The sequence below is a fragment of the Shimwellia pseudoproteus genome, assembly GCF_016415625.1.
GTDB classification, from domain to species: Bacteria; Pseudomonadota; Gammaproteobacteria; order Enterobacterales; family Enterobacteriaceae; genus Shimwellia; species Shimwellia pseudoproteus.
The window spans coordinates 1-55,724 of record NZ_WBXP01000011.1 but is presented as its reverse complement, the minus strand read 5'-3'; the positions used below and the strand labels follow the sequence as shown (position 1 = coordinate 55,724).

The 55,724-nt window shown below is 57.4% G+C and carries 54 protein-coding genes, 1 tRNA gene, 3 pseudogenes, 1 riboswitch and 1 other annotated feature (1 of these 60 running past the window's edge); of the genes and pseudogenes, 23 read left to right on the top strand and 35 right to left on the bottom strand.

The window, feature by feature from the left end:
• Positions 1–739, bottom strand: the 5' portion of a protein-coding gene (locus F9C28_RS07095) for an ABC transporter substrate-binding protein (protein ID WP_199014538.1). 218 nt of this gene lie to the left of the window's left edge; the window shows 739 of its 957 coding nt (coding positions 1–739); its start codon is at positions 737–739; the stop codon falls past the left edge of the window.
• 21 nt (positions 740–760) lie between these two features.
• Positions 761–1,567 (bottom strand): ABC transporter ATP-binding protein, encoded by an 807-nt coding sequence (locus F9C28_RS07090; RefSeq protein ID WP_199014577.1) that lies wholly within the window; start codon positions 1,565–1,567, stop codon positions 761–763.
• Between the two features lie 282 nt (positions 1,568–1,849).
• Here F9C28_RS07090 and F9C28_RS07085 point away from each other — a divergent pair, with 282 nt between their 5' ends.
• From F9C28_RS07085 to F9C28_RS07060, 6 genes are all read left to right on the top strand, one after another.
• Complete coding sequence (locus F9C28_RS07085; protein WP_199014537.1) at positions 1,850–2,983, top strand: PAS domain-containing protein; 1,134 nt, start codon at positions 1,850–1,852, stop codon at positions 2,981–2,983.
• On the top strand, positions 2,980–4,449 hold the full coding sequence (locus tag F9C28_RS07080; protein WP_199014536.1) for a sigma-54 interaction domain-containing protein: 1,470 nt from the start codon (positions 2,980–2,982) through the stop codon (positions 4,447–4,449). Before F9C28_RS07085 ends, F9C28_RS07080 begins: the two co-directional genes overlap by 4 nt.
• A gap of 298 nt (positions 4,450–4,747) precedes the next feature.
• Positions 4,748–5,350 carry a dimethylamine monooxygenase subunit DmmA family protein gene (locus F9C28_RS07075; protein ID WP_199014535.1) on the top strand — a complete coding sequence of 201 codons (603 nt, stop codon included), beginning with the start codon at positions 4,748–4,750 and terminating at the stop codon, positions 5,348–5,350.
• A complete protein-coding gene (locus F9C28_RS07070; RefSeq protein ID WP_199014534.1) occupies positions 5,347–6,315 on the top strand; it encodes a PDR/VanB family oxidoreductase in 969 nt (322 codons plus the stop codon). Before F9C28_RS07075 ends, F9C28_RS07070 begins: the two co-directional genes overlap by 4 nt.
• Before the next feature lie 13 nt (positions 6,316–6,328).
• Positions 6,329–7,369: a heme-dependent oxidative N-demethylase family protein gene (locus F9C28_RS07065; protein ID WP_199014533.1), complete on the top strand. Its 1,041-nt coding sequence runs from the start codon at positions 6,329–6,331 to the stop codon at positions 7,367–7,369.
• 102 nt (positions 7,370–7,471) lie between these two features.
• Positions 7,472–9,028, top strand: a complete 1,557-nt coding sequence (locus F9C28_RS07060; protein WP_199014532.1) for an APC family permease — start codon at positions 7,472–7,474, stop codon at positions 9,026–9,028.
• Positions 9,029–9,080: 52 nt separating this feature from the next.
• Here the strand turns inward: F9C28_RS07060 and ldtA are convergent, their stop codons facing one another.
• Both ldtA and uxuA read right to left on the bottom strand, forming a co-directional pair.
• Positions 9,081–9,998, bottom strand: coding sequence for a L,D-transpeptidase (ldtA, locus tag F9C28_RS07055; protein ID WP_199014531.1), 918 nt, complete (start codon positions 9,996–9,998; stop codon positions 9,081–9,083).
• 194 nt (positions 9,999–10,192) lie between these two features.
• Positions 10,193–11,269 (bottom strand): mannonate dehydratase, encoded by a 1,077-nt coding sequence (gene uxuA, locus F9C28_RS07050; protein WP_199014530.1) that lies wholly within the window; start codon positions 11,267–11,269, stop codon positions 10,193–10,195.
• 410 nt (positions 11,270–11,679) lie between these two features.
• Here uxuA and F9C28_RS07045 point away from each other — a divergent pair, with 410 nt between their 5' ends.
• The 3 genes from F9C28_RS07045 (at position 11,680) to F9C28_RS07035 (ending at position 14,024) form a co-directional block, all read left to right on the top strand.
• On the top strand, positions 11,680–11,910 hold the full coding sequence (locus F9C28_RS07045) for a hypothetical protein (RefSeq protein WP_199014529.1): 231 nt from the start codon (positions 11,680–11,682) through the stop codon (positions 11,908–11,910).
• 25 nt (positions 11,911–11,935) lie between these two features.
• Entirely contained in the window at positions 11,936–13,489 is a 1,554-nt protein-coding gene (locus F9C28_RS07040) for an MFS transporter (RefSeq protein ID WP_199014528.1), read from the top strand.
• Positions 13,490–13,766: 277 nt separating this feature from the next.
• Positions 13,767–14,024, top strand: coding sequence for a hypothetical protein (locus F9C28_RS07035; RefSeq protein ID WP_199014527.1), 258 nt, complete (start codon positions 13,767–13,769; stop codon positions 14,022–14,024).
• 24 nt (positions 14,025–14,048) lie between these two features.
• Here the strand turns inward: F9C28_RS07035 and F9C28_RS07030 are convergent, their stop codons facing one another.
• The gene (locus tag F9C28_RS07030; RefSeq protein WP_199014526.1) at positions 14,049–15,512 is read right to left on the bottom strand and encodes an EmmdR/YeeO family multidrug/toxin efflux MATE transporter; all 1,464 of its coding nucleotides are present in this window, start codon (positions 15,510–15,512) and stop codon (positions 14,049–14,051) included.
• A gap of 241 nt (positions 15,513–15,753) precedes the next feature.
• Here F9C28_RS07030 and F9C28_RS07025 point away from each other — a divergent pair.
• Positions 15,754–15,829 (top strand) — tRNA-Asn (locus tag F9C28_RS07025).
• A gap of 137 nt (positions 15,830–15,966) precedes the next feature.
• Here F9C28_RS07025 and F9C28_RS07020 read toward each other — a convergent pair.
• On the bottom strand, positions 15,967–16,269 hold the full coding sequence (locus F9C28_RS07020; RefSeq protein ID WP_199014525.1) for a helix-turn-helix domain-containing protein: 303 nt from the start codon (positions 16,267–16,269) through the stop codon (positions 15,967–15,969).
• A 4-nt stretch (positions 16,270–16,273) separates the two neighbouring features.
• Positions 16,274–16,628: pseudogene (locus F9C28_RS07015) on the bottom strand (type II toxin-antitoxin system RelE/ParE family toxin).
• Between the two features lie 622 nt (positions 16,629–17,250).
• Between F9C28_RS07015 and proP the strand changes: the two are divergent.
• From proP to F9C28_RS20325, 3 genes are all read left to right on the top strand, one after another.
• Positions 17,251–18,753: a glycine betaine/L-proline transporter ProP gene (proP, locus tag F9C28_RS07010; RefSeq protein ID WP_199014576.1), complete on the top strand. Its 1,503-nt coding sequence runs from the start codon at positions 17,251–17,253 to the stop codon at positions 18,751–18,753.
• 98 nt (positions 18,754–18,851) lie between these two features.
• Positions 18,852–19,685 (top strand): 4'-phosphopantetheinyl transferase family protein, encoded by an 834-nt coding sequence (locus F9C28_RS07005; RefSeq protein WP_199014524.1) that lies wholly within the window; start codon positions 18,852–18,854, stop codon positions 19,683–19,685.
• A complete protein-coding gene (locus F9C28_RS20325; protein WP_269846418.1) occupies positions 19,664–19,789 on the top strand; it encodes a hypothetical protein in 126 nt (41 codons plus the stop codon). Before F9C28_RS07005 ends, F9C28_RS20325 begins: the two co-directional genes overlap by 22 nt.
• Positions 19,790–19,859: 70 nt before the next feature.
• Here F9C28_RS20325 and cobT read toward each other — a convergent pair whose 3' ends face one another.
• The 20 genes and pseudogenes from cobT to F9C28_RS06905 all read right to left on the bottom strand — a co-directional run bounded on the left by cobT (position 19,860) and on the right by F9C28_RS06905 (position 36,382).
• Positions 19,860–20,906 carry a nicotinate-nucleotide--dimethylbenzimidazole phosphoribosyltransferase gene (gene cobT / locus F9C28_RS07000; protein ID WP_408641453.1) on the bottom strand — a complete coding sequence of 349 codons (1,047 nt, stop codon included), beginning with the start codon at positions 20,904–20,906 and terminating at the stop codon, positions 19,860–19,862.
• A 45-nt stretch (positions 20,907–20,951) separates the two neighbouring features.
• A complete protein-coding gene (cobS, locus tag F9C28_RS06995) occupies positions 20,952–21,692 on the bottom strand; it encodes an adenosylcobinamide-GDP ribazoletransferase (protein WP_199014522.1) in 741 nt (246 codons plus the stop codon).
• Positions 21,689–22,234 (bottom strand): bifunctional adenosylcobinamide kinase/adenosylcobinamide-phosphate guanylyltransferase, encoded by a 546-nt coding sequence (gene cobU / locus F9C28_RS06990; RefSeq protein WP_199014521.1) that lies wholly within the window; start codon positions 22,232–22,234, stop codon positions 21,689–21,691. The genes cobS and cobU overlap by 4 nt, the downstream gene beginning before the upstream one ends.
• Positions 22,231–23,739: a cobyric acid synthase gene (locus F9C28_RS06985; protein WP_199014520.1), complete on the bottom strand. Its 1,509-nt coding sequence runs from the start codon at positions 23,737–23,739 to the stop codon at positions 22,231–22,233. The genes cobU and F9C28_RS06985 overlap by 4 nt, the downstream gene beginning before the upstream one ends.
• Positions 23,739–24,533 carry an ATP-binding cassette domain-containing protein gene (locus F9C28_RS06980; RefSeq protein ID WP_199014519.1) on the bottom strand — a complete coding sequence of 265 codons (795 nt, stop codon included), beginning with the start codon at positions 24,531–24,533 and terminating at the stop codon, positions 23,739–23,741. Before F9C28_RS06980 ends, F9C28_RS06985 begins: the two co-directional genes overlap by 1 nt.
• 11 nt (positions 24,534–24,544) lie before the next feature.
• Positions 24,545–25,222: an energy-coupling factor ABC transporter transmembrane protein gene (locus F9C28_RS06975; RefSeq protein WP_199014518.1), complete on the bottom strand. Its 678-nt coding sequence runs from the start codon at positions 25,220–25,222 to the stop codon at positions 24,545–24,547.
• Entirely contained in the window at positions 25,209–25,490 is a 282-nt protein-coding gene (locus F9C28_RS06970; RefSeq protein WP_199014517.1) for an energy-coupling factor ABC transporter substrate-binding protein, read from the bottom strand. Before F9C28_RS06970 ends, F9C28_RS06975 begins: the two co-directional genes overlap by 14 nt.
• Entirely contained in the window at positions 25,490–26,230 is a 741-nt protein-coding gene (cbiM, locus tag F9C28_RS06965) for a cobalt ECF transporter S component CbiM (RefSeq protein ID WP_199014516.1), read from the bottom strand. The genes F9C28_RS06970 and cbiM overlap by 1 nt, the downstream gene beginning before the upstream one ends.
• Positions 26,227–26,940, bottom strand: coding sequence for a cobalt-factor II C(20)-methyltransferase (locus F9C28_RS06960; RefSeq protein WP_199014515.1), 714 nt, complete (start codon positions 26,938–26,940; stop codon positions 26,227–26,229). Before F9C28_RS06960 ends, cbiM begins: the two co-directional genes overlap by 4 nt.
• Positions 26,937–27,731: a sirohydrochlorin cobaltochelatase gene (gene cbiK / locus F9C28_RS06955; protein WP_199014514.1), complete on the bottom strand. Its 795-nt coding sequence runs from the start codon at positions 27,729–27,731 to the stop codon at positions 26,937–26,939. Before cbiK ends, F9C28_RS06960 begins: the two co-directional genes overlap by 4 nt.
• Positions 27,728–28,522 carry a cobalt-precorrin-6A reductase gene (locus tag F9C28_RS06950; RefSeq protein ID WP_199014513.1) on the bottom strand — a complete coding sequence of 265 codons (795 nt, stop codon included), beginning with the start codon at positions 28,520–28,522 and terminating at the stop codon, positions 27,728–27,730. The genes cbiK and F9C28_RS06950 overlap by 4 nt, the downstream gene beginning before the upstream one ends.
• Positions 28,519–29,244, bottom strand: coding sequence for a precorrin-3B C(17)-methyltransferase (locus tag F9C28_RS06945; protein WP_199014512.1), 726 nt, complete (start codon positions 29,242–29,244; stop codon positions 28,519–28,521). Before F9C28_RS06945 ends, F9C28_RS06950 begins: the two co-directional genes overlap by 4 nt.
• On the bottom strand, positions 29,238–30,338 hold the full coding sequence (locus F9C28_RS06940; RefSeq protein ID WP_199014511.1) for a cobalt-precorrin 5A hydrolase: 1,101 nt from the start codon (positions 30,336–30,338) through the stop codon (positions 29,238–29,240). Before F9C28_RS06940 ends, F9C28_RS06945 begins: the two co-directional genes overlap by 7 nt.
• Complete coding sequence (locus tag F9C28_RS06935) at positions 30,319–31,092, bottom strand: cobalt-precorrin-4 methyltransferase (RefSeq protein WP_199014510.1); 774 nt, start codon at positions 31,090–31,092, stop codon at positions 30,319–30,321. The genes F9C28_RS06940 and F9C28_RS06935 overlap by 20 nt, the downstream gene beginning before the upstream one ends.
• Positions 31,085–31,654, bottom strand: a complete 570-nt coding sequence (locus F9C28_RS06930) for a decarboxylating cobalt-precorrin-6B (C(15))-methyltransferase (RefSeq protein ID WP_199014509.1) — start codon at positions 31,652–31,654, stop codon at positions 31,085–31,087. Before F9C28_RS06930 ends, F9C28_RS06935 begins: the two co-directional genes overlap by 8 nt.
• Positions 31,644–32,246 carry a cobalt-precorrin-7 (C(5))-methyltransferase gene (locus tag F9C28_RS06925; RefSeq protein ID WP_199014508.1) on the bottom strand — a complete coding sequence of 201 codons (603 nt, stop codon included), beginning with the start codon at positions 32,244–32,246 and terminating at the stop codon, positions 31,644–31,646. Before F9C28_RS06925 ends, F9C28_RS06930 begins: the two co-directional genes overlap by 11 nt.
• Positions 32,240–33,382: a cobalt-precorrin-5B (C(1))-methyltransferase CbiD gene (gene cbiD, locus F9C28_RS06920; RefSeq protein WP_199014507.1), complete on the bottom strand. Its 1,143-nt coding sequence runs from the start codon at positions 33,380–33,382 to the stop codon at positions 32,240–32,242. Before cbiD ends, F9C28_RS06925 begins: the two co-directional genes overlap by 7 nt.
• Positions 33,382–34,011 carry a cobalt-precorrin-8 methylmutase gene (locus F9C28_RS06915; protein ID WP_199014506.1) on the bottom strand — a complete coding sequence of 210 codons (630 nt, stop codon included), beginning with the start codon at positions 34,009–34,011 and terminating at the stop codon, positions 33,382–33,384. The genes cbiD and F9C28_RS06915 overlap by 1 nt, the downstream gene beginning before the upstream one ends.
• Positions 34,012–34,023: 12 nt before the next feature.
• A pseudogene (gene cbiB, locus F9C28_RS06910) lies at positions 34,024–34,985 on the bottom strand (adenosylcobinamide-phosphate synthase CbiB).
• Between the two features lie 14 nt (positions 34,986–34,999).
• On the bottom strand, positions 35,000–36,382 hold the full coding sequence (locus F9C28_RS06905) for a cobyrinate a,c-diamide synthase (RefSeq protein ID WP_199014575.1): 1,383 nt from the start codon (positions 36,380–36,382) through the stop codon (positions 35,000–35,002).
• 103 nt (positions 36,383–36,485) lie between these two features.
• Positions 36,486–36,646: riboswitch (cobalamin riboswitch) on the bottom strand.
• Positions 36,647–36,770: 124 nt separating this feature from the next.
• Here F9C28_RS06905 and F9C28_RS06900 point away from each other — a divergent pair.
• Positions 36,771–37,637 carry a GHMP family kinase ATP-binding protein gene (locus tag F9C28_RS06900; RefSeq protein ID WP_199014505.1) on the top strand — a complete coding sequence of 289 codons (867 nt, stop codon included), beginning with the start codon at positions 36,771–36,773 and terminating at the stop codon, positions 37,635–37,637.
• A gap of 105 nt (positions 37,638–37,742) precedes the next feature.
• Here F9C28_RS06900 and F9C28_RS06895 read toward each other — a convergent pair whose 3' ends face one another.
• The 5 genes from F9C28_RS06895 to F9C28_RS06875 form a co-directional block, all read right to left on the bottom strand.
• Positions 37,743–38,081 (bottom strand): DUF496 family protein, encoded by a 339-nt coding sequence (locus F9C28_RS06895; protein WP_199014504.1) that lies wholly within the window; start codon positions 38,079–38,081, stop codon positions 37,743–37,745.
• Between the two features lie 179 nt (positions 38,082–38,260).
• Complete coding sequence (locus tag F9C28_RS06890; RefSeq protein WP_199014503.1) at positions 38,261–39,319, bottom strand: FUSC family protein; 1,059 nt, start codon at positions 39,317–39,319, stop codon at positions 38,261–38,263.
• A gap of 152 nt (positions 39,320–39,471) precedes the next feature.
• Entirely contained in the window at positions 39,472–39,939 is a 468-nt protein-coding gene (gene sbmC, locus F9C28_RS06885; RefSeq protein ID WP_199014502.1) for a DNA gyrase inhibitor SbmC, read from the bottom strand.
• Between the two features lie 185 nt (positions 39,940–40,124).
• Positions 40,125–41,291 (bottom strand): serine-type D-Ala-D-Ala carboxypeptidase DacD, encoded by a 1,167-nt coding sequence (gene dacD, locus F9C28_RS06880; RefSeq protein WP_199014501.1) that lies wholly within the window; start codon positions 41,289–41,291, stop codon positions 40,125–40,127.
• A gap of 264 nt (positions 41,292–41,555) precedes the next feature.
• Positions 41,556–41,834, bottom strand: coding sequence for a YdgH/BhsA/McbA family protein (locus tag F9C28_RS06875; protein WP_199014500.1), 279 nt, complete (start codon positions 41,832–41,834; stop codon positions 41,556–41,558).
• A gap of 982 nt (positions 41,835–42,816) precedes the next feature.
• Between F9C28_RS06875 and sbcB the strand changes: the two genes are divergently transcribed.
• Positions 42,817–44,253: an exodeoxyribonuclease I gene (sbcB, locus tag F9C28_RS06870; protein WP_199014499.1), complete on the top strand. Its 1,437-nt coding sequence runs from the start codon at positions 42,817–42,819 to the stop codon at positions 44,251–44,253.
• A gap of 97 nt (positions 44,254–44,350) precedes the next feature.
• On the opposite strand, the gene plaP is transcribed toward sbcB, so the two are convergent.
• Together plaP and F9C28_RS06860 are read right to left on the bottom strand one after the other, a co-directional pair.
• Positions 44,351–45,712: a putrescine/proton symporter PlaP gene (gene plaP, locus F9C28_RS06865; RefSeq protein WP_199014498.1), complete on the bottom strand. Its 1,362-nt coding sequence runs from the start codon at positions 45,710–45,712 to the stop codon at positions 44,351–44,353.
• 514 nt (positions 45,713–46,226) lie between these two features.
• Complete coding sequence (locus F9C28_RS06860; RefSeq protein ID WP_199014497.1) at positions 46,227–47,051, bottom strand: SDR family oxidoreductase; 825 nt, start codon at positions 47,049–47,051, stop codon at positions 46,227–46,229.
• A gap of 222 nt (positions 47,052–47,273) precedes the next feature.
• Positions 47,274–47,398: a sequence feature (His leader region), on the top strand.
• Positions 47,399–47,442: 44 nt separating this feature from the next.
• Between F9C28_RS06860 and hisG the strand changes: the two genes are divergently transcribed.
• The 8 genes and pseudogenes from hisG (at position 47,443) to hisIE (ending at position 54,485) form a co-directional block, all read left to right on the top strand.
• On the top strand, positions 47,443–48,342 hold the full coding sequence (gene hisG / locus F9C28_RS06855; RefSeq protein WP_199014496.1) for an ATP phosphoribosyltransferase: 900 nt from the start codon (positions 47,443–47,445) through the stop codon (positions 48,340–48,342).
• Between the two features lie 4 nt (positions 48,343–48,346).
• A pseudogene (gene hisD / locus F9C28_RS06850) lies at positions 48,347–49,655 on the top strand (histidinol dehydrogenase).
• Positions 49,652–50,734 carry a histidinol-phosphate transaminase gene (gene hisC / locus F9C28_RS06845; protein WP_199014495.1) on the top strand — a complete coding sequence of 361 codons (1,083 nt, stop codon included), beginning with the start codon at positions 49,652–49,654 and terminating at the stop codon, positions 50,732–50,734. Before hisD ends, hisC begins: the two are co-directional and overlap by 4 nt.
• Positions 50,731–51,798 carry a bifunctional histidinol-phosphatase/imidazoleglycerol-phosphate dehydratase HisB gene (gene hisB, locus F9C28_RS06840; RefSeq protein WP_199014494.1) on the top strand — a complete coding sequence of 356 codons (1,068 nt, stop codon included), beginning with the start codon at positions 50,731–50,733 and terminating at the stop codon, positions 51,796–51,798. Before hisC ends, hisB begins: the two co-directional genes overlap by 4 nt.
• Positions 51,798–52,388: an imidazole glycerol phosphate synthase subunit HisH gene (gene hisH / locus F9C28_RS06835; protein WP_199014493.1), complete on the top strand. Its 591-nt coding sequence runs from the start codon at positions 51,798–51,800 to the stop codon at positions 52,386–52,388. Before hisB ends, hisH begins: the two co-directional genes overlap by 1 nt.
• A complete protein-coding gene (hisA, locus tag F9C28_RS06830) occupies positions 52,388–53,122 on the top strand; it encodes a 1-(5-phosphoribosyl)-5-[(5-phosphoribosylamino)methylideneamino]imidazole-4-carboxamide isomerase (protein WP_199014492.1) in 735 nt (244 codons plus the stop codon). The genes hisH and hisA overlap by 1 nt, the downstream gene beginning before the upstream one ends.
• Positions 53,104–53,880 carry an imidazole glycerol phosphate synthase subunit HisF gene (gene hisF / locus F9C28_RS06825; RefSeq protein WP_199014491.1) on the top strand — a complete coding sequence of 259 codons (777 nt, stop codon included), beginning with the start codon at positions 53,104–53,106 and terminating at the stop codon, positions 53,878–53,880. The genes hisA and hisF overlap by 19 nt, the downstream gene beginning before the upstream one ends.
• Positions 53,874–54,485 carry a bifunctional phosphoribosyl-AMP cyclohydrolase/phosphoribosyl-ATP diphosphatase HisIE gene (gene hisIE / locus F9C28_RS06820; RefSeq protein ID WP_199014490.1) on the top strand — a complete coding sequence of 204 codons (612 nt, stop codon included), beginning with the start codon at positions 53,874–53,876 and terminating at the stop codon, positions 54,483–54,485. The genes hisF and hisIE overlap by 7 nt, the downstream gene beginning before the upstream one ends.
• A 64-nt stretch (positions 54,486–54,549) precedes the next feature.
• On the opposite strand, the gene F9C28_RS06815 is transcribed toward hisIE, so the two are convergent.
• Positions 54,550–55,724 (bottom strand): acyltransferase (locus F9C28_RS06815; RefSeq protein ID WP_233148958.1); only part of this gene is annotated, 1,175 nt, incomplete at its 5' end.

Here is a 55,724-nt window from a genome sequence, read left to right as displayed (position 1 = left end):
TTGCCGCCACGCTTTCCCAGGAGGTTGTGCCCCAACTGATATCCAGGGTATCCATTACGTTTTTACCACCCGCCGCCTCAATAATGGCGGTAGGCATGGCATATTTGCCGCTGGTAAAGGGCTTATCCTCCCCCGAATCGTAGACAAAGACCTTTAACGGGCGGGCGCCTGGCGCCGGTTGCGGCAAGTCACTCAGCCGCTTTTTCCAGCCGCTAACCAGGGCTTGCGCATCACGCTGCTTACCAAAAATCGTCCCCAGCGTCAGGACGTCGCTGTACAGCAGATCCATGGTGGCTTTCTTTTTATCTGCGCGGGTAAACACACAGCTTTCACTTAGCACAAACGTCTTGATGCCATACTTGCTGAGCGTTTGCGGCGTCACGTCACCGCCCACTTTCATGCCGTAGTTCCAGCCGGCGAAAAAGAAATCCGGCTCGGCGGCCAACAGGGTTTCCAGACTGGGATACTTGGGCGCCAGCTCCGGGATTGTCCCCATTTGGCGTTTAAATTCAGGCGTCATTTTGTACCAGCCACTGATGCCGGTCAGCCCAATAATCCGGTCTTGCACATGCAGGGCAAACGCCATTTCTGACATATTCAGATCGTTGATAATCGCCCGCTTCGGGGGGGCCGTGAATGTCACCGGCGTTCCACAACTTTCAATGGTGACCGGAAAATCAGCCGCGCTGGCGCCTGACGCTGACATCAGGATAAGTAGACATAATAACTGTTTTTTCATGGCAGGATCTCAAACTGTCATTTATGCACCGTGGGGGACATCAAAAATACGCAACGCCTTGCCGGTATCGGGATGGGGCACGGTAAAACTGGTTAAACCGAAAACAGGATAAAGATATTCAGAAACCAGAACCCGTTCCGGCGTGTCGCAGACCACCGTTCGCCCCCGGGAGAGTAGAAGAACACGATCGGCGAAGGACTCCACCAGCGCCAGATCATGCAACACCGCCACCGCCGTGATGGCTTTACTTTTCACCAGAGAAAGCAGTGCCACCCGGCCGGGAGGATCAAGATGGTTGGTGGGCTCATCAAGCAGGACCAAATCCGGCGTCTGGGCCAGAACCCGCGCCAGCGCCGCCCGTTGTCTTTCCCCGCCGGACAGCGCAGACAGGGGCCGCTGACGTAACCGCTGTAACCCCGTTTCACGAATGGCATTAGCGACAATCTCATCATGCGCCGTACGCGGGAGATCCCGCATATGGGGAAGGCGCCCCAGGGCCACATAGTCCTCAAGGGTGAGCCGCAGATCGGGCGTATCACTCTGTGCCAGCACCGCAACCTGTTTTGCCCGCTGCTGGCGGGAAAGTGCTGATATCGCCCTCCCCATCAAGTGAATTTCACCGTTCACCGGACCCAGATCCTGGCTTATCGCCCGCAGTAATGAGGTTTTACCGCTGCCGTTAGGGCCGATAACCGCCAGGCACTCCCCGGCGCTGGCCTCGAACTGAATAGCGCAAAGCAACGCCCCGCCACCGGGACGTGCCAGAGACTGAATATCGACACTGAGTACCTTTTCCGGTGGCGCAGAATGCGCTTTTGCACTCAGCATGGTGACACAAGGGGACTTCACGGCGCGGTTTGCCTTCTCGTTCATTTGGTTATATTTGATATGTTATAACATAACAAAATAAAATTAACCTAATCAGCTTTTCAGCGCGGTACATTGCGCGGCGGCGCAATACCCCTGATCAATACCCATAATCTTAGTAACGTTGTTAATTTACCAATTTGTGCTGCAATTATGCAGCACCGGAAAAGCTCGCCCCCGCAACGTGCGGGCTTGCCGTGTTTCATCACTAAAAATAATAACCAACAAGAAGACGGGTACCCCATGCATATACCGCAAACGCTGGCCGAGCGCGGGCTACTTCACAGCTGTACCATCAGTGAAAATGGACGACTGCTCAACATCTCGCCCTCCCTCAGCGATCAGCTGGGGTATACCGCCCCACAAATGCGGGGCTTTAGTATTGAACAGATCTTTACCGCCGACGCTATCCTGCAACTGCGCACATTGTTTGCCTGCCCACCGGCTGATGAAAAGCTGCCCCACCTCGAACTGACCCTGATCCAGCACACCGGTAGCCTGTACCCGGTGCTGGCCAGCGGCCTGCTGGAGTGGCGCAACGCCGATCCGCCCCGGATTCACCTGGCGTTTATCCCCCTCGGCCCGCTAAGCCACCGGCTCAATGAACTGCAAAATGCCAACGAGGTTATGAGCCAGATGCTGTACAGCGCCCGGGTCGCCTACTGGTGTATTGAGTGGTTTGAGCCTGTCGATGTTACCGCCCCGCTGGATGACGTTGTGCGCCAGGTATTTGAAAACCGCTCCCACTGGCGAATGTGCAACCGCACCATGGCCGACGTTTATGAAATGCCGGCGGATGTGGTGTTTAACCAGCAGCCGGTACACCTCTACTGGCCCCGCAGCCCGGCCAACGAAGAATTTGTCCGCCGCCTGGTGGAAACCGGGTTCTGTGTTGATGGCGCCCTATCGGTGGATCGCCGCCACGATGGTTCCCCGGCCTATGTTGAAAACGACGTGCGCGCCAGCATTCAGAACGGGCGGCTACTGCGGATGTGGGGCAGTATCCGGGATGTCAGCCAGGAGCTGCGCATCCAGCACGATGCCCAACAGCGCATTGACGCCCTGCGCCAGGTGTTTGATGCGGTACCCGATGCGGTGATGGTGATAGACGATCAGCGCCTGCCCCAGTGGCGCAATGCCGCGTTCGAGCGCACATTCGGTATTACCCAGGGGGCCGGCATTGCCGAGGTACTGGTAAGCGAGTCACTGCCGGAGCGCGCCTGGCACAGCCTGTTACTGCCCGATCTCAGCGGCCAGACCCGGCGCTATAACATCCATTGTTCCCCGATAGTGATGCAGGAAGGCATCACCTGGAAGGTGGCCGTACTGCGCACCGCCGGGAGCGAGACACAACCCAGCAGCGAGTTACATCCATGAGTGACAATCATTTACTGCCCACCATGAAAATTGGCATGCGATCCGCGGTGAATATCAGCAGTGATATGCTCTCCGCCCTGCTGGAAACCCCGGCGCTCCATGCCCTGTTTGACAGTTTCAGTGAGGCTATCATCCTGTGCGATGGCGATGCCCGCATCCGCTTTCTTAATCTTGCCGCCGAACGGATTAATCGCCTGTCCCGCCGCCAGGCCACCGGGCTGGCCAACAGCGAATTTTTTCAGCGCTCGGCCCTGAGCTTTGACGATTTCCAGCAGGCCATCAGCCGCGGCGCCACCAGCGGGCTGGCCCACGCCGCCGACGGGCGCAGCTTTATTGTCAGCCCCCAGACCGTGCCCACCGGCACCAGTGAAAAGCCCTATATTCTCTGGGTGCTGCGCAATACCGATAGCCGTGAAAACCCCGGCCGCAGCCCCCGGCAGCCCTTCTCACCGGGCGTGGAAAGCGGCCTGGGCGATCCCCAGGACAATGCCCTGCACTTATCTCCGCGGCTTTCCAGCATTGCCGATACCGGCGTGCGGGCCTTTCGCCGCCGGGCCAGGCTACTGTTGCTCGGGGAGCCCGGTGTCGGGAAGACGGTGATTGCCCGGCATATCCACCGCGCCGCCGGCTGGGGGGACCGGCCCTTTATTCACGTCAATTGCGGCAGTATCCCGGAAAGTTTGTTCGAGTCCGAAATGTTTGGCTACGAGCGCGGGGCATTCACCGGGGCGCTACAGGGCGGTAAGCGCGGCTATATTGAGAGCGCCGCCGGGGGCACGCTGTTTCTTGATGAGATCGGCGAGATCCCGATCCACGTCCAGGCCAAGCTGCTGAAATTCCTCGAAGACAGCACTATCCAGTCCGTGGGCTCTGCCCTTTCCAGAACCGTACAGGTGCAGGTGATCACCGCCACTAACAAAGATCTGCGCAGCCTGGTGGAGAGCGGGGAATTTCGCGCCGATCTCTACTACCGTCTGGCGGTGTTGCCCGTCGAGATCCCGCCACTGCGCCAGCACCTGGAGGATCTGCCGGTGCTGATCGATATCCTGCTGATGCGCATTAATCAGGATCGTCAGCCGCCGCTACACCTCTCCCGGGGGTGCCGCCAGCGCCTGCTGGCCTACTGCTACCCCGGCAATATCCGCGAACTGGTGAACATTTTCGAACGCCTGGCAGTACTGGCGGACGATGAAGCCCAGGAGCACCATTTACTACCGGAAGTGCTGGGGCATATTTCCCCGCTGTTCGCCGGGGCCATCAGTGACTATCCGCCGCTCACCCCGGAGATATCACCAGGATCACGGCCGGAAGATACCCCCCCGGACGCCAATCTGAAAACCCGGGTGCAGCAATTCGAACGCCAGCTGATCCTCCAGGCGGTGCAGATCCAGGGCAGCAAACGCAAAGCCGCCCGCCACCTTAATATTGATGTCGGCACGCTGATCCGTAAACTCCAGCGCAGTTAACCCTCCCCGGGCACACGGAAGTGCGCCATTTCCGCTCCCCGTTTTCGCGTTGTGTTCCTGCACCTGTTGCCGGAGCTGGCCCCACACACGCTGTGATCCATCGCGCTGCAAAAATGCCATCCGCGGGTGGCGTTTTCGCCTACAGCATTGATTATGCAAAATACAAATTTGCTTATTATCAATATGTTAGTTTGTTGGTATAACATTTGCTTAACAATTGTATTCACCCGCGTTCCGGGTGGAATACCACATAGAACGCTGAGCCCTGCGGGCCAGCAGCGCTGGAGGACACAAAACCATGCTCATCACCGGTATCAAGAGCAGGCCTGTTTACGATGTACTGCGCCCCCTCGCTGGCGGTAAACACCATATTATTGCTGGCCAGGGCAGTGGCGGCAGTGCCCTGCTCCGTTTACTGAACGACATGCCCCAGGGGGCGGCAACTATCCGGGTGCTCTACTCCCCGGAGAGCTTTTCCGGGACCGAGTATCTCACTGAGATCCAGGCGGTCAGCGGCGTCACCCTCGACATCTACCCCACCGGCCACCAGCTGGTCACGGCGCTTTATGATTTGTTGGCCCGCGCCGCCATGGGCACCCGGCTGTACCTCGCCGGGTCAGAAAGTTTTATCGGCACGGCGATGCAGGCGGCAGACGCCATCAACCTCAATAAAGACGAGGTACTGCGCGAGCACTGTGGTTCGTTTGTGCGCCGGGTGTGGTGTGTGCATTGCAGTGGCTATACCGAAAACGTCACCCAGCGGGTGTTTGACTGCCCGCACTGCGCCCGCACGCTGGTGGTGCGCGACCACTACTCCCGCCGCCTTGCCGCCTTCCAGGCCGTCAAGGCCGATGCCGAAGTCCCCGGCGAACTGCCGCAAGCAGAGGAGCTGGACACATGAGTAATACAACCGGAACCCTGGCCGTCCGGGTAGCCCGCATTGAGCAGGTCACCCCGGAGATCAAACGCTTTACCCTGGTCTCGCCGGATGGCGCACCGCTGCCGCCTTTCTCCGGGGGCAGCAACCTGGTGGTCTTGATCCCCCATGCGTCGGGCAGCTACCGCAATGCCTATTCCCTGATGAGTTCCCCCTATAACACCAGCAGCTACCAGATTGCGGTACGCCGGGTGGCCACTGGCCGGGGTGGCTCACGGCGGCTGCATGACACTATCCGGCAAGGGGATCTGCTGGAAGTCTTGCGCCCGGTTAACCTGTTCCCGCTCAGCAAACACGCCCGGCTGCACCTGTTTATTGCTGGCGGGGTCGGTATTACCCCGGTGTGTTCACAGCTGGCGGAGCTGCGCCTGCGCGGCACCCCGTTTGAGGTCCACCTTGCGGTACGCGGGGCAGAGCACGCCCTGCTGGGGGAAGAGTTACGCCGCGAATACGGTGACGCGATCCATCTGTATCACGGGGACCAGGGCGAGCGGCTGAATATTGCCGCAGTGCTGGCCGGTAGGCCACTGGGCAGCGATGTCTATGTGTGCGGGCCGGAAGGGATGATCGAGGACACGGTCACCGCTGCCCATGATCACGGCTGGACCGACAGCCATATTCATTATGAGCGCTTCCTGGAACAGGGCAGTGTCGGGGAGGCATTTAGCGTCACCCTCGCCCGCAGCGGCGCCACTGTCCACGTATCCCCAGATCAAAGCCTGCTGGAGGCCGCCGAATCCGCCGGCCATCACATCCCCTATCTGTGCCGTGGCGGCGCATGCGGAATGTGTGAAACCCGGGTTCTGGATCTGGACGGCGAGCTTATCCACACCGACGACTGGCTGTCCGACGCCGATAAATCCGCCAATAAAAAAATCATGCCCTGCGTGTCCCGCGCCAAATGCGCACGCCTGGTTATCGACTGCTAAACGGAGAATGACCATGACAATTCAGTTTCGCCCCGATGAAACCTACCGCGACGACTACACCTTTGCCAACAGCCCTGCGTGTATTGCCCGGGCGCCCTGGCCCTTCCCCGACGACCAATACATGTACACCATGAACCTTGAGCCCCATGTGTCGGTGGGGGAAGATGCCCTGAAAGCGGTGTTTGATATTGACGAACACTACATCAGCGAGTGCCGGGATCGGGCCATCACCCTTGAAAAAGACCCCGGCATGCATTACGTGTCCGCCCCTCATATGATGGAAGCCCAGTGGGATCTGCTGGAGCTGATTATGACCTCTTACGCCAGCGATTATCCGCAATACTTCACCCTCGAGCGCGACGGCACCCGCTGGCACTGGACCAATAACCTGCTGAATATCGACGATACCTTTACCTTTGGCGACCCAGCAACCCTGCCCTATGAGCCAATGGAGTACATTACCCGCCAGGCCCAGGGGGACTGGGTGCTTCAGGAGGAGCGTGACGGCACCCTGTACTGGGGCGCCGGGATCGCCACCCAGCGCGCGGACTACTCACTGCGCTTTAACCTCGGCATGGCCTGGCACGAATTCCACGGCCCGGTGCCGCTGGTCAAAGAAACCGGAATGCTCGACCGGGCGCTGAAGTTTCTGCTGCGCCTGCGCAATGGCCACCCGGTGCGCCGCCTGAACTGGTCGCTGACCGTTAACCCGCGGCTTGATGTCTCTGCCGAGAGCCTGCCGGACTGGGCGCCGGACCGCACCACGGTCACCGCCGAAAATGCCGGTGAAAAGGTTTATCTGCGCATCGAACTCCAGCCATTGCACCGCCTGCCGCGCAGTAACGCCATCGTCTTCCCGATTCGGACCTATATGCTCAGCCTGCAAGATATCGCCACTAACCCGGCGTGGGCGAAGCGCATGCACCGGGTATTAAAAACCCTCGATCAGCAACTGGTGGATTACAAAGGATTTACCCGCTATCGCGACCAGGCCGTGGCGTGGCTTTCCCAGTTCGATGACGAATACCAGGAGGAGACGGCAAAAACAGCCTGAGAGTGACCCAGTACCCCTATTACAACAATACGTAGATACCGCACCGGCGGGACCTGCCCCGCCGGGCCACAACACGAACGTCATTTTGGTGAGGAAGGCAATATGAGTAGATCTTCTGCATCGCAATCAACCGGCACTGTGGATCAGGATGCCGAGCAACTGCGGGCCCTTGGCTACAGTTCGAACTTCAACCGCTCCATGAGCCTGTGGGAAAACTTCTCCCTCGGCTTTACCTATCTTTCACCGGTGGTGGGGGTTTATACCCTGTTTGGTCTGTGCCTCGCCGCCGGCGGGCCACCGATGTTCTGGTCCTATTTACTGATCGGCTGCGGCCAGTTACTGGTCTGCCTGGTGTTTGGCGAGGTCGTCTCCCAGTACCCGATTTCCGGCGGGGTCTACCCCTGGGCCCGCCGTCTGGTGGGGAAACGCTGGGCCTGGATGGTGGGCTGGGTATATGCCTGGGCGCTGTGCGCCACCATTGCCGGGGTGGCCGTTGGGGCCGGGCCATACCTTTCTGCCCTGCTGGGTTTTGCCGCCAGTTCCAACGCCAATATCTATATCGCGCTGGCGCTGATTTTGCTGTCGACCTGTCTTAACCTGGTGGGCACCAAATTACTGGCCCGGGTGGCGATGTTCGGGTTCCTGTGTGAACTGGTCGGCGCTATCCTGGTGGGCGGTTATCTGCTGTTATTTGAGCGCCACCAGCCCCTGAGCGTGCTGTTTGATACCTTCGACCTCAATGTTAATGGCTCCTATTTACCGGCCTTCCTCGCGGCATCGCTGGCGGGGCTGTTCCAGTATTATGGTTTTGAAGCCTGTGGTGACGTGGCGGAGGAGACCCCGAACCCGGGGAAACGCATCCCCAAAGCGATGCGCATGACCATTTACATTGGCGGCGCCGCCGCCATGTTCGCCTGCCTGGCGCTGATCCTCGCGGTGCCGGATATCCACAAAGTGCTGGCCGGGGAAGATACCGACCCGGTGGCGACGATCCTTGCCAATGCCTTTAGGCCGGTAGGATCTCGGCTGGTGATGGCAGTGGTAATGGTGTCGTTTATCTCCTGCGTGCTGAGTTTGCAGGCCGCCGCCAGCCGCCTGTTGTTCGCCTATGCCCGCGATGAAATGATTGTTGGCAGCGCGCTGCTCCAGCGGTTATCCGGCAACCATGTGCCCTCCATCGCTCTGCTGGTCAGCGGCGTGATCCCGGCGGCCATTGTCTGCCTCGGGCTGTATATGGCTGATGCGGTAGCCACCATTGTCGGCTTTGCGGCGATCGGCATCTATGTGGCGTTCCAGTTGATAGTGATTGCGGCGCTGATCGCCCGGGTCAAAGGCTGGCGCCCTACCGGGCAATTCACCCTTAAGGGCTGGGGGCCGCTGGTGAACATTGCGGCGCTGGCGTACGGCATTGGCGCCATCGTCAATATGGTCTGGCCACGGACACCGGATGCCGCCTGGTATATTAACTACTCGATGATCCTGACCACCGCGGTGGTGATGGGAGCGGGGTTCCTCTATATACTGCTGGCCAGGCCCTATGATAAAGGCACCGCCCCTTACGGGGACGCCTGGAAATCGGCCCGGACCACCGCGTCTGCCTCTTCGTCTGGCTCTGCACCGGCCCCGCAAGCGGCCAGTATTGCCGAGCTGGCGGACTAATTAACCGTCCACGGTAATACCCGGCAGCCCGCGATGGCGGGCTGCCTGCCGGTTAACGGTAGCCAATGCTGACCGGCATCCCGGAACGGCGCGCCAGCGCCCCCTGCACACTCCCGTAACTGACCCCTGGCCCGTTGAGAAAGCTGCGCATCTCTGCGGTGATCGGCAGCGGCACTTTCTGGTCGGACTCGAACTCCGCGCGGTTGCGCGACAGCGGCTCATGCACTTCCACCCAGCGGCTGCCGTCCGGCTCGGCGGTGTATTTTACCGGCTGATCAATCAACTGCACCCGGGTGCCTTCCGGCACGTTATCAAACAGGTATTTAATATCGGCATCCCGCAGGCGGATGCACCCCTGGCTAACCCGCAGGCCAATGCCGAAGTTGGCATTGGTACCGTGGATGGCATACAGGCGGCCAATATAGATAGCATACAGCCCCATTGGGTTATCCGGCCCGGCGGGCACAAAGGCCGGCAGGGTTTTTCCCTCTTTCGCATACTCGCGCCGGGTGTTGGCAGTCGGTGTCCAGGTGGGGCCCTCCTGCTTACGCTGTACCGAAGTCACCCAATTACGCGGGGTCTCCCGCCCGGCCTGGCCGATACCAATAGGGAAGATTTCAACGGTATTGCCCCCGGGGGGATAGTAATACAGCCGCATTTCCGCCACGTTAACCACAATACCCTCGCGCACAGTGTCGGGCAGAATCAGCTGTTGCGGGATGATCAACCGGCTACCGGCGTGTGGCAGATAAACATCAACCCCGGGGTTGGCTTCCAGCATATTACTGAGCCCCTGGCCATACTGGGCCGCAAAGGCCTCAAGGGGCAGCCTGTTGTTTGGGGGGATGGTGATGGTCTGGTTCTGGCCGACCAGGCGGCTTCCTTCCGGTGGCAGTGGATAACTTACGGCCAGCGCACTCTGGCTGGCGAGCAATACGACAAGAGTACAAAGCAGTTTGACAGGATGCATTATTCCCTTCCTCAGTCGCAGCAGATGTAAGTTTATTATAGCTTTTCTATCTGGATCACGTTTCGCTAACTGCCATTCTTAGTGCTGAGATATTCGGCTTATGACCATAAATGCACCATTGCCGGATAACTACCGATAAAAAAGCCCCGGGGGAAATCTCCCGGGGCCGGTGTGTGGCTGACGAACGTTCAGGTTCAGGCTGGCTGCTGCTGTTTTTCCAGCGCTTCCCACAGCCCAATCAGGTAGGTCACCCCGAGGGCGCGGTCATACAGGCCGTAACCCGGGCGCCCCGTCTCACCCCAGATAAAGCGTCCGTGGTCCGGGCGGATGTAGCCATCAAACCCGTTGTCATACAGCGCCTGCATCACCCGGTACATATCCAGGGAGCCGTAGCGGGACGGATGGGCGCTCTCATAGAAGTCTTTATCTTTAATTATCTTAATATTACGCACGTGAGCAAAATGGATGCGCTTGCGGCGCGTAAACTCCGCCAGAATGTCGCAGACGTCGTTATCAGGATCTTCGGCGATGGAGCCGGTGCACAGGGTAATACCGTTGGCTTCAGAGTCCACCGCATTGCACAGCCAGTCCAGATCGGCGCGGTTTTTAATGATCCGCGGCAGGCCAAAGATAGAGTACGGCGGATCGTCCGGGTGGATGGCCATCTTCACGCCCACTTCTTCACATACCGGGATCACGGCTTTCAGGAAGTAGACCAGGTTTTCACGCAGTTTATCGTCGTCCACATCCTGATAGCGGGCAAACAACTCCTGCACTTTCGCCAGACGCTCTGGCTCCCAGCCCGGCAGCGCAAAACCGTTGGCGTTGTCCAGCACCTCGCGCACCACTTCTTCCAGGCTTTTATCAATGCCTTTTTTCTCGAACGCCATGGTCAGTGAGCCATCCGGCAGCACATAATTCATGTCGGTCTTCATCCAGTCGAACACCGGCATAAAGTTATAGCAGATGACCTTAACGCCGAATTGAGCGAGGTTGCGGATGGTTTGCTGGTAATTAGCAATGTAGCGGTCACGCGCCGGGGCGCCAATTTTGATGTCATCATGAATATTGACGCTTTCAATGACTTCCATCTTCAGCCCGGCGCGGTGAGCCTGGCCCACCAGGGTTTTGATTTTCTCTACCGGCCACACGTCCCCAACCGGCACGTCATATAACGCACCGACAACCCCTTCAACACCCGGGACCTGACGAATATTTTCGAGGGTTACCTTGTCTTCCTCTGGCCCAAACCAGCGCATTGTCATCTGCATAATCACGACCCTTCTTCATAGTGGACTAGCATCTACCATACTAGTATCAATGAAATGAAGAATAGAGGTCCCCCCGGCAGGAATCAAGAGCCCGAAACGATAAAGTGAGCGGCTAAACCATAAAACCACGACCAGCGCACAAAATTAATCATTAATAGAATAAATAGATCCTGGCTGGTCGCCCCTTACTGAAATAATACCAGGAGGAATAAAAATGAAAATAAATGGCGCGGGGATAAGCTCTGAGGGCAGAAATAATATTTATTTTGATGACTATCACAATAATAACTCGCGATCTTGTATGGTAGTAGACACAAAGATTGCGCGAGGTATACCTTGTAGTCACTCGGCAACTGCCGGACCTGTCCTACGAAAAAGAATGACAAAAGCTGCCCGTGAGGAGCAACATCATGCATTTGATTTATAATGTTTTTAACACTATCAAAACAAAAAGTCATTCGCGACTACGCCGGATAACAGCGCGGCTAAACCGGTTGCCATCAGGGAATTATTCCCATGCCAACGGCACTATCAACATTCGCGCAGCCGTTATAACAGTATCTTTAAAAAATAATAACATTGGCACGGCATTAGCCGCCACAGGGGAAGATTTACGTTACTTTCCTATTTATTTCCGTTAACTAAAAGATTACGGGGAATATATTAATGAAAGCCAGTAATAGAAAAATTACTATCCCGGTCGGTGTGGGATATGGATTAACCGATATTATGGGCGGCGGTGCATTTACAGTCATCGGCGCCTGGCTGCTGTTCTACTACACCACCTTTGTGGGCCTCTCCCCTATGCAGGCGGCATCCATCGTGGCCATCGCCCGTATTGTTGATGCGGTGATCAGCTTGTTTATGGGCAGCTTTACCGACCATTTCTACAAAAATGCCCTCGGTCGTCGTTTTGGCCGCCGGCGCTTTTTCCTGCTGATCGGCGCACCATTGATGCTGGTATACGCCCTGCTGTGGCTCAACGGCATGAATTACTGGTTCTACCTTGCGGTGTACCTGGCGTTTGAAGTCATTGCGGCAATGGTGCTGATCCCCTGGGAAACGCTCCCGTCAGAAATGACCAAAGACTTTAACGACCGTACCAAGCTCTCTACCTGCCGGATGCTGCTCTCCGCCACCGGGACCTTCCTGGCAACCTTTATCCCGGGCATTCTGATCAGCATGCTGGGGGAGAACAACGCGGATGCCTACCTGATTAACGGTATCGTGTTTGCGGTGGTCTTTATGCTGTGCGTGTTTATCTCCTGGAAAGTGACCTGGGAGCGCGAGCTGACCCCGGAAATGCAGGCCGAACTGGAACAGCATCGCCAGGCTGCCCCGCGCACTGCCGGGCAACAGCTGGCCGCGATTGGCGGGTTATTTAAAGAATACTTCTCTACCCTGAAAGTCCGGGCATTCCGTAAACACCTGGCTATCTATCTGTTCTCCTTTACGGCTAAAGATATCTACAACACCGTTTTTGTCTTCTTCTGTGTTTACTGCCTGCACGTCTCCTCGGCGTTTTCCGGCAGCCTGTTATCCATGAGCATCATCGGGATTCCGGTGACCCTGCTGGCGGGGTTTGCCATCATTAAGATTGGTCCGTCCCGGCTGTACGTGTTCGCCTATAGCGTGATGCTGCTGTGCCTGGGGGGCTTCCTGCTGATGTACCTGTTCCCTGCGGAGCAAAAAGCAATGCTGCTGATTGCCCTGGCGGTGGTCTACCAGGTGGGCCGGTCTATCCTTGAGTTCATCCCGTGGACCGTGTTCCCGTTTATCCCGGATATCGACGAGATGATCACCCGCCAGCGTCGCGAAGGTCTGTTCGCTGCTGTCATGACCTTCTCACGCAAAACCACCGTGGCCATTGCCACCTTTATTGTCGGCTTTGTACTGCAAACCGGTGGCTTTATTAAAGGTAGCCTGGTGCAGCCGCCTGAAGCGGTACACACCATTGCCATGACGCTGTTTATCGGTACCGCCGGGCTGTTAGTGCTGGCCACCTGGCAGGCGCTGACCTTCCGCCTCAACAAAAAAACCCACGGGCTGTTTGTGGCAGAAGTAGAACGCCTGAAAAATCACGGTAAGCGCAGTGACGTTACCCCGGAAGTTCGCGACATTGTGGAAGACTTTACCGGCATGCCTTATGACGCTTTGTGGCCAGAGGCTCAAACCACTGAACAGCCGGCCGTAGGCGATTATCGCCCCGCCACCCGCTAATCATCACCTCATCTGACGGGCCGGTTAACGGCCCGTTTTTTGTTCCCTTACCGTCGGTTTTCTCCCCTGCGGACCTTGTGCTAACCGAAGCGGGGTGATATCAGACAAATCAACTGTTGCTCACCATTTCTTGCTGAAAAATCCGCTAATCACCGTCGGCAATTGTGCTTTCCCGTCCGCTGATTTAGGCTTTTCAGGTAGCTACAGAGGGCTACCCGCCGCGTTTATCACCGGAGCCCTTTATTGGTCATAAGGATATGGTCATAAGGATATGGACATGAAATCGTTATTCATTAGCGGGATAGTCGGGACTATTTTATTGTTTGGCACCGGTTCCCACGCCGCCTGGTTTACCGGCGCCATCATCAGCGGCCCGGAGGTCCCCCCCGAGGTATGCCTAAACCAGGCCAACAACACCCCGGCGCATATCATGTGCCGAACGGAATCAGGCCATTTGATTGAGGTGCTGGTCAGGAATATCTACAGCACCAGCTCCGGGCATACCATGCGGGTGATTCACCAAACCTATCTGTAACGCGACAGCCCGCCGTCCAGTGCATCACCCGGTGTGTTTCGGCGGGCGGGGATATTTCCATAACCAGCGCCCGCTGACCATACGCCAGTAGAAGAACCCGGCGCGCACCGCCCAGTCCAGAAACATTCCCAGCCAGACCCCAACAACCCCAAACCCAAAATGGATCCCGAGCAGGTAACCCGCCACCACGCGACACCCCCACATACCCAGCATCGACACCCACATGGCAAAGCGCGCGTCCCGGGCGCCTTTAAGCCCGGCAGGCAGCACCCAGGATGCCGCCCAGATAGGCATAAAGGCCGCATTAAGCCACAGCAGCTGTTTTACCACGTCGATAACGTCCTGCTCCCGGGTGTAAAAAGCAGCGATCACCCCGGCAAACGGGGCGCTTAGCCAGGCTATCGCGGTGAGAATAATCGTCGCCATCCAGAACACATGGCGTAGCTGGCGCTCCGCCTGCCCCACCTGCCCCTTACCCAGCCGCCGTCCGGTAATAATGGTCGACGCAGAGCCCAGCGCATTACCGGGCAGGTTAATCAGTGCCGCAAAAGAGAAGGCAATAAAGTTACCGGCAATCACATTGGTGCCCATCCCCGCCACAAACATCTGGGTCAGCAGCTTACCGCCGTTAAACAGTACCGATTCCACACTGGCGGGGATACCGATCCCCAGTACATCACGCAAAATCACCATATCAAGGGGTTTTAGATAACTCCCCAGCCGGATGCGCAGTGCCGGGTTCACCCCAATCATCAACACATAAATAATGGCAATGGCCCCAATATAGCGGGAGATGGTCAGCCCCAGACCGGCGCCGACAAACCCCAGCCCCGGCCAGCCCAGCGCCCCATAAATCAGCACGCTGCTAATAATAATATTGAGGATATTCATTCCGCCATTGATCAGCAGCGGGATCCGGGTATTGCCCGCCCCGCGCAGGGCCCCACTACCAATCAGGGCAATGGCCGCCGCCGGATAGCTCCAGGCGGTGTATTGCAAATAGCTCAGCGCCAGCACTTTTACCTCGGGGCTGGCCTCCCCGGCGACGACATCGACAATATAGCCGCCACACAGATGGACCACCGCCGCCAGCACAACGGCGAAAATGGTCATGATCACCAGGGATTGCCGGGCCGCCGCCCGGGCCCGGGAGGCCTTACGCTGCCCGAGGCTAAACGCCACCACCACCGTCGTCCCGAGGTCGATAGCGGCAAAAAACGCCAGCACCACCATATTGAAGCTGTCCGCCAGCCCGACACCGGCCATGGCCTCTTTGCCCAGCCAGCTCACCAGGAAGGTACTGAGTACCCCCATCAGCAGCACACAGGTATTTTCAAGAAAAATAGGCACAGCAAGCGGGGTTATTTCACGCCAGAACAGCGTTTTATAACCTTTCCGGTGACGAAACCAGGTCGTACCGGACACCATCCGGCGCAGCGGTAATTGTATGTTCAAGGGGGTCCCACTACAGGAAAATTGAAACTTCATTTCGATATTTGAGTATAACACCCTCCTGGCAAAAGGGATTGTGTCTGCGCGGCAATACCGGCGACCCGACGCGGACGTTTTGTGCCCTGGGGGCTGATGCGCTCACCGCTCCGGGCCTGAGCGGCCTGCCGAAAGCTCACCGGCCCGGAGCGGTGTCGATAATTTCAGCAGTCAAACCACAATGTGTCGATTGGGGTTTGACAATTCTTTTTCCCCCGCTAATATATGCCTCCACAACGATTCCTCTGTAGTTCAGTCGGTAGAACGGCGGACTGTTAATCCGTATGTCACTGGTTCGAGTCCAGTCAGAGGAGCCAAATTTAGAGAAGCAGCTATCCCCGGATAGCTGCTTTTTTTATGTCTGTTTTGTGCCTGTTATGTGCGATTGCGTCGCCGGTGACTCAGGGCGCCACCAGATAACCGGCCCCCTCCCTCTGCCAGGCCATGCCGGTATTTACAGTGAAAACCCGTAGTGAGAGCCATCCGGCAGTTCAACGTCAAGGCGTAGCTTACCGCCCGCCGCTTCAACATAACGTTTGAGGGTGGACAGCTTCAGATCGCGCCCCGGCTTTTCCATGCCGGCCACGGTGGGTTGCCTGATACCAAGCGCCTGTGCCATTTCTACCTGGGTTTTCTGTACCTTCTCACGTAATTCGGCAAGGTGAATATTCAGCAGCATATCAGCCGCCATGATGTCTGCTTCTGCTACCACCTCTGGTTTTTCATCGGTAAGGAGCTGTTCCAGCGTTCTGCCCATAGCATTACCTCTTTTTCTTCAGGCTATTCAGATAATGTGCCAATTCCCGCTCAGCCAGCGGCTGGCATCTCATCGTAGAAGCGTTTTTCGTTTCCCGTTTTATTCCCGGCGCACAGCAGGATCCCGCAGCGGTAAGGGTCAAAGGCGAAAAATGCCCGTATCGGATCGCCCCGGCTTTGGATACGCAACGCTTTCATATTGCAGTAGCGTGAACCTTTGATAGTATCGGCATAGGGTCTGGGCAATCCAGGTCCCTTTTCCCGCAGCACCATCAGCGCGGCGAGTACACAGGCCCGATCCGTATCATTAAGTGACATAAACCAGCCATCAAACGTATCCGTTGTTTTTATCGACCACATAGGCGCTCCTGATGAATATAGGCCAAAAGCTATATAGAGGCAATGCTATAATCATCATGATGACGTACTGGTAGAAAAGACGCATCGGCATAAACCCAAAACCGGAAGACATGCTGCCGTTTTTCACGAAACCTGTAGAAGCGTTGCAGGAATGCAATACACAACATCGCAAACCCCGCCGCTACGTCATATCCCCGCGGCTGAGGAACATACCCGCCACGCCAGAGTCAGAAAGCCGGGGTCTTCGGGGCGCGGTATTTTGTGCTATTTTTATCCCGCTACGCTATCACCCTGCCATTACCGCTTCGCTTGTCAGCCCTTACCCACCCTGCTCTGAGAGGCCACAACCCCGCGTATCATCACGTTTTGTCAGTACCGGTCAATTTATGTGAATTTGATCACAGTGTGCTCACATGCTATTGTAAATAGAATGTTTAACTACCCAATAGACGTCAACAGGTTAGGTTGTATCGCATTTTTTATATAATGCAACTAAACCTGCTACGTTTGAGCACCACGCTTGTGGAGACTGTACAAGCGCACCGGGGGAGGCGACGACCTGCCCCAGTGAGCTACAGTTAACTTAGCGTGCCGGGCACAAGCAGCGAGGATAAAAATAATGATCCGCAGAAGGAAGAAGTTAACGCCAATTACGTTAAGCGATGTCACCATTATTGATGACGCCAAACTACGCAAAGCAATTACCGCCGCCTCCCTGGGTAACGCCATGGAATGGTTCGATTTCGGGGTCTATGGCTTCGTCGCCTATGCCCTGGGGAAAGTGTTCTTTCCGGGGGCCGATCCCGGCGTGCAGATGATAGCCGCCCTGGCAACCTTTTCAGTCCCCTTCTTGATCCGTCCGCTGGGCGGTCTGTTCTTTGGTATGCTGGGGGATAAGTATGGCCGCCAGAGTATCTTGTCTATCACCATCGTCATCATGTCCCTCAGTACATTTTGTATCGGGCTTATCCCGTCCTATGCCAGTATCGGCCTGTGGGCCCCGGCACTGCTACTGTTGTGTAAGATGGCCCAGGGGTTCTCCGTGGGTGGGGAATATACCGGCGCGTCTATCTTTGTGGCGGAGTATTCACCGGACCGTAAGCGTGGGTTTATGGGCAGTTGGCTGGACTTCGGCTCTATTGCCGGGTTCGTGCTCGGTGCCGGGCTGGTGGTGCTGATTTCCGCAATTGTCGGGGAAGAGAACTTCCTCGCCTGGGGCTGGCGCCTGCCGTTCTTCCTGGCGTTACCGTTGGGGATTATTGGCCTGTACCTGCGCCACGCCCTGGAAGAAACACCGGCCTTCCAGCAGCACGTGGATAAACTGGAACAGGGCGATCGCCAGGGTTTACAGGAAGGGCCGAAAGTCTCTTTTAAAGAGATTGCCACCAAGCACTGGCGCGGTCTGCTGGTCTGTGTCGGCCTGGTGATTTCCACCAACGTCACGTACTACATGCTGCTGACCTATATGCCGAGTTATCTGTCCCATAACCTGCATTACTCAGAGGATCATGGGGTACTGATTATTATCGCCATTATGATCGGCATGCTGTTTGTACAGCCGGTTATCGGCCTGGTCAGTGACCGTATCGGCCGCCGTCCGTTTATCTTCTGCGGCAGCATTGCACTACTGATCCTGGCAATTCCGTGCTTTATGCTGATTAACAGCGGGGTTATCGGGCTGATTTTCGCCGGTCTGCTGATCCTGGCGGTGATCCTGAACTGCTTCACCGGGGTGATGGCGTCCAGCCTGCCGGCCATGTTCCCGACCCATATCCGTTACAGCGCCCTGGCCAGCGCCTTTAACATCTCAGTGCTGGTGGCGGGGCTAACGCCAACAGTAGCGGCCTGGCTGGTTGAAACCACCAATGATCTGATGATGCCAGCCTATTATCTGATGGTGATTGCGGTAATTGGTTTTATTACCGCGCTGACCATGAAAGAAACCGCTAATCGCCCCCTCAAGGGCGCGACACCTGCGGCATCAGATATTCAGGAAGCAAAAGAGATCCTGCGCGAGCATCACGATAATATCGAACATAAAATTGACGATATTGATGAAGAGATTGCCCGCCTGCAGTTACAACGCCAGAACCTGGTGGATCAGCATCCGCGCATCAACAACTAGCCCATCAGCGGCGGGGCGTGCTCCCGCCGCGATTTCGCACTCCCCCCTGCCATCATAATCGCCTATAGTAGCCGGATAATTACCCCCGGGAGCCAGACATGTGCGCGTTTATTCAGGATGTTATCCTCAGCCCTCATCCCTACCGGCCCGAGGCACGCTACTGTGAAGTACGCTTTGCCCTCTCCCGGTGGCACGATGGCCTGTTCAGTGAGCTGGGGATCCATCGCCCGGATCACCTTCACCGTGCGGTACCCAAGCGGCTGGCAGAATATCTGGCGGGGCGCTATGCCTGCCAGCACATCCTGCGCAGCTGGGGGATAGAGGCTGACATCCCCAGCGGCAGCGCCCGGGAGCCTCTTTGGCCGCCCCTGGTGGCGGGCTCACTGTCCCACAGCGGCGATCGCGCTCTGGCCCTGCTGATCCCCGCCCGCTACCGCCTCAGCCCTGGCATAGATATCGAAACCGCCGACCGGGATACGCTGCTCAGCATCGCCCCGGCCATTGCCACCCCCGGGGAACAAGGGCTGCTCACCGGGGCCGGGTTCTCTGTGGTCAGTGGGTTATTACTGCTCTTCAGTGCCAAAGAGAGCCTGTTCAAAGGGCTGTACCCCCAGGTGGGGCGTTATTTTGGCTGTGACGCCGCACAACTTTGCGGGCTGGCGCCCGACAAGCAGCAATTTACCCTGCAGCTCACGGCAGATTTAACGGACAATCTCAGGGCGGGAATGCAGTATCAGGGGAATTTTACCTTTACCCCGGACGGGGTGATAACCTCGCTGTTTTGTGCCACGCATTCGGTGCCCGCTTCCGGCCAACGCGGCCCGGCATCGCCATTAATGCCATCCATCCCGCACGATGGCTCGCTACACTACACGGTAAGTAAAGGCAAAGGTGAATATCAGGATGTCGCATGTCACGCTTTAACCAAATAATGATCCCGGTTTTTATTGTGCTGCTGCTGGTGTGGGCGGTGATGATATTTGACTGGGGGCGCCTGAATGATTATGTCAGCACCATCCTTATGTCATTACAGTGAGTTTTTGCGGCATAGCATTGCGTGATGCCCTCACCCCGGATAACACAGCCTTCCCTGGCAGATTTACGGCTTAGTCCGGCAAAACAATCGCGCACGCCGCCAGCGTGCCCATGTCGCTGTACATGGCGCAGGCGGCATCCACCAACGACATGGCCAGGGCCGCGCCGCTGCCTTCTCCGAGGCGCATTTCCATATTCAGGTACGGCACCAGATCGAGGTGTTGCAGCGCAATTCGGGCCCCTTTCTCCGCCGAGAAATGAGACGGGATCAGGTAGTCATGGACCTGCGGAGCAATACGGCAGGCCGCCAGGGCAGAGGCATAGGATAAAAAGCCGTCCAGCACCACCGGCAGGCCGCAAGAGGCGGCGCCGAGCATAACACCGGCCATCCCCACCAGATCAAAGCCCCCCACTTTCGCCAGCACATCAAGGCCATCACTGGCATCCGGCAGGTTCACTTCCAGCGCCCGGCGCACCACATCCACTTTATGGCGCAGCTGTTGCTGGGGGAAGTTCGCCCCAATCCCAACCACCTCCGCGGGCTCACTGTCGGTCAGTACACTGACCATGGCCGCCGCCGGGGTGGTATTGGCAATCCCCAGTTCCCCGACCCCAAACAAAGTCACCCCACTGGCGGCCAGCTCCCGGGTATAGTTCGCGCTGGCCAGCAGCAATGCTTCTGCCTGCTGGCGGCTCATGGCCGGGCCACGGGCAATATTGCCGGAGCCCCGGGCCACACGCATATCCTTCACTCCGGGGAGCGGATCGCAATCAATCCCGGTATCCACCACATACACCCCGGCCCCGGCGTTCGCCGCCAGCACACACACCCCGGTATTATGGCGGGTCATATTCAGGGCCTGGATAGCGGTCACCGCCTGCGGGGACACCGCCACCCCTTCATCAAAGACACCGTGATCGGCACACATCACCAGAATGGCTTTTTTTTCCGGCTTGCTGGCCTTGCCCTGCCAGCCGGGCATCCCCGCCAGCTGCACCGCCAGCGACTCCAGCCGCCCCAGGCTGCCGAACGGTTTTAATAAGCCATCAATGTGACTCTGGGCCTGCTGCTGGGCTTCGTGATCCGGGGTACGGATCCCCGCCACCAGCGCCGCAATATTGGTTACTTCAGTATTCACCCACACCTCTCCCGTCTGTTCTGGCTATAACAGCGCCAGTAAAAAAATTAATTCACCCAGTTCAATGGCCGCCCCGAGGGTATCCCCGGTCTGGCCACCAAGGGTTTTGCGCAGCGCGCAGCTCAGCGCCCAGACCATCACCATCGCCGCCAGCATCGCCAGCAGCCCATGTAGTCGCAGCAGGGCAAAACAGAGCGCCAGCCCAAAGGCCAGGGTTATCAGGGCCTGCCGGGAGGTCACTTTGCCAATAAACAAATTGCCCATCCCCTGCTCACGGGCATAACGCTGGCGATACATCATCAGCACCACGGCACTGCGCCCGGCAACACAGGCCCCGGCCATCACCGGGATCATCCCGTGGCCGCGCAGCGCCAGCTCGCTTATCACCAGCACCTTACCCAGTAAAATAAAAATCAGCGCCAGGCCACCGTGGGTCCCCAGCCGGCTGTCACGCATGATCTCCAGCATCCGCTCCCGGGAACGGGCGGAGAATACCCCGTCACAGGTGTCCGCCAGGCCATCCAGATGCAGGCCACCGGTCAGTAATGCCAGGGCCAGTACACAGGCAAAGGCGGCAATCGGCAGCCCGCCACCGGGCTGGATCAAGAAAAAGACCGTGCCACTCAGGCCCCCCAACAGCAGGCCGATAAACGGGAACGTGATAATCCCGCGCACGTACTGCTCAATCTCCAGGCCGCGGCTCCAGCGTTGCGGCACCGGCAGGCGGCTCATAAAAGAGAGCGTTGCCCAGAACAAGCGAATCATTTTATTTTTACTCCTATACCTGAAACCACGAGCCAAACCTCCTGTGCAGCGGCAGCCAGCCGCTGGTTTACCCGCCCGGCAATATCCCGAAAGTGCCGGGCCAGACGATTTTCCGGCACGATCCCCATTCCGACTTCATTGGTCACTAACAGGATAGGCGACGGGCAGCGGGCACAGGCCGCCATCAACAGCCCAATGTGATGCGCAATATGGGCTTCAATCGCCGCAAAGTCCCAGCTGGACTCCGGGGTATCGCCAACAAAATCAAACAGCAGATTACTGATAAGCGTGGTAATACACTCCAGCAGAATAACTTCCCGGGGATCATTGTGCGGGGTGATAACCAGATCCAGTTCGCGCCATGCTTCCACCGTGCGCCAGTGGGCGGGCCTGCTGGCCCGGTGATGGGCGATACGCGCCGCCATCTCGTCATCATAAACCTGCGAGGTTGCGATGTAGAGCACGTTGTCCCCGGCAGCGGCCGCCAGTTGTTCCGCGTGGCCACTTTTGCCGCTGCGGGCCCCTCCGGTAATCACGATCATTGGTCAGGCTCCTGATGCTGCTGCATAATCTGGTACACCGTCTTAATATCGATATGCTGGCGCATGGCGGCGGCCAGCAGGTCAAACTGCTGCGATTTCCACTGGCGGTAATCAACAATTTCCCCCTGCCAGGGGCCCAGGCCCTTACGCTGACGCAGGGTATCCAGCAGCGCCCGGGTAAAGCGGGTATTGTCAAAAATGCCGTGCAGATAGCACCCGGCCACCCGCCCGTCCCCGCTCAGCGCCCCATCTTCACCGCCATCTTCCAGGGCGAGCAACGGGCGCGTCCCCGCCGCCAGCAACGTGGTCCCCATATGAATCTCATACCCGCTGACCGGGTGGCCGCCGGCATCGCCCAGCATGCCCGGCAGAACACTGGCCCGGGTACGTACTGTCACCTTGTCATGGGCAAATGTGGTGGTCGTGTCCAGCAGCCCGAGCCCCGGCAACACCCCAAGGCCAGACTCCACCTCATCATTGATCTGCTGGCCAAGCATCTGGTAACCGCCGCAGATCCCGAAAAGTGCCCCCCCGGCGGTATGCCATTCCACCAGCGCAGCCGCCATCCCGCTCTGGCGCAGCCACTGTAAATCACCGAGGGTGTTTTTACTGCCCGGCAGAATAACCAGGTCTGCCCCGTCGAGTTCACCCGGGTGGCTAATGTAGCGCACCCGCACATCAGGCTGGGCCGCCAGCGGGTTAAAATCAGTAAAGTTGGAAATATGCGGCAGCTTCAGTACCGCTATCTCCAGGCTCTGGCGGGCGACACCGTGATATTTCCCGCGCTGAATCGCCACCCCGTCTTCATCTTCCAGATCAATATCCAGCCACGGCATCACCCCAATAACCGGCACGCCGGTAAGGGCTTCGATTTGTTCCAGCCCGGGCTGCAACAGCGCAACATCGCCGCGAAATTTATTGATAATCACCCCTTTAACTCGCCAGCGTTCGTGGTCCTGTAGTAATGCCAGAGTGCCATAAATCGCCGCGAACACCCCACCGCGATCGATATCCGCCACCAGGATAACCGGGCATTCTGCCAGTTCCGCCATCCCCATATTGACGATATCCCGATCGCGCAGGTTGATTTCTGCCGGGCTGCCGGCCCCTTCCAGCACCATCACATCCTGTTCCCCGGCCAGGCTGCGATACACCGCCTGCACCTGGGCTTTTAGCCGGGGTTTAAACTGATGATAACGCTGGGCGTCCATATCGCTGGCCACGTTGCCCATCAGCACCACCTGGGCTTTACGGTCGCTGGTCGGCTTCAGCAGTACCGGGTTCATGCGCACATCCGGCTCAATACCGGCGGCCTCGGCCTGGAAAATTTGCGCCCGCCCCATCTCTTTACCGTCATGGGTAATGCCGGAGTTCAGCGCCATATTCTGGGATTTAAACGGGGCGCAGCGCAGCCCGTCCTGATGGAAAATACGGCATAACCCGGCCACCAGTACGCTTTTGCCTACATCAGAGGCGGTGCCCTGCACCATAATTGCCAGTGTCATTATTGATCCCGGGAGTCAAAAAGTTGTTGTTCGCTGCGGTACAGGCCAAACCCCGGTAAACGCGAGAGTTTTACCAGCCAGGGCTGCACCAGCCCGGCATTATGCAGCATCTGCGCATCCTGGAACACGGTATCCGGGGTACCGCTGGCTACCAGCCGCCCTTGCCTGATAACAAAAATACCGTGGCAAATCTCATAGATAAGATCGATATCGTGGCTGGAGATAACCACATGCTTACCGCTGGCGGCAATACGCTGGATCAGGGTGATCATCTGCTGGCGGCCAGCGGGATCCAGCCCGGCGGTGGGCTCATCGAGCAACAGATAATCTGCGTCCATCACCAGCGCCCCGGCGATGGCCACCCGTTTTTTCTGGCCGTGGCTCAGATACTGGATCGGCTGCTGGCGGAACCCCTGGGCATCCACCAGGGTCAGGGCGTCATCCACCCGGCGGGTTATCTCCGCCTCCGGGACGCCAAGGTTTCGCAAACTGAAGGCAATATCGCTGTCAATATCGGTATAAAACAGCTGTTGGTCCGGGTCCTGGAACACCGTCACCACCCGCTGGCGCAGGGCCAGCAGCCCTTTTTTACTGTAATCGAGGGGGTTCCCCTGCCACAGCACCTGGCCGCGCTGGGGGCGCAGCAGGCCGCTGAGCAGCATAAACAGGGTCGATTTGCCGCACCCATTGGCCCCTACTAACCCGGTCACCGGGTAGCGGGCAAAATCGAGGCTCAGGCTGTGTAAGACATCCTCATCCTGATAGCGAAAACTGAGATAATCAGTTGCCAGCATGGCAACACTCCTTAGAGGTGAAAATCACCCTGGTACAGCTTGACGTCCAGGGCGGTGACCATCTGCTGATAGCGCACCATCACCCGGGAGAACAGCATCCCCACCAGCATGGCCAGGGAGCGATAACTGCCCGGCAGGGTGCGATAGCCAAAGCGTAACGTCTGGGCCTGATGGATAGCCTGCACCTCATCAAGCAGAATAAAGATAAACCGCCAGGTCAGCAGGATCTGTTCAATTAACAGTACCGGCACCCGGCAACGCTGTAACAGCTGGATCAACTGCACGAACGGCAAATTGAGCACCAGCCAGAAGGTGGCGGAAATCGCCGCCAGGCTACGCCACAGCGTATGGTTGGCCATCTCCAGCCCGGCAGGCAGAATGCCAATATGCACGCCCCCCAGGGTGGTGGACCACAGCATCCCCTGAGGGTCCCGGCTAATACTGAACAGAATGGTTAACGTGCTGACCAGCAAAAAACCGGCCGGGATGGCAATCCAGCGCAGCCAGCGCCCCGGGGAGACCCGCAGCATCCAACAGCTCAGGGCGGCGATCACCACTATCAGCGCCGCCTGCCCCACCGGGGGCAGGCTCATGGCGAGGGTCATCAGCACTATCCAGCACAACAGCTTGATACGCGGATCCCGGTGGCGCCAGCGGCTGCGGCCGCTGATTTTATCAATCGCCAGCATGGTCGCCGCGCCGTCCCCGGTAGTAACCGAGGATATAAAAAATCACCGCCGTTCCCAGGGAGCCCTGCAGGGTAAATAGCAGGCTTTCGATCTCCCCGCTGGCAGGCTCATACAGCGGCGCAAACCAGGGTTTGTAATGGGGATCGATGGCGAGGATCTGCCCTTCGGCCTGATCGTCAGAGCCGCCATACTCCCCGCCGTGGCTGATAAAAAAGGGCAGGATCATCAGCGCCACCACCAGAGACAACAACAGAACCGTCTTTTTCATCACCGCACTCCCTGAGCGTTAACCAGATTACGTTTACCCAGTTGATCGTAAATCAGTACCGTCAGCAGCCCTTCGGCAATGGCAATCGGCACCTGGGTCAGACAGAAAATCCCCATAAACTTAACAATGGAGCCCGTCATCCCGCTGTGGGGATCCGGGAAGGCCACCCCCAGTTGTACCGAGGTGACAAAATAGGTCATCAGGTCCGCCAGGGCGGCACACAAGAACACCGCCACATCCCGGCGCAGGCCCGCGTTGATCGCCAGCTTCCAGACCAGATACCCCACCAGCGGCCCGATAACCGCCATCGACATACCGTTCGCCCCGAGGGTGGTTAAGCCACCGTGGGCCAGCAACAGGGCCTGGAACAACAACACAATGGCCCCCAGCACCGCCACAACCCCAGGCCCAAACAGGATAACCGCCAGACCAACACCGGTCGGGTGGGAGCAACTGCCGGTAACCGACGGGATTTTCAGGGCCGACAGCACAAAAATAAAGGCCCCGCACAGGGCCAGCAGTACCTTTTGGTTACTGTCCTGGCTGACAATCTGGCGCAGCCGCACCAGCCCAAACCACAGGCACGGCAGGAACAGCAGCCACCACACCAGGGCATGAAGCGGCGGCAAGAAGCCTTCCATAATGTGCATCGCCCAGGCCTCGTCAGGCACCGCCAGTAATACCAGGGTGGGTACCCCGGCAGAGACCGCTAAATAGCGCACTTGATCGCGTGTTTTCATGCCGTCGCACTCCAGGATTTATTGACCACAATGGTTGAGAAATACGGCAACGCCGTGTCGTCCGCCAGGCTGGCAAGATCGCGCCAGCACTGCTCACCGGGGAGGGTGGCCTCGGCCATCATGACCGCATGGGCCAGCAGGCCCTGCGCCTCAAGCTGCGCTTTTACTGCGGCGAAGCGGCCATAAACTTTCATCAACACCACACACTCGTGCTCCCGCAACGCCCGGGCAATCGCCTCCGGCCCGGACGTGCAGGAGATCACCGCCAGGGACTGCTGCTCCATACATAACGGCATGGCGCTACGGGCGGCAATGGCGGCAAATGAGGTCACCCCGGGGACAATTTCCAGCCAGTCCGGGCGGCCCAGCCGGGCCAGCAAAAACACCCAGGTGCTGAACAACATCGCATCACCCAGGGTGATAAACCCGACCTGTTTCCCGGCCATCACCTGCTGGCGCATCTGGGCGCTGACATCATCCCAGGCCTGCTGCTTTTCTGCGCTGTCGGCGCTCATCGGAAAGTGACAGCAGCGGATCTCGGTATCCGCCCCAAGGTATTCCCGCACAATAGACAGCGCCAGGCTGTCACCGCCTTTACGGCCTGCCGGGGCAAACAGCACATCCAGTTTGCCCAGCAGCCGGGCGGCGCGCACGGTGACTAAATCACTGGCCCCGGGCCCAATTCCTAACGCATACAAACGCCCGCTCATGCTGCCTCCTGCCCCGGGTGATTCAGCGCCTGCTGTAAATGGTCAACAAAAATGGCGCGGATAGCCGGGTTCTCCCCCAGCCCCTGCAACCAGGGCTGTGCCGGGATCCCGGCAGCTATAAAGCGCATCTTCCAGGCGTCGTCATCGTCCGACGCCATATCGTTAATGGCGTGATCCCCGGCCACCAGCATCAGCGGCATCAGGTGCACTTTTTTAATCCCCTGGCCGGCCAGATCCGCCACCAGCAGATCAATTTCCGGGTAGCTTTCCACCGCCCCTACCCGCATCGGCAGGCGGCGGCTGGTCATCATATGATCAAGGCAGGCGTAAGCGGCAAAAGCCGGGTGGCTGGCGCCGTGGCCCATAAAGACCAGGCGCTCGTCCGGCCCCAGCTGCGGGGATTGTTGCTGTAATGCCGCCAGTAGCGCATCGTAATCGGCAAAGCTGCTCACCAGCGGCGTGCCGAGGGTCAGGCGCTGAAAGTGCCCCTGCATCGATTGCACTTCCCGGGCGACTTTTTCATACTCGTCGCCGTTGATGATATGCAGGGACTGCACCGCCACATCCTGATACCCCTGCGCCACCAGACGCGCCAGCGCCTCCCGGGGGTTATCAATGGTGATGTTATCCCGCTGTTTCAGCTTGCGAATAATCATCCCCGAGGTAAATGCCCGGAACAGGTCGCGGTCCGGGCAACTGGCCGCCAGCGCCTGTTCACAGGCGGTAATATTTTTTTCGCGGGTGTCCGCATAACTGGTGCCAAAACTGATAACCAGCAGGGCCTTTTTCATCGGTCGCTCCTTGGCAACCGCAGGGTTGCCAGACAGTCGGCGAAATCGCCGTAAGTAGTCATAATGTGGTCTTCCGGCACGGTGCAGGCCGGACGGGTCAGCACAATGCAGGGAATATTCAGATCCAGGCAGGGGCGCACTTTTTCCATAAAGCCCCCTTCTTTGCCGGATTCTTTGGTGATAATCACGTCCGGGGCGCAGTGGCGGTAAAACGCCAGATTGAACGCCTCACTGAACGGCGGGCAGAGGGCAAAAATCTGCCCCACCCCGAAGCCGAGGGCTTCACACTGGGCCAGCACACTGGCGGTGGGTAATACCCGGGCCAGTAGCGTTTTATCCGGTAACCCGGCCTGCCAGCGGGCCAGATCTTTACTGCCGGTGGTCAGCAGCACCCGGGGCCCGAGAGGCGCCGTCAGGGCGCACGCCTGCGCCAGGGTGGCCACCCGGTGTAACAGCGGATGGTCAATGGCATCGATAAGCCCCGGCCGCTGCCAGCGGTACAGGGGAATCTCCAGCGCCCCGCAGGCCGCCACCAGATTGGCGCTGACCAGCTCGGCATAGGGGTGTGAGGCATCAATCACCCAGCGGGTGCCGCTGGTGCGCAGCCAGTTTTCCAGCCCGCTGGCATCCAGCTTACCCACGCGAATGGCGCCGCGAATGGGCCCCGCCAGCTGGCGCCCCACCTCGCTGGCCACTGACAGGGTGTAATGGAACCCGGCCTTATCAAGCATCAGGCACAGTTCCCGGGCATCACTGGTACCGCCCACCAGCAGTAACTCGCCGTGGGTCACAGTTTGTAACCCCGGGGGGTGATCATCAGGCCGTCACGTACGTAAGTGGTCTGGTTACCGACAATCACTAAGCTGGTCATGTCCACCGGTTCAAAATCCATATCACCGAGGGTGGTCAGCCATTTTTCCTGCTTTTTACGCCCGGCGGCCTTCACCACCCCCACCGGGGTGGCCGGATCTTTTATCCCTTTAAGCAGTTCGAACGCCCGGGCGAGGTGCCCTTCACGGCCGCGGCTGCGCGGGTTATAAAAACAGATAACAAAATCGGCCTGCCCGGCGGCGATGATCCGTTTTTCAATCACCGGCCAGGGGGTCAGCAAATCACTGAGGCTGATATGGCAAAAATCATGCATCAGCGGGGCGCCCAGCAGCGCCGCGGCGGCAATACTGGCGGTCATCCCCGGGATCAGCCGGACGTCAACCTCCCGGGATTGCTGGCTCACCAGCTCCAGCACCAGCCCGGCCATGCCGTAGATCCCCGCATCACCGCTACTGATCAGCGCCACATTGTGGCCTTCAGCGGCCAAGTCGAGCGCCGTCTGGCAGCGTTCGATCTCTTTGCACATGCCGGTTTTTATTACTTGTTTATCGCCGGTCAGCCCTTTCACCAGGTGGGTGTACGTTTTGTAGCCGACAATAATGTCAGCCTGTTCGAGGGCTTCGATAGCTTCCTGGGTCATGGTTGCCATGGCCCCAGGGCCGATTCCAATCACACTTAACATCTGTTTTCCACTCCAGGCAGCTTGCCTAATGCAATGGTAACCCCCTGCTCACGCAGCGGTTCACCGGGTAACAACCTGTCCGGGCAGGCGTCATCAGAAGAGGTCTGGCACAATTGCCAGACCACGGTTTGGGAAACATTCCCCACCCCGGTTACCTGGCGCACAAACGGCGAACAGGGCACCCGGGATTCCCAGCGCTGCAATACTGCCGCGCTGAAGGTGTAAAACGGCACCTGAAACTGGGCCGCCAGCGCAATCAGCGCCGGTTCGTCTTTTTTCAGGTCGATACTGCCAATGGCGGCCAGCCCGAGGGGATCGACCCCACTGGCCGCCAGTTGCTGGTGTAACAGCGCCGCGACCTTCTCCGGCGCGGTATCCCGCCGGCAGCCGATACCGGCCACGATGCGTCGCGGGACCAGTTTCACCTGCGGGATATCCCCGGCGGGCAACTGCGCTGCCAGGGTCAGGCACACCAGATGGTCAAGCTCGCCGGGGGCCTGGATATCCGCCACCGGCACAAAACCACGGGTATCGAGCTCCGGCTGCGGGCCAAGGCTGGCGCTATCCCACCACAGCCCGATACGCTGGCCACTGACCAGCCCCTGGTTAATGGTTTTCACCGCCTGGCGGAAGTTATCCGCCCGGGCGTCCAGTTGCTTAGCCAGCAAATCCAGCGCCCCGAACTGGTTAACATCCGTGGCGGTGGTGATAACCGGGCTGGCCCCCAGCAGGCTGGCAAGGGTACGGGTGAGCGCATTCGCCCCGCCCATATGGCCGGAGAGCAGGCTAATCACAAACTGCCCGGCTTCATCCATCACCACTACCGCCGGATCGCTGAGTTTGTCCTGCACGACCGGGGCGATGGCGCGTACCGCCACCCCGGTGGCACCAATAATGATCAGCGCCGGGTAGCGGCGAAACGCCTGGCGCACATGGTGCATAAAACCGCCGTCAAACCCGGCAACCCCCGGCCCGGCCAGGGCCGGGCTGGTGAAACAGTCGAGGGCCAGGTGGGGCTGTAGCCGCCGGGCCAGTGCCACCCCGCCCGGAGTCAGGCAAAACAGCGCCAGGGGCTCAGGCTTTGCGGTATTCATGGCTAAATGCCGCATCGTAAAGTTTTGAGTTGTGATACTCGTCGCCCAGGCAGGCCCCCACCAGGATCAGCGCCGTTTTGCGGATATCTGCCGCCCGGACCTGTTCGCTGATATCTGCCAGAGTGCCGCGCACGGTCTGGCTTTCCGGCCAGGTGGCTTTATAAACCACTGCCACCGGGGTCTCTGACGGATACCCTCCGGCTATCAATTGCTCTGTCACCCGGTGGATACGCTGCACCGAGAGGTAAATCGCCATTGAGGTCTGGTGGGCAGCAAAGCTGGCTAGTGACTCCAGGGGCGGCATCGGCGTGCGCCCTTCCAGGCGGGTGATAATCAGGCTCTGGGCGACTTCCGGCACGGTGTACTCCAGCCCCAGTTGCGCTGCCGCCCCCTGGAATGCGCTCACCCCGGGTACCACCTGCCAGGGAATATTCAGCTGATTCAGGGCTTCTCCCTGCTCGCGGATGGAGCCATAAAGGGAGAGATCGCCGGTTTGCAGCCGGACCACCCGCTTACCGGCGGCGATGCCTTCGCGCATCAGATCGATAATCTGCTGTAAATGCAGCCCGGCGCTGTCGTGGCATGCCGTGGTGGCCGGGCAGTAGTCCAGTAACGCCGGGTTGATCAGCGAACCGGCATAGATAACCACATCCGCCTGTTGCAGTAAGCGCAGCCCTTTGACGGTGATCAGTTCACTGTCGCCGGGCCCGGCCCCCACAAACCAGACACAGTGGCGTTCGATAGCATTAGTCATGGGCAGCCTCCCGGGTGCAGGACAGTAAATAAACAGGGTTCTGGGGTTTGAAATAGTGCCCGCTGCCCAGCCGGGTCAGCGCCGATTGCTGGATCTGCTGGCAGTCCAGCTCGCTCACCGGGCTGTGTTGCAACCGGGCCAGTGCCTGGTGGAGGTTCTCAACCAGGATAAAGGTCATCACCAGGCGGCCTCCGGAGTTAAGGTGGGCCAACGCCCAGTCGATCAGCGGTGCCAGCTGGCCCCCGCTGCCGCCGATAAATATCGCGTCCGCCGTACTGTCGAGGGGGAGCGGTGCCTCCCCGGGGATCAGGGTTATCGATTCACAGCCAAAATGGCGGCAGTTCTCCGCCATCAGGGCCAGGGCCTCAGGCTTACGTTCAATGGCCGTCACCCGTAATCCGGGGTAGTGCAGCGCCGCCTCCAGGGAGACACTGCCGGTACCGGCCCCGACATCAATCAGGGTGCCGGCGTTGGCCAGCGCCAGCCGGGACAGTGCCAGCACCCGCACCGCTTCTTTGGTCATCGGGACCTGCTGGCCGCGCAAAAAAAGCTCATCCTTCATTCAGTATTACCACCACATTCATTGCATAGTGTTGGGCGACCTGTTCCGGGGCCAGGCGGTGAATACACTCCTCACCGGAAGAGAGGGCTTCACCAATCACCAGGGTACGGCGCAGCCCGCGGCACAGAATAGCCTGGGCTATCTGATAAGGGCCGATGACGCTGTCCGTGACCATCGCCACTTTGGGATAGGCCAGTAACTGGTCAAAATCCGGTGCCCGCCCGTGGCTGCTGGTGATGTAGGTATCATTGAGCGCAATCCCCGCCCGGGCGCACAGGTACTGGATAGCGCTGATCCCGGGGATCACCGCCACGTCCCGTAGGCCAAAATGCGCCACCAGCCGGTTACCAATGCCGTATAACAGCGGGTCCCCGGAGGCGAGGATCACCACGGACTGGTGCTGGCGTGCCGCCAGCCAGGCCATCAGCCCGTCAAGGTCAGCATCCAGCACCCGCGCCTCAACCCCGGGCCGGGCGTAAAGCCCAAGATGGCGTTTACCCCCGACGAGGATCGCCGCCTGGTCGATAGCGTCCCGGGCGGCCAGGGTGAGCAGGCTGCTGTGGCCGGGCCCGATGCCGACCACGGTTAACATCTGGGCCACCCGGCGAAGATATCCGCCAGCGGGCGGTTGCTGCCCAGCACTTGATTATCAAAGGCAAACATCACCGCATCGCAGCGCGGCGGGTTGCGGGTATAGCGCAGAGTCTCTTCCACCCGCTGGCAGATCCGCCGGGCCAGCAGCGGCCAGATATCCCGCAATCCGGCTTCGTCAATCAGCGTCATCGCCGCCTCGGTGGTGTCGCATTCGCTGACCGCCAGCAGCACATCGTGAGGGGCCCCCATCAGCGCCAGATGGGCCACCAGGGTTTCCATACGCCCGTCAGCGATATGGCTGTGGGTATGGAAGATCCCGGCGGCTATCTTAATCAGCTTGCCGGGATGACCAAGCAGCACAATCTGGCTGAACCCGAGGCGCACCGCCTCCTGAATCATGTAACCGACAAAATTGCTCATGGTGACCACGGTGTCGCCGTCCAGTTGCAGCTGATCGCGAACAAACCGCTCAGCGTGGTTTCCCGGCGCGAGGATCACCCGCGCCAGACCGGCGGCGTGTTTAACTTCCAGCTCGAGGGCCAGGGAGCGCTTCCAGCTCTCTTCCGACATCGGCGTCACAATGCCGGTGGTACCGATAATCGAAATCCCGCCGAGGATCCCCAGCCGGGCGTTGTAGGTTTTTTTCGCCCGTTCTTCCCCTTCCGGGGCGAAGATTTCTACCTCTGCCCCCCGGGCCGGGCCGATGGCCTCACGCACCGCGGCTTCAATGGTCTGGCGCGGGGTGCGGTTGATAGCCGGGGCGCCCAGCGGCAGCCCCACCCCGTTGCGGGTGACCTTCCCGACCCCGACACCGCCCAGCAGCTGGATGGTGCCGCTGTCGTTGAGGGTGACCCGGGCAAAAATCAGCATCCCGTGGGTCGCGTCTACATCGTCACCGCCGTCTTTACGGATCCCGGCAACCGCCTGGTGCCCTTCGATATGGGCCAGCTCGACATTCAGATTAAGCACCACCCCAGACGGGGTGGTGATGGAAACCTGGTGGATCAGGTGCTGGCGCAATACCATCAGCGCCGCCACTTTGGCGGCGGCGGTCGCACAGGAGCCCGTGGTGTAGCCTTTGCGCAGAGCTTTCCCGTTATGCCAGACTGTGTCCGTCTCCGGGGCGCGGTGCATTACGCCTCCCCGGTGAAATAGAGCAGCGCATTGACAATGGCGGCCGCCACATTGCTGCCCCCTTTACGGCCCCGGGCCGCCAGACCCGTGCGGCCGCTGTCGATAAGCGCCTGTTTTGACTCGGCGGCGCCGACAAACCCCACCGGCACGCCGATCACCCCTTCGGCATCGCCCTGTTTCTCCAGCAGGCGAAATAGCGCCGTGGGGGCATTACCGAACACAAACAGTTTTTTGCCCGGCTGGGCCAGCGCGAGGTCCACCGCCGCCATAGAGCGGGTGATCCCCTGTTGCTTCGCCGCGGCCACCACCCGTGGATCGCTGATAAAGCAACGGCACTCGCTGCCCCACTCCGCCAGCCGGTTTTTGTTGATGCCTGACAGCGCCATGGTGGTATCGGTGTACAGGGTGCAACCGCCGCGTAATGCCGCCTGCAGCCGGACCAGGGCCTGATCGGAGAACCATAAAATGTCCAGCCAGTCGAAGTCCGCCGTGGTGTGGATAACCCGCTTGATCACCGCCTCATGCAGCGGGCTGGCAAACCGGTAATCCGGCCGTTCCCGGGCAATAATATCGCCAATAATCTGGAAGCTTTGGCTTTCGATGGCCTGGGGTTGTTGTATATAGTTCATTGTTTTTCCTGGTTATCCCATCAGCAGGCGGCAGGCGGCAAACAGCAGCAGTGCCAGCAGGCTGGAGAGCATCATTAAACGGATGGCGCGTGGAATGTCGTCAATCTCAATGTCCCGCAGGGCATCCCCCATCCAGGGTTTCTCGACACGTTCACCAAAATAGTTATTCGGCCCCCCCAACTGGATACCGAGGGCCCCGGCGACGGTGGCTTCGGACCAGGCGCAATTGGGGCTACTGTGCCGGTAGCGATCCCGCCAGCCAAGGGTCAGGGCCCGGCGCATGTTCATGCCGCTCAGGCCCGCAGCAACGCTGAGCAGCATCCAGCTCAGCCGGGCGGGGATCAGATTGGCGATGTCGTCCATGCGGGCGGAAACCATGCCGATATCGCGGTATTTCGGGTTCTTATACCCGACCATCGAATCCAGGGTGTTGACCGCTTTGTAAGCCATCGCCAGCGGTGCGCCGCCAAGCAACAGGAAAAACAGCGGGGCAATCACCCCGTCGACGGTGTTTTCCGCCACGGTTTCAACCACCGCCCGGGTAATTTGCGGCGGCGTCAGGGTTGAGGTATCGCGGCCCACAATCCAGGAGAGCTTTTTACGGCTCTCTTCCAGCGAACCACGGCGCAACGCCCGTTCGACCTCCCGGGCCGCATCCCCGAGGCAGCGCCCGGCCAGGGTGGTAAAAATCATCCAGATTTCAATAATCCAGCCCAGCAGCGGGTGAATATAAAACGCCACCCGCAGCAGCGTGGCCGCCGCCAGCCAGGTGATCCCCACCACCGTTATCCATAACAGCCCGCCCCCCAGCGCAGTGACTCCGGGGTATGGCAATAGGCGCGAATCTGGCTCTGCATGCGGGTGATCATTGTGCCAATCCAGCGCACCGGGTGCGGCCAGTGCTGCGGGTCCCCGATGAACGCATCAAGGATCCACGCCGCGATCCAGCCGAGGATAATCCCGCCCACAGTCATCCCGTCTACGACACTCACCGATGGCTCCTTGCGGCGCGCAGCCAGCCATTGAGCATCGCCGGCCGTTGGGCAAAATGCAGGTGCAAATAACTGCCGAGGGTATTGCCCACTTGCCAGCCGCCCTGCCAGCGGCGCTGGATACTGCCGTCCCGGGTTTTCAGGCAGTCAAACTGCGGGGGCAATGGGGTGGTAAAGTCAGAATAGTGAAACTCATGGCCGCGCAGAGACTCTCCGGCCGCAGCCAGCAGCGTATCCTGGCGGGCGGTGGCTTCGCAGTAGCCGAAGCGGGTCAGGCGGTCCCCCATATGGCTCTCCCCGTCCAGCACCCCGACCATGGCAAAATAGTCGCCGTCGGCGTCGGTTAATCCCTGACCCAGGTACATCAGGCCACCGCATTCCCCGTAAATCGGAATACCCCGCCGGTGGGCATCTTGCACCGCCTGGCGCATCGGCTGGTTGGCACTCAGGGTGTCGGCGTGCAGTTCAGGGTATCCCCCGCCGAACCACAGCATGTCACAGTCGGGGATCTGGCGGTCATGAAGTGGGCTGAACGAGACCAGGCTTATCCCGGCATCGGCCAGCAGTGCCAGGCTGTCAGGGTAATAGAAACTGAACGCCGCATCCTGGGCCAGTCCGAGGGTGAGGCCATCCGCCAGCCCAGGGGCAGGCAGCGGCGGCATCTGCCCGGCGGGCAGCGTATCGAGGGCGGACATCGCCAGTAGCCGGTCAATATCCAGGGTGTGTTCCAGTTGCTGACCAAAGGCCCGCCAGGGGGCCAGATCGACGGCCCGTTCCCCGGCGCCCACCAGCCCGAGGTGGCGGGATGGTAACGCCACCCCGGATTGCACCGGAACGCGCCCGAGCACCGGCACCCGGCAGTAGTGTTCAATGGCGTGTTTCAGTAACTGGTAATGGGTGTCGCTGTTCACCCGGTTAACGATGACGCCCGCAATAGTGAGTGCCGGGTCGAACTGCTGGAACCCCAGTACTGTGGCGGCAATGGAGGTGGACACCGCTTTACCGTCAACCACCAGCACCACCGGGCACCCCAGCTGTTTGGCCAGGGCAGCGCTGCTGCAATAGTTCGGATCACTACCGTAGCCGTCATACAGGCCCATCACCCCTTCGATGACCGCAATATCGGCCTGCATCAGGCGGCGGCGAAACAGTGCATTCAGGGTGCTCTCCGGCAGCATAAAGCTGTCCAGATTACAGGAGGGAACCCCGGAAATGGCCTGGTGCCAGCCGGTGTCGAGATAGTCAGGCCCCACTTTGCCGGGTTGCACCCGCAGCCCCCGGGCAGCCAGGGCGCACAACAGGCCCAGAGTCAGGGTAGTTTTGCCGCAGCCGCTGCTGGTGCCGGCGAGGACAAATGCATGTTTTTGGGTGGAGGCCATTGCCGTTCCTGTGGTATCCGGCGAAATGGCAATGCGGGCATGTGCGCAACCCCAGCCGTCATGGCTGTGTGCAGAACTGTCCACAATCTTCCCACCGAAGTCGTTTTCATAGCATCACAGGATCGGTCTTCTGGCTCTGCGTCATTCTTATCCGCCCTTCCCGATGGTATCATCAGTGGTTATTGCGGACTCGTCAGCATCACAGCAGCGGGGGCTGCAGGGGAATTACACCCCTTTCCCGGCATCCGGTGATAAGTGATTTATCGGGCGTTAGTTTATAAAGCCTGGCTAAATATTTGTTGAGCTATAACAAGTTCCCGGTCATTCGTGGCAAGTAAAACAGCTCCCGGCCGGAAACCTATCGTATCTGAACGTCAAAGGAATACCCATGCAAAGCGCACAGGCGCGCTGTCCTGGCTCTTGTGGTGAGCTGATTCAGGGGCTGATCGCCGGTTCGGAAAAACTGGTTTCATGCCCGGTGGACTGGTTCAGTGATGTCACGGTCTGCCGGGGGAGACCCCACCATAATGAACGCCCTTTAATGCGTGCCATGCTAGTCCAGGTGGTGGTGGCGCTGGGTTACCCGGCCCATTATGCCGCCGGGTTGTCGATCCGCTGGCACTCCACCCTCCCCGTTGCCCGGGGGATGGCCAGCTCAACTGCCGATATAGCCGCCACCGCGCTGGCCACTACCCGGCTGCTGGATTACCCCGCCAGTGAGCAGCAAATTGCCCGCTGGTGTGTGGCGCTGGAGCCCACGGACAGTACCTTATTTCGCGATCTGACCCTGTTTGATCATCGGCATGGCCAGAGCGCCATCCCCTGCCCACCCTCACCGCGCCTGGATGTGCTGGTGCTGGAGAGCGAGCAGCAGTTGATCACCGCGGATTATCATCGCCAAGATCGCCAACAGGCGTTACTGCGCGGCGCGGACGACCTCGCCCGGGCGTGGCGGCTGCTGTATCAGGGGTGCCTGAAGAATGATCCGCGTCTGGTGGGGGCGGCGGCGACCACCAGCGCCATTGCCAGCCAGCTTATTTTGCCGAAACCGGGGTTTGCCGCCCTGCGCCAGCTGGTTGAGGCTCTGGATTTATATGGCCTCGCGGTGGCCCACAGCGGTAGTGTGGTGGGGCTGTTGCTGGATCGCGCGCACCATGATGTTGAGCAGGTCATTGCCGCACTGCCCCGGCTGGGGCTGACGGAACACTATCCGCGCCAGCATTTGCTGCGCCTGATCCCCGGCGGCGCGCGCTAGTGACGGGTGATGACGCACAGCACGCCGCCATCATCCGACGTAAAAACCAGCAGACAAAAAAAAGCCGCATACCCGGGTATGCGGCCTCAATAACGGGTGATGGAATCAGGCTTTCGGTTCCTGATCCTGCGCTTTCATTTCGCCCATCACTTTCAATTTTTTAGAGATATCGCGACGCTCTTTCGACAGTTCAGCATTTTTGATGATGTAGTCATCCACGCGATCTTCATAGTCGCTTTTCATGCTGGCGATAATGCCCTGGATAGCTTCGGCAGTCATACCAGGTTTGATGTAATCACTGAGGTTGTCCAGCAGCAGAACACGTTTCTGGTTGTCACGGATCTTTTTCTCAACGTCCTGGATTTCACGCTGCAGCTTGTTCTTGCGCCGGAACAAACGTACAAACTCCAGAACATCCTGAAAAGAAGGCTTAGTATTTTCCATTTTTACACCCCTGCTATGTGATACTCGGATTCGTTAGGACAACCACGGACTGACCAGTAACTATAGGGTAAAACGGCACTGGTCGCGGTTGCTGGTGACAATCGTTTCACTGCCCCCATCATAACCTCAAACGTGGCTGAATCGAAACAACCACGCGTTTTTCCTGTGACAGACGCAGATTATTTGCGCAATGCCCGGCTCACCAGCTGTGATAATAACTCCAGCTGGCGCGCCAGCTCCAGGCTGAGCCAGACGTAACCATAAATCGGTGCTTCATGCATTTCACCCGCCCTGGTGGTCTGCATCAACTGGCGTAACTCTTCAATTATCTCTGCCTGGCGTACGCTGGCGTGCTGGATAGCCTTAAGGTTGCCATCGTGCAGCGCCAGCTGAACCGCCGCCAGCATATGATGGGTCATCACCTGTGTTTCCCGCAGGGTCACCGCATTGATCATCAGAAAATGGCTCTCCCGGGAGGCCCAATACGCGTTGATTTGCAGCTCAAGCGTGCACACCATATTACGGGCAACTGTCTGGATCCCGTCAAAAATACTTTTCTGGATATGGGTTTCTTTGCTGGCGGGGGTCACCAGGGTGCGAATCTTCTCAACATTGCCGAGCACCGCATTCAGCGACTTTTCGAGATGCGGGCGCTCCAGCAAGTTTGGTGAAAAGCCGGTGTGATGGATACGGTCAAAATCGGTAATAAACGCCGCCATTTTTATCCGCCAGAGGATAAATGCACGCTGGGGCCAAATACTGGTAAACAACATGGCCAGCAGGGAGCCAAAAATCACATCACCACTGCGCCACAGCGCCGTCCCCATATCCCCCGGCGGCGCCCCCGCCACCACGGAGAGCGTAATACCGATCAGTAACGCCTGGTAGGGCCGCTTGCCCTGGGCAAGATAACCGCATAAGAAAATGCCAATGGCGCACCAGGCCAGCATCAGGGGTAATGACCACAGCTCCAGCTTGAGGGCCACCAGACCAATGGCCGCCCCGGTAATGGTACCGCCAATGCGCTGTAACGCCCGGGGCACCACATTTCCCCAGAAGGAGATAGGCCCCATCACCACCACCAGGGTAATAAGCGGCCAGGTCCCTTCCGGTACATCCAGCATTCTGACCAGCAGAAAGGTCAGGACAAAGGCCAGCGCGATACGGCAGCCGTGGACCACTTTGTAGTGGCGGTAGACCCGAAGTTCAAAGGGACTGAGTGATTTGTCGGGGCGCACACCCGCTCTCCGTTAAAAAGGGAGTATTGTAGGTTTTTTCCGCCTGACCCGGCAGCCCCTGATGAAAAAAATTATCGCGCGCAGGTAATAATAACGTGGCGATATTATAACTGAATGCGCCCCACAACCTGTAAGGCGCACCGGGAACGGGCTTACTGCCGTTCGACAGGAACATACATATCAAACTCCCAGACCCCGCTTTCTGAGCCGTCATTCAGGTAGTGCTCAAAGCAGGGCTTACCGGCAGGCTGCCAGGTCTCTTCTCCTTGCAGGCTGGCAAAAAAATCCTGCCAGGGCCGGGCAAAATTATCATCATCCACCCGCGCACGGGCCACCGCATACTCCCCGGCGGCAATGGCGGTTTTAATCACCTCGCCGCTGTTGGGCGGGATATCAAAATTACGCGCCACCGTAATCACCGTATCACAACGGCGTTTTTCCGGGGGGATCACCTCGGGGTTGTCATAATAAATCGCCATCCACTGGCCGCTGTGGATCTCCTGTTGTTTTACCCATGCCGCCAACTGGTGAAACCCCTCTTCTACCGTGCGTTCCCAGGGGCCAATTTTATGGAAACCGGCGACACTGCTGCCGGGGTAGTGCTCAATCTGGTATTTCATCCGCTTCACCTCCGCGCGCTGCGCGCCTGAATGGCGACCGCCACCGGGCTGCGGCGCATCGCATCCGTCTTCAGTAAGTATGGGGGATCGTACGCAGGCTGCCAGCGCAGGGGCAGCAGGTGCCCGCCTGGCCGGCAAAACACCCTAAAAAAGAAAAAGGGGAGCGATGCTCCCCGGGGAATGGGTTACAGGGTTTTATGTATAAAATCGCTAAAGCGCGAGAAGATCCCGCCCTTATCAACTTTCGCCAGGGTCACCAGCGGCCAGCGGGCAATCACTTTATCGCGGTCGTGCAGTTCAATTTCGCCAATCCGCTGGTGATCCACCATCGGTGCTTCCAGCTCGGCGTTATCCAGTATGTAGCGCGCTTTCACGTGGGAGAGTTCGCTTTTTGGTAACACCATCCAGAAGTCCTGATCGGCACCGACATCCACTGTTTCAGCGTCACCGTACCAGATTTTTTCCGTCCCGAAGCGCTGCCCTTTGGTGAGGATCTGGACGGTGTCAAAATTCTGGCGCCCCCAGTTGAGCAACTTACGGGCCTGCTCTTCGCGGCCTTTTGAGCTTTCGCCCCCCATGACAACCGCGATCAGCCGGCGGTTACCGTAAACCCCGGAGGCAATAATATTAAACCCGGCCGTGGCGGTATGGCCGGTTTTCAGGCCATCCACATTGAGCGATTTATCCCACAACAGGCCGTTACGGTTCTGCTGGGTAATACCGTTCCAGGTGAGGCTTTTTTCACTGTACATATGATAAAAATCCGGCTCACCGTGGATAATCGCCCGGCTGAGCAGCGCCAGATCCCAGGCGGTGCTGTGCTGGCCCGGGGCATCCAGCCCGTGCACGGTTTCGAAATGGGTGTCGTGCATGCCGAGCTTATCGACATAGTGGTTCATCATGGCGACAAACTCACGCTGGCCACCGGCCACATAGTCCGCCAGCGCTACGCAGGCATCATTACCAGAGTCAACAATCAGGCCGCGGCTAAGATCGTGCACCGAGACTTTATCCCCGGCTTTCAGGAACATCAGTGACGAACCGTCAAATACCGGGTTGCCTTTCGCCCAGGCGTCTGGCCCGACAGTGACAATATCGTCCGGCGAAATTTTCTTGCTGTCGATAGCGCGATCCACAACATAACCGGTCATCAGCTTGGTCAGGCTGGCAGGGTTACGCTGCACGTGTTCATTATGGGCGGTTAACACCTGCCCGGTGGTGTAGTCCATGAGTACCCAGGAGCCAGCCTGAATATCCGGCGGCAGAGGGGCATGATCGAGGGCGACATCAGCAGCCGCGTTATGAACCAGAGAAGCAAACAGGGAAACAGCCAAAAGCGCGCGAAACTTCAACGAATTATCCTCAGAACTAACCTATATCTGGCGCATGTTGTACGGAAGTTTTTATATAGTTTCACTGAGAAATTGCAAGAAAATGTGACATTAGCCGTTTTTTAACTGGCCGGCAGGTATTTCCAGGATTATTCCCGTCACCCCTGTGCAGGGGAAAATGTCAGTAAGGGATAAAGCAATAGCGGGCTGAGCGGGCCGGGTGATGTCTGAAGCCATCACCCAACATAATCAGGACCAGCCTGAATAACTACCCCACAACGACTATTATTTATAGACGTCTGCGTGTGCGAAGATCTGGCCGCCTTCACCCGGATGGTCAATATCAGTCACTTTGAAATAACGGCCGCCGTGCTCATCAGATTTATGAGACAGCACAGCAATGGCATCTTCGATGGTGCCATCAGGGATCTGTGCAGACACTTCGCCAATCTTATTACTGCTATTCGCTACCGCAGCATCGCCGATTTGGGTTGCAGCCATCGCGGAAGATGCCCCAAACAACAGTGCTAATGAGACAGTGTAACGAACTAAAAGGTGTTTCATTTGGTAATTCCTCAAGAGGTATAACTCAGAGTATAAATAAAGGTGCTATTAAGCGGATATTTCGAGGTACAGACCGGCGGCTTTTCATATCTAAAACTTTTCATATCTAAAAAAATAGCCAGCGCGAACGCTGGCAAAATTCTTCATGTAAAGAGGTTATACTAACTACAAAACAGGCAGAGATATCCTCCATGGAATTCTCATTACTTATATATGCAGGTGTTATTGTCTTATATGACGTAGATATTCATATATCGCTTTGCATAGCACAATTGCTTTTTCTGAATATCAGTAGTGCCGTCATTTGGTGTGGAATAAATCTAGCAACTGAAAAAAACATTGGCAAAGCATTTTTGGGTACTATTTTCGATGATAAATAACAGAATATATTATGACTGCAAGTTGATAAAATTTTGATATTTTTTATTTTTGCAACATATTGTTTTTAAATGATTTTTATAAAAAACACTGCTTTTTCAGGTTGCGGCATTCCCCATTTTATCGATGTTGATAATTTGCCGAATAACACTTTGAGATCCCCGTATGGACTTTTGATGGCCCGTTTCATCAAAAAATGTACACCTTGTGCTTTGTTAAAATTGTTAGCATCACGCCCCTTATATGTTACTCTCATGAGTCATTGAATCCCAGGAGTAAAATTCCGGTGACGACCGTCTGCCCCACTATTTTTGTTGCCACTCGTTATTGTTGAGGAAAATCCCCGGCCAATATCGCAATAACCGGCGCGTTAGCCGATTATCGCCACCGCGCCGGGTAGCGTTATCGGCATTATTAAGGATATTACGTAAAATAGCGCCGGGAAATGGCGGCCCGCTGGATAACACGCACCTGCCTGGGGCAGTAAACAACCGTCTAAATCGTCAGAATCAGTGATTTCAGCCGCAGCGGAATATGGTTTACCATAGCGGGTGCCGCCGTCATCAGGGCAGACACCATAAAGATAGTAAAACACCAGTGGATAATGAAGACAGTGAAAAACGATAAAGTGCAGCCCACCTTCCTCTTTCATGATTATGAAACTTTCGGCACCAACCCGGCGCTGGACCGCCCCGCCCAGTTTGGCGCCCTGCGCACCGATATGGACTTCACTATCATCGGCGAGCCGGAGGTCTTTTTTTGTAAGCCGGCGGATGACTACCTGCCTCAACCCGGTGCGGTACTGGTTACCGGCATTACCCCACAGCAGGCCCTGGCCGAAGGGGAAAATGAAGCCCGCTTTGCCCGCCGTATCCATGATATTTTCACCGTGCCGGGCACCTGTGTGGTGGGGTACAACAATGTCCGTTTTGACGATGAAGTGACCCGTAACATTTTCTATCGCAACTTCTACGATCCCTACGCGTGGAGCTGGCAGCACGGCAATTCACGCTGGGATTTACTGGATGTAATGCGCGCCTGTTATGCCCTGCGCCCCGAGGGGATCAACTGGCCAGAAAACGATGAGGGGTTGCCCAGTTTCCGGCTGGAGCACCTGACCGCCGCAAACGGTATCGAACACGCCAATGCCCACGATGCCATGGCGGATGTTTACGCCACTATCGCCATGGCCCGTAAAGTTAAAACCAGCCAGCCCCGGCTGTTCGATTATCTGTTCAACTGGCGCGGCAAGCAGAAGCTGGCCACCCTGATCGACATCCCGCAAATGCTGCCCCTGGTGCATGTCTCGGGCATGTTTGGCGCCTGGCGCGGCAATACCAGCCTGATTGCCCCCCTGGCCTGGCACCCGGATAACCGCAATGCGGTGATTGTTGTCGATCTGGCCGCCGATATGGCGCCGCTGTTTGATCTGGATGCCGATGCCCTGCGCGAACGGCTGTACACCCCGAAAGCGCAACTGGGTGATGCCTTACCGGCGCCGCTAAAACTGGTCCACCTTAACAAATGCCCGGTGCTGGCCAAAGATAATGCCCTGCGCCCTCAGGATGCTGAACGGCTGGGCATTGATCGCCAGCGCTGTATGGATAACCTCGCCCAGTTGCGGGCCAACCCGCAGCTCCGTGAAAAAGTGGTGGCGCTGTATGCCCAGGCAGAGCCCTTCCCGCCTTCTGATAATGTCGATAGCCAGCTTTACAGCGGCTTCTTCAGCGATGCGGATAAAACGGCGATGAACATCCTCCAGCAGACCGAACCGGCTAATTTGCCAGCCCTGGATATCACATTTGTCGATGGACGTATTGAGAAACTGCTGTTTAATTACCGGGCGCGTAATTTCCCGGGGACCCTGAGTGAGCCAGAACAACAGCGCTGGTTGCAGCACCGGCGCGACATTTTCAGCCAGCAGGCGCTGGAAGAGTACGCCCGGGAACTTGAGATGCTGTATCAACAGCATCAGGGGGATGCAGAGAAAATCGCCCTGCTCAAAGCACTGTATCAGTACGTACAGCAATTGATGGGGTGATGGCCACAAGCCGCGGCAGCCGTTGTGGCAGACAAAAACAAAAATGGCACCCGGGGGTGCCATTTTTTTACCTGTTACCGGCGTTCAGCTCCGGTAATCAGATAACATCTTCGTACTGAGGAACCGGGTTGCGGAAGCTTTTGGTCACGCAGGCCAGGTAGATCAGGCCGATACCGCCCCAGATCAGGCCGAGCACCATAGAGCTTTCTTCCAGGTTAACCCACAGCGCACCAACAGTCATTGCGCCACACAGCGGCAGCAACAGGAACTGGAAGTGATCTTTCAGCGTCTTATTGCGTTTTTCGCGGATCCAGAACTGAGAGATAACTGACAGGTTCACGAAGGTGAACGCCACCAGGGCACCAAAGTTAATCAGCGCGGTCGCCATGACCAGGTCAAAGTTGATGGCCAGTAAAGCAATCGCCCCCACCAGGATGATGTTCATCGCCGGAGTACGCCACTGCGGATGCACATACCCGAAGAAGCTTTTCGGGAACACGCCGTCACGGCCCATGACATACATCAGGCGGGCAACACCAGCATGGGCAGCCATACCGGATGCCAGTACCGTAATGGTGGAGAAGATAAGCGCCCCAACCTGGAAGGCTTTACCCGCCACGTACAGCATAATTTCTGGCTGTGATGCGTCTGGATCTTTAAAGCGTGAGATATCCGGGAAATAGAGCTGCAGGAAATAGGTCGCGAAGATAAAGATCAGGCCACCGATCAGCGCAGTCAGGAAAATCGCCCGCGGGATCACGCGTTCTGCGTCTTTGGTCTCTTCAGACAGGTTACTGATGCCGTCAAACCCCGTGAACGAGAAACAGAGAATGGTTGCCCCGGTAATCATCGGCACCACGTGAGCGTTCTCAGACCAGAATGGACGAGAGCTGCTCAGCGTACCGGCGCCTTCGCCGTGTGCGATACCGTAAATCACCATGCCCAGGATAACCGCGATCAACACCACCTGGAGTACCACAATCAGGGTGTTAAAGTTGGCCACGGATTTAATACTGCGCAGGTTAAAGGCCGTCATAAAGCCCACCAGCGCAATAACAAATACCCAGGACGGTATTGAAGGCACCAGCGCTTCAAAATAGATTTTTGCCAGCAGAATATTGATCATCGGCGCGAACAGATAGTCGAGCAGCGAAGACCAGCCCACCATAAAACCAACGGTCGGGCTAATAGACTTCTGAGCATAAGTATAGGCGGAGCCCGCAGAAGGATAGCGGCGAACCAGTTTACCGTAACTCAGGGCGGTAAACAGAATCGCTATCAGCGCAAAGGCGTAGGCTGTCGGCACATGACCATCGGTCATACCCGATACGATACCGAATGTATCGAACAGCGTCATCGGCTGCATATAGGCAAGACCCATCATTACAACCGGAATAAGCGTAAGGGTTTTACGTAATTCCACGCGAGAAGTTGGCTGAACGTTTACGTTAAGCGACATATGCAGTCCCCCAAACGGAGAAACCTGCCGCAAAAGCAAATAATTGCACCATCTTTACATTTTTCCTCGGCGACACGACTGTCGATCTATAAAAGTAAGTATCTATCCGGTACTGAGCCCGGCCTCTTTGATTTGATTAGTTTGGGTAATGCAGCGGTAAAAAAATAACCGGCGCTGTTAAGCGTCGGCCATGTTCTCGTTTTACCGGGCGCGTATTTTGCCCCATTTTTTGGCACAAAGACAAGACATTACGGCCACGGGGGGTAATTTCTTTTTTACCCCCAGGGCATACATAGTTAAGCTGATGATTTTAAACAAAATAAATTAGTAACAATCCGGTACTTTTGTGCAGCATTTTACGCCATTTTGCCGCTTATCTGACCATTGACGGACCGGGGGGTGCCCGGGGGGGTATTGCGTAAAAATATCCCCGGGCCCTGAGGGGCGATTTCCAGGCACCGGGGAGGCGAGTTATCCATCGGAAAATCGCGCAATATTGATTGGTAAAACGTAATTAACGCATCGGCATACGTAGCGGGTCCGGATGTGCATACTCAAAACCTAACTCCCGGCAAATACGACTACCGTCAACCTGCTTACCCTGCGTATGGGCCGGGGCACTGCTGAACGTTGGCGGGGTGAGCCCTAAATCTTTGGCCATCAGTGGGTAAAACGTATTACGCGACGGGTGTTTTGGGGCACACAGGTTATACAGATGGCCACCTTTGGGCATTTGCAGTAGCAGCGTTATCGCGGCAATCACATCATCCAGATGGACCAGGTTCACACCGTGCTCGCCGTTCGGGGCATATTTCCCGGCAAAGAAGCGCCCCGGATGCCGCCCCGGCCCCACCAGCCCGGCCAGGCGCAGGATATCAACTGAGGTGCCCGGCAGATCGTGTAGCCAGTGTTCAAGCTCGCAGAGTACCCGGGCGCTGGCAGTACGCGGGTGCAGGGGGGAGCTCTCTTTCATGGTGCCCTCGCCATCACCATAGACCGCGCTGGAACTGGTAAAAATGATCCGCGGTATATGATGCACCAGGGCGCTGTCGACAATTTCCTGGACCGCCTGCAAATAGAAGTCATCCCCTTCCCCACTGCGGCGGGCCGGAAGCGTTATCACCAGCGCATCGGCATCCAGCAACGTTTCCAGATCGTCACTATCACACTGGAGTATCGGCTGCAGGTTCAGCAGACAACTGTCTACCCCGCACATTCTGGCTGCCTCCACCCCGTCAAGGGTGGTTTTGCTACCGGTAACGTTCCACCCCCGCGCCATTAACGATAGCGCCAGTGGCATCCCTAACCAGCCCAACCCGACAATGGCAACCTTCTTCATACATCCTCCAGACCGAAGTAGCGATTTACTCTATATTGTTATACACCGATATAAGGCTACGCCAGCAACCGGGAACTGACAATTCATCCGCCTGGATGAGATTATCTAATAGTGTAAAAAAAGCGCTTGCCTTATTCAGGGTTTCTGGTTTAGGTTAAATGCACACGTTGAATAGACATTCACCCAGAGAATTTAAATGAACAGCTTCCCGATTATTCGTCACCACCATCACCATCATTCTGACTAGTCTTTCAGGCAATGGGTGCTGGAAGACATTCGATCTTCCAGTGGCGGAAATCAGCTGTTAATGAGCCCCCGGAAGGTCAACCTTCCGGGGGCTTTTTTATTACCGTTTTAACGCAGACCGCTACCGAATTTAAGGACCATGACGATGTTAGATAATTCACGTTTACGCATAGCTATTCAAAAATCAGGTCGTCTGAGCGACGACTCCCGGGAATTACTGGCCCGCTGCGGGATTAAAATTAATCTCCACACCCAGCGGCTGATTGCCCTGGCAGAAAATATGCCCATCGATATTTTGCGTGTCCGTGATGATGATATTCCTGGCCTGGTTATGGATGGCGTGGTGGATTTAGGGATTATCGGGGAAAACGTCCTGGAGGAAGAGTTACTTAATCGCCGTGCCCTGGGGGAAGACCCGCGCTATTACACCCTGCGCCGTCTGGATTTTGGTGGCTGTCGCTTATCGCTGGCGGCCCCGGTAGATGAGGCCTGGGACGGCCCAGAATGTCTGCGCAATAAACGCATCGCCACCTCTTACCCGCACCTGTTAAAACGCTACCTCGATCAAAAAGGCATCCCATTTAAATCCTGCCTGCTGAACGGCTCAGTAGAAGTGGCCCCCCGGGCCGGTCTGGCGGATGCCATCTGCGATCTGGTCTCCACCGGTGCCACCCTCGAAGCCAACGGCCTGCGGGAAACTGAAGTGATTTACCGTTCTAAGGCTTGCCTGATCCAGCGTGACGGTGACATTTCTGATGCCAAACAGCAGTTGATCGACAAGTTACTGACCCGTATTCAGGGGGTGATTCAGGCCCGGGAATCCAAATACATCATGCTGCATGCGCCGAGTGAGCGCCTGGATGAGGTGATTGCCCTGCTGCCGGGTGCCGAACGCCCTACCATCCTGCCACTGGCCGGCGATAAACAACGCGTTGCCATGCACATGGTCAGTACCGAGACGCTGTTCTGGGAAACCATGGAAAAACTGAAAGCGCTGGGCGCCAGCTCGATTCTGGTACTGCCCATTGAAAAAATGATGGAGTGATAGCATGTCGACCTTCAACACAATCATCAACTGGAACGACTGTGACGCGGCCCGCCAGCGCGATATCCTGATGCGCCCGGCCATCTCCGCCTCAGACAGTATTACCCGCACCGTGCGCGATATTTTAGAAAATGTAAAAGCCAACGGTGATGCTGCCCTGCGCGACTATAGCGCCCGCTTTGATAACGCCCAGGTCGATGCCCTCGAAGTATCTGAAGCGGCGATCGGTGCCGCCTGCGACCGTCTGGGCGAGGAGATAAAAACCGCCATGGCCTGTGCGGTGGCGAATATCCGTAAATTCCACCTCGCCCAGCGCCTGCCGGAGGTCGATGTTGAAACCATGCCGGGAGTACGTTGCCAGCAGGTCACTCGCCCGGTGGATTCCGTGGGGCTGTATATTCCCGGCGGTTCGGCACCGCTGTTTTCAACGGTATTAATGTTAGCCACCCCGGCGGCGATTGCCGGCTGCCGAAAAGTCGTGCTGTGCACGCCGCCGCCGGTGGCAGATGAAATTCTTTATGCCGCCCGGTTATGCGGTGTTCAGGCGGTGTTCCAGGTTGGCGGGGCCCAGGCCATTGCCGCCCTCGCCTTCGGGACGGACTCAGTGCCGAAAGTCGATAAGATCTTTGGGCCGGGGAATGCGTTTGTCACCGAGGCCAAACGTCAGGTAAGCCAGCGCCTCGACGGCGCCGCCATTGATATGCCGGCGGGCCCGTCTGAAGTGTTGGTGATCGCCGACAGCGGCGCCACCCCGGCATTTGTGGCTTCTGATTTGCTCTCCCAGGCAGAGCACGGCCCGGACTCCCAGGTGATCCTGCTGACCCCGGATGCCGCCATGGCCCGTCGCGTGGCGGACGCCGTTGAACAGCAACTGGCCAGCCTGTCGCGGGCGGACACCGCACGCCAGGCCCTGGCCGCCAGCCGCCTGATTGTCGCCCGTGATCTGGAACAGTGTATTGAGATCTCAAACCAGTACGGGCCGGAGCACCTGATAATCCAGACCCGTAACGCCCGAGCCCTGGTTGACCGTATTACCAGCGCCGGTTCGGTGTTCCTCGGGGACTGGTCCCCGGAGTCCGCCGGGGATTATGCTTCCGGTACGAATCACGTGTTGCCGACCTACGGTTACACGGCGACCTGTTCCAGCCTCGGGCTGGCTGACTTCCAGAAACGGATGACCGTGCAGGAATTGTCCCCCCCAGGGGTTCAGCGCGCTGGCGTCCACCATTGAAATTCTGGCCGCCGCCGAACAACTGACCGCCCACAAAAACGCCGTCACCCTGCGCGTTGCCGCCCTGAAGGAGATGCAATGAAGAGCGAAGAACTGGCCCGCGCCGCTGTCCGCGCCCTGACCCCATACCAGTCTGCCCGTCGCCTGGGCGGCAATGGCGATGTCTGGCTTAACGCCAACGAATACCCGGAGGCGGTCGCGTTTTCACTGACCCAGCAGACCCTCAACCGCTACCCGGAGTGCCAGCCCGCAGCGGTTATCACCGGTTACGCGGCCTATGCCGGGGTAAAACCCGATCAGGTACTGGTCAGCCGCGGGGCCGATGAAGGCATCGAGCTGATTATCCGCACCTTTTGTGAGCCAGGCCAGGACGCCATTATCTACTGCCCGCCCACTTACGGGATGTACAGCGTCAGCGCGGAAACCTCCGGGGTGGCGTGTCGTACCGTTCCCACGGATGAAAACTGGCAGCTCGATTTAGCCGGGATTGCGGCACAGCTGGATGGCGCAAAAGTGGTTTTTGTATGCAGCCCGAACAACCCCACCGGCCAGGTGATTAACCCGGACGATATGCGCACCCTGCTGGAGATGACCCGCGGCAAAGCCATTGTGGTGGCCGATGAAGCCTATATTGAGTTTTGCCCTCAGGCGACGCTCTCCGGCTGGCTGGCGGACTACCCGCACCTGGTTATTCTGCGCACCCTGTCCAAAGCCTTTGCCCTGGCGGGGCTACGCTGTGGTTTTACTCTCGCCAGCGCAGAAATAATCGCCCTGCTGCTGAAAGTGATCGCCCCATACCCGCTCTCCACCCCGGTGGCGGATATTGCGGCCCAGGCTCTGACCCCTCAGGGGGTAGCCGCCATGCGCGAGCGCGTGACTACCCTGCTGCTTAACCGCCGCCAGTTGATTGACGGCCTGCGGGACACCCCCTGTGTTGAGCAGATTTTCGATTCCGAAACCAATTACGTGCTGGTACGGCTAACCGCGTCAAGTGCGGTATTTAAATCCTTGTGGGATCAGGGCATTATCTTGCGAGATCAAAATAAACAGCCGGGCCTGAGCGGCTGCCTGCGGATTACCGTGGGTACCCGGGAAGAATGCCAGCGGGTGCTGGATGCCCTCAATAAACAACCTTCTTTGACTGCGGCGGAGAACCCATGAGCCAGAAGTACCTTTTTATTGATCGTGACGGCACCCTGATTGCCGAGCCACCGGAAGATTTTCAGGTGGATCGCATGGATAAACTGGCGTTCGAACCGGACGTGATCCCGGCGCTGCTGGCCCTACAGCAGGCGGGCTTCCGGCTGGTGATGATCACCAATCAGGACGGGCTGGGTACCGACAGTTTCCCTCAGGCGGATTTTGACGGCCCCCACAACCTGATGATGCAGGTCCTCTCTTCACAAGGGGTGTTCTTTGATGAGGTGTTGATCTGCCCGCACTTTCCGACAGACGGCTGCGACTGCCGCAAACCCAAGGTTCAGCTGGTGAGCCGTTATCTGGCCGATGGCGTGATAGACCGCACCCACAGCTATGTGATTGGCGATCGGCAAACTGACCTGCAACTGGCGGAGAATATGGCAATCCAGGGGCTGCGTTATCAGCGTGACACTCTGAACTGGAAAACCATCGCCGATCGGCTCACCCGCCGTGACCGCTATGCCCACGTGGTGCGTAATACCCGGGAAACCCAAATTGATGTCCAGGTATGGCTGGATCGCGAAGGCCCCAGCAATATCAAAACCGGGGTGGGCTTCTTTGATCATATGCTGGATCAGATTGCCACCCACGGCGGATTTCGCATGGACATCAGCGTGAAAGGCGATCTCTATATTGATGATCACCACACGGTGGAAGACACCGGGCTGGCATTGGGTGAAGCGCTCAAAAAAGCCCTTGGCGATAAGCGCGGCATTAACCGCTTTGGTTTTGTGCTGCCGATGGACGAATGCCTGGCCCGCTGTGCGCTGGATATCTCTGGTCGCCCGCATCTGGAATTTAAAGCGGAATATAACTATCAGCGTGTCGGGGATCTGAGCACTGAAATGGTCGAGCACTTTTTCCGCTCGCTGTCTTACGCGATGGGCGTCACCCTGCACCTGAAAACCAAGGGCAAAAATGACCACCACCGGGTAGAGAGCCTGTTTAAAGCCTTTGGCCGCACGCTGCGCCAGGCTATCCGCGTCGAAGGGGACACCCTTCCATCGTCTAAAGGGGTGCTGTGATGAGCATCGTTATCCTTGATACCGGATGCGCTAACCTGTCTTCGGTTAAATGGGCGGTACAGCGACTCGGCTATACGCCGGTTGTCAGCCGTAATGCGGATGTGGTGCTCAGCGCCGATAAACTGTTTTTGCCGGGGGTGGGCACTGCCCGGGCGGCGATGGATCAGCTGCGCGAGCGGGATCTTATCGATCTGATTAAGGCCTGTACCCAGCCGGTGCTGGGGATCTGTCTCGGCATGCAGTTACTGGGTAGCCGCAGTGACGAAAATAACGGTATTGATACCCTCGGTATTATTGATGCGCCAGCGGAGAAAATGCGCGACCACGGCCTGCCGCTGCCCCATATGGGCTGGAATCAAATCACCCCGAAAGCGGGCAATCGCCTGTTCAGCGGCATCGACGACGGCGCATGGTTCTATTTTGTCCACAGCTATGCCATGCCGGTGAATGAAGCCACTATTGCCCAGTGCCAGTATGGTGAGCCCTTCACCGCCGCGGTACAGCAAGACAACTTTTACGGGGTGCAATTTCACCCGGAACGTTCCGGGGCGGCTGGTGCCCGGCTGTTGAAAAACTTCCTGGAGATGTGATGATTATTCCCGCGCTTGATTTAATTGATGGCACCGTGGTGCGCCTGCACCAGGGTGATTATGCGCAGCAGCGTGACTACGGCAGCGATCCACTGCCCCGACTCCAGGATTATCAGGCCCAGGGGGCGGAAGTACTGCACCTGGTTGATCTGACCGGTGCGAAAGATCCTGCCCGCCGCCAGATCCCGTTACTGACCACCCTGGTGGCCGGGGTTAATGTCCCGGTACAGGTGGGCGGCGGGGTGCGCAGCGCTGATGACGTGGCCGCCCTGCTGGCGACCGGGGTCACCCGGGTTGTGGTGGGCTCGACGGCAGTCAAGGCACCGGAGCTGGTGCAGCAGTGGTTTACCCGCTTCGGGGCAGATGCACTGGTCCTGGCGCTGGATGTGCGTATTGAACAGGGTGAAAAACGCGTGGCGATCAGTGGCTGGCAGGAGACCTCCGGGGTCACCCTCGAGCAGGTGGTCGACCAATTTTTACCTTATGGTCTGAAGCACGTACTGTGTACTGATATCTCCCGGGATGGCACCCTCGCGGGGGCGAACGTGGCGCTGTATCAGGAAATTTGCGCCCGTTATCCGCAGATAGGTTTTCAGGCCTCCGGGGGGATTGGTTCCCTGGCGGATATCGCGGCCCTGCGCGGCAGTGGCGTTAGCGGTGTGATCACCGGGCGTGCGCTTCTGGAAGGTAAATTCAGCGTAACGGAGGCAATCCAATGCTGGCAAAACGGATAATTCCCTGCCTGGACGTGCGCGACGGCCAGGTGGTTAAAGGTGTGCAGTTCCGCAATCACGAGATTATTGGCGATATTGTCCCGCTGGCGAAACGTTATGCCGAAGAAGGGGCCGACGAGCTGGTGTTTTATGATATCACCGCCTCCAGCGATGGCCGGGTGGTAGACAAGAGTTGGGTGTCCCGGGTGGCGGAGGTGATTGATATTCCGTTTTGTGTGGCCGGGGGCATTAAGTCAATTGAGGACGCGGCGCAGATCCTCTCCTTTGGCGCGGATAAGATTTCGATTAACTCCCCTGCCCTTGCGGACCCAGACCTGATTACCCGGCTGGCGTATCGCTTTGGGGTGCAGTGCATTGTGGTGGGTATTGATACCTGGTGTGATGAGGACAGCGGGAAATATCATGTCAATCAGTATACCGGCGATGAGTCCCGCACCCGTATTACGAAATGGGAAACCCTCGACTGGGTGGCTGAGGTCCAGCGTCTCGGGGCCGGTGAAATTGTCCTGAATATGATGAACCAGGACGGGGTGCGTAATGGCTATGACCTCGAACAGCTGAAAAAAGTACGTGCGCAGTGCCGCGTGCCATTAATTGCCTCCGGCGGTGCCGGTACGATGGCGCATTTTCTGGAGGCATTCAGAGATGCCGGGGTAGACGGTGCGCTGGCGGCGTCGGTATTCCATAAGCAAATTATTAATATTGCTGAACTGAAACAATATCTGGCTCAACAAGGCGTGGAGATTCGACTGTGTTAACAGAACAACAGCGGGCACAACTGGACTGGGAAAAAACCGACGGATTGCTGCCGGTGGTGGTACAACATGCGGCATCCGGCGAGGTTCTGATGCTGGGTTATATGAATCAGGAAGCGCTGGCGGTGACCGAAAAAACCGGCCACGTCACCTTCTGGTCACGCACCAAACAGCGTCTGTGGACCAAGGGAGAAAGCTCCGGCCATTTTTTAAACCTGGTCACCCTGACGCCGGATTGTGATAACGATACCCTGCTGGCGCTGGTGAACCCGATTGGTCCAACCTGCCATAAGGGCACATCCAGCTGCTTCGCTGGCGCCCGGCCCCAGTGGCTGTTTCTCTATCAGCTGGAGCAATTGCTGGCCTCCCGCAAAACGGCGGACCCGGAAAGTTCATACACCGCGAAGCTGTACGCCAGCGGCACTAAGCGTATTGCCCAGAAAGTGGGTGAGGAAGGCGTGGAAACCGCACTGGCGGCGACGGTGCATGATAAGTTCGAGCTGAAGAATGAGGCATCGGATTTGATGTATCACCTGCTGGTGCTGTTGCAGGATCAGGAGCTGTCACTGGGGGATGTGATCGGAAACCTGGAAGAAAGGCATCGGTAAAAAACGACAATTCTCCCACCCTATCAGGGTAAAGGTACTGAACGTTGTTCAGTACCTTTATTGTTTAGCTTAATACTTTTCTCGCGTAGGGAATATAACGAATAGCCTGATGCAGTAATAAACACAAGCTCAGGCAGAGCATCATTAATAAAACGGATGACGCAATAAACCCCAACTGCGTTGCAAGAAAACTGCTTTTAAAAAAATAAATCACCATGATATGAAACAGATAAATAGTAAATGAAGCCGCTGCCACTCGCTGAACCAACAACATAACCGTTGAATGAATTATCCGGTTTTGCCCATAGGCTTTAATCAGTAAAAATGCACAAGCCGCGGATATATAAACAGTGGGTTTATCATGCCACAATATACTATCACTTTTTTGTATTAAGTTTTCCCCAGGTAAATTAACAAACTCCAGTACAGCCCCCGGCAGGAACACTGACAAGAGCAAACCGCAGAGCAATAAGACAGGTCTGTCTATTGCCTCCACTCGGTTATGGAAAAAATACCCCATAATAAAATAAGTAATATAGGGATTGAAAAAATCCATCATAACTGAGGGAATAACCATGCCAGACATAAATGGTGCAACAGATCTGGCGAGAGAGCCAACGGAAAATGAAATGGTAATATAGGTTAAGATAAGTTGATCTGAGCTTGAATCCAAAAACTTCTGTATAAATGGTGCTGCCAAGTAAATCCCTATTGTTGTATACAAGAACCACAATTGATAAGCATAACCAGGATCACCAGATAAAATTTTTAATGATATATTCCCATTCGCTGGAAAGTGCAACAGCCGAACGCAGATATACTCATATAGCAAAGATATGATGAGAATTGAGAATATAAGCCTGGGCAATCGCTTAAGATAAAACTCTATTGGTGTAATACTGCGTATAAGCAATAAAGCACCTGACACCATAAAGAAGAGTGGAACACCAATGCGGCCAATTGCGCGAAGAACACCATGCATAAAAAAAGCATAGTGCCGGGTGTCAAACCCATGTAGCTCAGCCATGTGATCGATAGAATGGATGAACACAACCAGTAAAATTGCACTAACGCGTACTATGTCCAGGTAATCAAAACGTTTGGGCTTTAACATGGCTAGTAGATGATAAATAAAAGGGAAAATGGGCTTTGTTGAATAAATCGAACTTTTAGCCGAAATTAGGATCAGATCACCACACTCCTGACCCTGTAGCGACATCCTGTGACAAAGCAAAAGTT

What these genes read in the sequence shown, in the direction of transcription:
- sbcB (WP_199014499.1), top strand. Translation starts at nt 42,817, where the DNA reads ATGAAGACAGTGAAAAACGATAAAGTGCAGCCCACCTTCCTCTTTCAT.
- uxuA (WP_199014530.1), bottom strand. Translation starts at nt 11,269, where the DNA reads ATGCAGATGACAATGCGCTGGTTTGGGCCAGAGGAAGACAAGGTAACC.
- F9C28_RS06900 (WP_199014505.1), top strand. Translation starts at nt 36,771, where the DNA reads ATGCAAAGCGCACAGGCGCGCTGTCCTGGCTCTTGTGGTGAGCTGATT.
- F9C28_RS07060 (WP_199014532.1), top strand. Translation starts at nt 7,472, where the DNA reads ATGAGTAGATCTTCTGCATCGCAATCAACCGGCACTGTGGATCAGGAT.
- F9C28_RS07030 (WP_199014526.1), bottom strand. Translation starts at nt 15,512, where the DNA reads ATGAAGTTTCAATTTTCCTGTAGTGGGACCCCCTTGAACATACAATTA.
- F9C28_RS07035 (WP_199014527.1), top strand. Translation starts at nt 13,767, where the DNA reads ATGAAATCGTTATTCATTAGCGGGATAGTCGGGACTATTTTATTGTTT.
- F9C28_RS07020 (WP_199014525.1), bottom strand. Translation starts at nt 16,269, where the DNA reads ATGGGCAGAACGCTGGAACAGCTCCTTACCGATGAAAAACCAGAGGTG.
- cobU (WP_199014521.1), bottom strand. Translation starts at nt 22,234, where the DNA reads ATGATCGTGATTACCGGAGGGGCCCGCAGCGGCAAAAGTGGCCACGCG.
- F9C28_RS07070 (WP_199014534.1), top strand. Translation starts at nt 5,347, where the DNA reads ATGAGTAATACAACCGGAACCCTGGCCGTCCGGGTAGCCCGCATTGAG.
- F9C28_RS06945 (WP_199014512.1), bottom strand. Translation starts at nt 29,244, where the DNA reads ATGTTAAGTGTGATTGGAATCGGCCCTGGGGCCATGGCAACCATGACC.
- F9C28_RS06960 (WP_199014515.1), bottom strand. Translation starts at nt 26,940, where the DNA reads ATGAGCGGGCGTTTGTATGCGTTAGGAATTGGGCCCGGGGCCAGTGAT.
- F9C28_RS06930 (WP_199014509.1), bottom strand. Translation starts at nt 31,654, where the DNA reads ATGAAGGATGAGCTTTTTTTGCGCGGCCAGCAGGTCCCGATGACCAAA.
- F9C28_RS06935 (WP_199014510.1), bottom strand. Translation starts at nt 31,092, where the DNA reads ATGACTAATGCTATCGAACGCCACTGTGTCTGGTTTGTGGGGGCCGGG.
- F9C28_RS06980 (WP_199014519.1), bottom strand. Translation starts at nt 24,533, where the DNA reads ATGCTGGCAACTGATTATCTCAGTTTTCGCTATCAGGATGAGGATGTC.
- F9C28_RS07065 (WP_199014533.1), top strand. Translation starts at nt 6,329, where the DNA reads ATGACAATTCAGTTTCGCCCCGATGAAACCTACCGCGACGACTACACC.
- hisG (WP_199014496.1), top strand. Translation starts at nt 47,443, where the DNA reads ATGTTAGATAATTCACGTTTACGCATAGCTATTCAAAAATCAGGTCGT.
- F9C28_RS06985 (WP_199014520.1), bottom strand. Translation starts at nt 23,739, where the DNA reads ATGACACTGGCAATTATGGTGCAGGGCACCGCCTCTGATGTAGGCAAA.
- F9C28_RS06975 (WP_199014518.1), bottom strand. Translation starts at nt 25,222, where the DNA reads ATGCTGGCGATTGATAAAATCAGCGGCCGCAGCCGCTGGCGCCACCGG.
- F9C28_RS06905 (WP_199014575.1), bottom strand. Translation starts at nt 36,382, where the DNA reads ATGGCCTCCACCCAAAAACATGCATTTGTCCTCGCCGGCACCAGCAGC.
- hisA (WP_199014492.1), top strand. Translation starts at nt 52,388, where the DNA reads ATGATTATTCCCGCGCTTGATTTAATTGATGGCACCGTGGTGCGCCTG.
- F9C28_RS07005 (WP_199014524.1), top strand. Translation starts at nt 18,852, where the DNA reads ATGTGCGCGTTTATTCAGGATGTTATCCTCAGCCCTCATCCCTACCGG.
- F9C28_RS07090 (WP_199014577.1), bottom strand. Translation starts at nt 1,567, where the DNA reads ATGCTGAGTGCAAAAGCGCATTCTGCGCCACCGGAAAAGGTACTCAGT.
- sbmC (WP_199014502.1), bottom strand. Translation starts at nt 39,939, where the DNA reads ATGAAATACCAGATTGAGCACTACCCCGGCAGCAGTGTCGCCGGTTTC.
- F9C28_RS07085 (WP_199014537.1), top strand. Translation starts at nt 1,850, where the DNA reads ATGCATATACCGCAAACGCTGGCCGAGCGCGGGCTACTTCACAGCTGT.
- hisC (WP_199014495.1), top strand. Translation starts at nt 49,652, where the DNA reads ATGAAGAGCGAAGAACTGGCCCGCGCCGCTGTCCGCGCCCTGACCCCA.
- F9C28_RS06895 (WP_199014504.1), bottom strand. Translation starts at nt 38,081, where the DNA reads ATGGAAAATACTAAGCCTTCTTTTCAGGATGTTCTGGAGTTTGTACGT.
- F9C28_RS07075 (WP_199014535.1), top strand. Translation starts at nt 4,748, where the DNA reads ATGCTCATCACCGGTATCAAGAGCAGGCCTGTTTACGATGTACTGCGC.
- plaP (WP_199014498.1), bottom strand. Translation starts at nt 45,712, where the DNA reads ATGTCGCTTAACGTAAACGTTCAGCCAACTTCTCGCGTGGAATTACGT.
- ldtA (WP_199014531.1), bottom strand. Translation starts at nt 9,998, where the DNA reads ATGCATCCTGTCAAACTGCTTTGTACTCTTGTCGTATTGCTCGCCAGC.
- hisH (WP_199014493.1), top strand. Translation starts at nt 51,798, where the DNA reads ATGAGCATCGTTATCCTTGATACCGGATGCGCTAACCTGTCTTCGGTT.
- F9C28_RS06875 (WP_199014500.1), bottom strand. Translation starts at nt 41,834, where the DNA reads ATGAAACACCTTTTAGTTCGTTACACTGTCTCATTAGCACTGTTGTTT.
- F9C28_RS07045 (WP_199014529.1), top strand. Translation starts at nt 11,680, where the DNA reads ATGCATTTGATTTATAATGTTTTTAACACTATCAAAACAAAAAGTCAT.
- hisB (WP_199014494.1), top strand. Translation starts at nt 50,731, where the DNA reads ATGAGCCAGAAGTACCTTTTTATTGATCGTGACGGCACCCTGATTGCC.
- cbiD (WP_199014507.1), bottom strand. Translation starts at nt 33,382, where the DNA reads ATGCACCGCGCCCCGGAGACGGACACAGTCTGGCATAACGGGAAAGCT.
- F9C28_RS06860 (WP_199014497.1), bottom strand. Translation starts at nt 47,051, where the DNA reads ATGAAGAAGGTTGCCATTGTCGGGTTGGGCTGGTTAGGGATGCCACTG.
- F9C28_RS20325 (WP_269846418.1), top strand. Translation starts at nt 19,664, where the DNA reads ATGTCACGCTTTAACCAAATAATGATCCCGGTTTTTATTGTGCTGCTG.
- F9C28_RS06915 (WP_199014506.1), bottom strand. Translation starts at nt 34,011, where the DNA reads ATGAACTATATACAACAACCCCAGGCCATCGAAAGCCAAAGCTTCCAG.
- hisF (WP_199014491.1), top strand. Translation starts at nt 53,104, where the DNA reads ATGCTGGCAAAACGGATAATTCCCTGCCTGGACGTGCGCGACGGCCAG.
- cobS (WP_199014522.1), bottom strand. Translation starts at nt 21,692, where the DNA reads ATGATTCGCTTGTTCTGGGCAACGCTCTCTTTTATGAGCCGCCTGCCG.
- F9C28_RS06940 (WP_199014511.1), bottom strand. Translation starts at nt 30,338, where the DNA reads ATGAATACCGCAAAGCCTGAGCCCCTGGCGCTGTTTTGCCTGACTCCG.
- F9C28_RS06970 (WP_199014517.1), bottom strand. Translation starts at nt 25,490, where the DNA reads ATGAAAAAGACGGTTCTGTTGTTGTCTCTGGTGGTGGCGCTGATGATC.
- F9C28_RS07040 (WP_199014528.1), top strand. Translation starts at nt 11,936, where the DNA reads ATGAAAGCCAGTAATAGAAAAATTACTATCCCGGTCGGTGTGGGATAT.
- cbiM (WP_199014516.1), bottom strand. Translation starts at nt 26,230, where the DNA reads ATGAAAACACGCGATCAAGTGCGCTATTTAGCGGTCTCTGCCGGGGTA.
- F9C28_RS06925 (WP_199014508.1), bottom strand. Translation starts at nt 32,246, where the DNA reads ATGTTAACCGTGGTCGGCATCGGGCCCGGCCACAGCAGCCTGCTCACC.
- F9C28_RS07080 (WP_199014536.1), top strand. Translation starts at nt 2,980, where the DNA reads ATGAGTGACAATCATTTACTGCCCACCATGAAAATTGGCATGCGATCC.
- cbiK (WP_199014514.1), bottom strand. Translation starts at nt 27,731, where the DNA reads ATGAAAAAGGCCCTGCTGGTTATCAGTTTTGGCACCAGTTATGCGGAC.